Consider the following 57671-nt stretch of genomic DNA (forward strand, 5'->3'; position numbering starts at 1 on the left):
CGAAGTAGCAGTAAAACGCTACGTGAAGTTCTATAACCATAAACGATTCCAAAGCAGACTAAAAAACCATAGCCCGGTACGATACCGGACTATGGTCGCTTAGCGCCTATTGATTTTTAGGCTTTCTTTTCTGTCCACTTGACAGGGGTCAGATCACACTAAAGGATCCCTTTTTAATCGTGGAATCAAACACGGTTCGAAAGGTATATTCCCCGCCTATCTACCAATTAGTGACGGCTACATATTCCGCTAATCGCACAACAACACAAAATGCTATTTGAGTGTGAACCAACTTCCGAAACTCCCAATAGATACTAGCACTCATTGTAATTTTTGTACATAATAGCCTTAAAAACACGGAATTTGACTAACGAAGCAAAGGAGTACGCAAATGACCGACAATACTAGAGAAGACCTTATCCAATTGATAACAAGAATGCTTCACGATGTGCAAGTCATTTATGATAAGTTCCAGTTGTACATTCATTTAAGGGAGCGCACTAAAGATCGATTGGAAGCAATGAATCTTGCTCCTGCTTTCTTTCATATGACACTAGATTCACTCTTTAATGACTCTGTTGTTGCTCTGACAAGAATGTTTGAACTGCGTAATAAGCATGGCTATACGATACTTAAAGTCATAGGGATCGCCCAATCGAGCACACACTTGTTCGATGGTAAAATCATTCCTAGTTCAGTTGAAGAAGTAAGAAGAAAGGTCATGGAAAAGCAAGCATTGATTGATCGTTTGCTAGTTTGGCGTGATAAGCATTACGCCCATTCTGACAGAGATTATTATTTTGACAAAGAAAAGCTTGGTGCTATTTCACCAATTGAAATTCGTGGACTTATCGAATTTGCTGGTGAAATCCTCAATTACTTCTTGGGGGTTCTGAATAATAATTCAATTCACATATCAGCAACTAATTCACTGGATGTAGACAAAGTGCTTAACATACTGAATGAACATGTATCGAAACAGAAAGAGTTTTTAGAACGTTGGAGAAACAGATAGTTTGCCCCGTTAAAAGGGGGCACAAAAAGGGGAAACTCATCGCTTCCCCTTGGGTGTTGGTTTCCTGAGGTTCTTGACTCGTCTATGGTAGACCATGTTGCCTAATATCTCATGCTCGAAGTCAGTGTGCTACCTTGTTCCTCTTGCTTCAAGGCGTGCCAGTTCAAAGAATTCCCGCCGCAGTTCTTCTTGCCCTTTTAGGTACTCTTGAGCCTCAAGCGTTTGCTCCCACTCTCGCACCATCTCCTCCCGTTCTTCAATCTCTTGGATTTGTTCGGGAGACTCGTTCTTGTACCACACGTTACGGTTCCAGTCTTCCGATTGGATGTGCATGTACTCCAAGAAGACTTGTCCTTCCGTGCCGTTATCAAGGAAACGCCAAGGAAGGAGACGCGGTTATCATACACGTCTCTTTAACTTTCGACTTCTAGGACCCCAACATGTACCCACTTCTTATAAGGGCAAGAATTATGAGACGCACAGGTGATTAAGATTTTTTATATTTCATGTTAGAATATCCTTACCAAATACAAACAAGAAAAGAAACGAGTGAAAACATTGGAAACTCCTCATGACTGCTTACTAAATAGCGAGAGACCGAAATCATTATTATTTCACCTTGATAAATCAGCTGCAGTTTTGGAATCGTGTGTAAATTACGGAACACATATATTTTCAAGCTTGATGGAAAAAGGAGTCGATGAATATTTCGAAACAATACCACCTCTCTTTTATAGACATATTTTGGAGATGACGGATGCTACCCAAGTACTATTGCATCAGGGGGTCGCAGACCCCACTGATGTCCTCCTCAGAAGTGCATTTGAGGCCTTCTTAGGATTGGAATTCATTACCACAAAGAATACTGAACTAAGATGCAAATCGTATATTGTGGCAGACACCGTCTCGGAATTGAAAATCTATCGAAGTGATGATTACAGAGATATAGTAGGATCAGATTCAATCTTAGACAGTGAAATTAAATCTAAGCAAGCTGGGTTAGAATCTCCACGTTATCATTCCGTTTATAAGGAATATCTGAGGACCAAAAAGGCAAACAAAAACCGACCGCCAAACTGGTATTCTCTTTTTGATGGACCCAAAAATTTATCTTCATTATCTAAGGAATTAGACAGATATGATTGGTACTCAGCTTTATATTCTAGTTTTTCTCAAGTATCTCATGCCTCAAATATATTACGAAAAATATGGTCAGACCCTAATACTGGGCATTTAGAGATTAGAGGTCTGCGAAGCGTCCAAAAACTTAATACTAACATAGAGTTAACCATAGGGTTTATTGTTGAAGCTTCTTTACTGATTCTAGAAAACTATTTTCCTGACCAAAGCCCTAATTTTAAACAATGGTATCTAAAAGAGATACATGAATTCCGGCAAAGTCTGTTGAATGCTCCCAAATACGATTTTCGGTGGTGACCATCGAAATCACTTTTTTTGTTTCCCACCGATAATGCAAAAATATTAGCTTTCATGAAAGAAGTACCCCACTAGTTATGGGGTACTATCTTATTACCGAAGGACATCTTCCGTCGTCTTGAAATGCAACTTCGCCACGTTAGCGAGCGCTTCCTTGCCGTGCGCTTGGACGTAGGCTTTACCGGCTTGGATCACGAGGGACGACGCTCCTTTGGGCAGGGTGAGGCCGTACTGCTTTTTCGCGCCGTTGCTCCATTTGAGCAGGGCGTCGCGGGCGAGGATGGAGGCTGCGGCGACGGCGATGTTCTGCTCAGCTTTCGGGACTTGGATCAGTCGTATGCCTTTTCCTTTGGTTTTAAGTTTGTTGTTGATATACTTCTCGTCGCCGAATTTATCGGCAATCCCTAGCTTGACGTCTTGCTTCTCCAGCAAGTCTTCAATCACCGCCGCGTGCGTCCACGCCAACAACACATTCAAGTTCTTCATCTTGCCATACAACTCGTTGTACTTCACCGGATTGATCTGCAAGACTTTATACTTCCCAAAACAGATCTTGCGAATCTCCTCGGCCATGCCGGGGATTTTCTTGTCGGTGATCTTCTTGCTGTCATCCACGCCAAGCGACTGCAACAGCGGCACTGCCTCCGGGTCGACGATCACACCAGCGGTAACTAGGGGTCCAAAAAAGTCCCCCTTCCCACTCTCATCCGTCCCGATCCACGGCTCGTCAAACGCAACTTCCACCGTTGGCTTGGCGACGACAGCAGACCCGTCCGCACGCGGGCGGGTCGCTTTTTTCTCCCCTGCACTCCGGCCCTCCATCTGGGCGGTGACATCCTCCAACGCCTCTTTTACCGCGCTGTCTCCACCCTGCACGACGAGTTTCAAGCCCTTTTTCCCAAAGTAGATGTTCAATTGCGCTGTCGATCCACCGCTGCACACTTTGAACTGGCGACCGTAGGGAATGTCTTTTTGCTCCAAAATCTCCAAGCCCGCCGCTGCACACAACTCCTCAGCCCGCTGACTCGCTGAGCCCAGATCCACAATCCTCACGTTCGCATCCCTCCTCTACCCTTACTTATTGTCTGCTACGTGATAGAACTCGACCTGCGCCGGCCCTGCAAGCAAGCCTGCCGCGTCCTGGTTGAACTGGATAAAGTGGGCTGTCTGTTGATGATGTGCGACCGCCGCTTGGTCTTGCCATTTTTCCAAGATCACAAATGTGTTCGGTTGCTCCGCGTCCTCATATAACTGATAGCTGATATTGCCTGCCTCTGCTTGCGTGCCGGTTACTACCCGTTTTGCTTTCTCCAAAAATTCCTCACGTTGGCTCGGGTTGACTGTCAGATAGGCATGGATGATGATCATCGGGAACTCCACCTTTCGTGTGCGATCGTACATCGCCACTACAATTTTGGGTCAGGATATTGACAAAGTCTAGCCAAAACAATACCATCATACAATAAAGTCACTAAATCCAATCCGTAAACTAGGAGATAATCAGAATGAATAAAAAATTCGCATTTCTTGCTTCTTCCGTCCTTGCCCTCTCTCTCACTCTAACCGCTTGTGGCTCATCTGATAACCAAGCAGGCGAAACCGCAGCGACCAAGAATCTGCTCGACCAAGTCAAATCGGCTGGCACGCTCAAGATCGGCACCGAAGGAACCTACGCGCCGTTCACCTATCATGACAAAGACGGCAAGTTGACCGGCTTCGACATCGAAGTGGCTAACGAAGTGGCGAAGCGTCTCGGCGTCAAAGCTGAGTACGTGGAAACCCAATGGGATGGCATGTTCGCAGGTCTCGATGCCAAGCGTTTCGACATGATCGCCAACGAAGTCGGCATCCGTCCGGATCGTCAGGAAAAATATGACTTCTCTGATCCCTACATCGTATCGAAGGCTGTGCTGATCGTCAACAAGGACAACACCACGATCAAGACCTTTGCCGACTTGAAAGGCAAAAAAGCGGCACAATCCCTCACCTCCAACCTGACCGACATCGCCAAGCAAAACGGCGCTGAGATCGTCGGGGTCGAAGGTTTCAACCCGGCGATCGACATGCTGGTATCCAAGCGCGTAGACGCAACCGTCAATGACGGCCTGTCCTACCTCGACTTGGTCAAGCAAAAGCCGGACCTCCCGCTGAAAAAAGTGGACGAACAAGCGGATGGCGCGAAAAACGGCCTGATGTTCCGCAAAAACAACAAAGAAATGGTTGATGCGGTCAACAAAGCTCTCACTGACATCAAATCGGACGGCACCTACCTGAAGATCTCGGAGAAATACTTCGGCGCTGACGTCTCGAAGTAAGGACTGATACCTCATGGATGATCGGACGCAACGCATCCTCGATATTGTGGTCAATTCCTTCCTCCCGCTGTTAAAAGCGGGAGTGGAGTTCACCGTCCCGCTGGCCTTGATCTCCTTTGCCCTTGGCCTCGTGGTCGCACTCCTCGCAGCTCTAGCTCGCCTCTCTGGCAATCGCGTGCTCTCCGGGATCGCCCGCTTTTACGTCTGGATCATTCGAGGGACGCCCTTGCTTGTGCAATTGTTCATCATCTTCTACGGGCTGCCCTCGATCGGTCTCACTCTCGGTGCGTTCCCCTCTGCCGTGATCGGCTTCACGCTTTCGGTGGGGGCCTATGGCTCCGAGATCATCCGCGCCGCGATCCAGTCGATTGCGCGCGGGCAGTGGGAAGCCGCCTACTCGGTCGGCATGACGTACTCGCAAGCCTTGCGCCGCATCGTGATCCCGCAGGCGACCCGCGTCGCGGTCCCGCCGCTCGCGAACTCCTTCATCTCGCTGATCAAGGACACCTCGCTCGCCGCTGCGATCACGATGACGGAGCTGTTCCGCGTCGCACAACAGATCACCGCCACCACCTACGAGCCTTTGGTTCTGTACTCGGAGGCAGCGGTGATCTACCTGATCTTCTCCACCGTCTTGTCTTGGGTGCAAGGCTGGCTGGAAAACCGCTTCAGCCGGCACGTGGCGAAGTAAGGAGGAGCACCGAACATGATTCAGATTCGCAACCTGCACAAGTCGTTTGATGATCTGCATATCCTCAAAGGCATCGACCTCGAGGTCGGCAGCGGCGAGACGGTCGTGATCATCGGCCCGTCTGGCTCTGGCAAGACGACGCTCCTGCGCTGCCTGAACCTGCTGGAAACTCCGACGTCCGGCTCGCTGGAACTCGGTGCTCTACACTTGACCTTCACCCCTGGCAAACCGCTTCGCCGTGACGAGACGCTCGCGTTGCGTCGGGAAACTGGGATGGTGTTCCAAAGCTACAACCTCTTCCCCCACATGACCGCGCTCCAGAACTTGATGGAGGGTCAAGTGACCGTCCTCGGGCGCAGCAAGGCGGAAGCGCGTGAGAAAGCCTTGCAATTGCTGAAAAAAGTCGGCTTGGCAGATCGCGCCGACATGTATCCACACCAACTCTCCGGCGGCCAGCAACAGCGTGTCGGGATCGCCCGCGCGATGGCGATGGACCCGAAAGTGTTGCTGTTCGACGAACCGACATCAGCGCTCGACCCGGAACTGGTCGGTGAGGTGTTGCGAGTGATGAAGGAACTGGCACAGGAAGGCATGACGATGGTCGTCGTGACACATGAGATGAAATTCGCTCGTGATGTCGCGGACAAAGTCGTCTTTATCGACGGTGGCGTGGTCGTGGAACAAGGCCCGCCTGAGCAAGTCTTCGAGGCGACGCAACAGGAGCGGACGAAGCAATTTTTGAATAAACTCAGCGTTTAAGGCATACACGAGAAAGCAGGCGGATTCTACCGTCTGCTTTTTTGCGTAAAATGAGGTAAGATAGATAGTAGAGAGAGGGGTGTTGGGCATGATCTTGTTTTATGTTATTTTAGGACTTCACCTGTGCGCCGTGGTTGTAAAACTCGGTGTGCTGTTTTATATCCCGAGGCTGAAAAGCGTCGAGAACGTGCAGAATTTCATCGGGTGGTACAAGAAAGTCGATCGCGCCGCGAACTACACGCTGTGGGGGACGGGGGCTGGGATGGTCCTCGCTACATCCTGGAAGATGTTGTTCCAGATGTGGTTGTTGGTCTCGATGCTGATCTACACACTGATCTTCGTGATCATCAAAAAGGTCGTGCTCAGTCGCATGGAATCGATCGTGGAGACGAACAAAGTCTACGCCCACGAGGAGATGTCCAAACTGCGTTTCGAAAACTTCTGCGTCATCGTCACCGCGCTCGGACTGTTCGGCGCGATCGGCTACTTGATGGCGAACAAACCCTTTTAGCAAAAAAGGACCTCATCGTCTCGACGGTGAGGTCCTTTTTTCGTGCAGAAAAAAGCCCCCGCCGATTGGCAGGGGCTTCGCTCGTCGCGTTACTTTTTCTTGGTCGTGCCGCGCATGCTCTTGGTGATCTGCTTCCATTTATCCCGCTGGGCAGCCGCCGCACGTACATCCGACTTGCGTTCGAGGTAGGCGAGTTCCTTTTGGAGCTTGAGGTAGCTCTGGAACCGCGCCTGCTCAAGTGTGCCCGATTCCAGCGCCCGTTGCACCGCACAACCCGGTTCGTTGTGATGCTTGCAATCGCGGTAGAAACATGCGGAGGCAAGCTCGTCGATGTCAGCAAAACTGCCCGACAGCGAGCTCTCATCTGCTTCCCACAACTGCAATTCACGCATCCCAGGGGTGTCGATCAAGAGACCGCCCTGCGGCATGCGGATCAACTCGCGGTAGGTCGTGGTGTGCTTGCCGCGGTCATCGCCTTCGCGGACTTCCTTGGTCATCATCCGATCCTCACCGCACAGTCGGTTGACCAGCGTCGACTTGCCAACACCGGACGAACCGATCAGCGCGACCGTTTTGCCCTCACCGATGTAGGGCTGCAACTGCTCCAGACCTTGGTTTAACTCCGAGGAGATCGCATGGATCGGCACGCCGAACGCCACGCTCTCGACATCGGAAATTTTGTCCTCGATGTCGTCGCAGAGGTCCGACTTGGTCAGGATCACGACCGGGTTCGCACCGCTCTCCCAAGCCGCCACCAAGTAGCGCTCCAAGCGACGAATGTTGAAGTCGTTGTTCAGCGCCATGACGAGAAACACCGTGTTGACGTTCGCCGCCACGATCTGTTCCTCGGTTGTGTTGCCTGCGACTTTGCGCGAGAACTTGCTGAATCGCGGCAAGATGCCGTGTACCGTCGCCTTGCCTTCCTCAGGACGGGCGGAGATCACCACCCAGTCCCCGACCGCCGGGTATGCTTCACGACCCAGCGCTTCGTGGCGCATCTTGCCAGTTACGCTGGCGAGCAGATCGCCGTGTTCCGAATAGACGCGATAGAGATGTTTATGTTCGAGGGCCACACGGGCCACCGTAAATTCTGCGTTGCTTGCATACGGAGCGAAGTGCTCCATCAGTGTTTCGTTCCAACCTAGAGCTTGCAGGTTTGGTAAAGTCAATTGGGATTCCTCCTGAGATATGTGATCCAACGATCGGGTCACAGAGGCCATCCCCTAAAAAACATCGTCTCGAAGATTTAGAGGATGTCTGCAACCTCACAATACTTTGCTACATGTACGACAATAGCGGTCGCCATAATACCATCACTCCTTCTTAAGACTTGTAGAATCTGCCATTAGTATATCACAAAAAAAGCACAGCGTGCAGAGACGCTGTGCTTTTTTTATGAAGGACCTCTTACTTTAGGTCTTTGAGCACTTCAAACAATTCATCGTTGTCCGGTTGCTCCCCAATCGGGTGGACGTCGATGAAACGCACGATGCCCTCCCCATCGATGATGAACAGGGCGCGCTCGGAAATGCCTTCCGCGTTGCGCAGGACACCGAATTGCTTCGTGACTTCACCATGTGGCCAGAAGTCCGAACACAGCGGATACGAGATCCCGCCAACCGACCGTTGCCACGCCTCATGACTGGGGATGCTGTCGACGCTGATACCCAGCACCTGGGTATTGTGCGCTTCAAAACGGGACAGATCGTCCTCGTATGAAGGCATTTGCGCGCCTCAGACCGGGGTCCAGTCGAGAGGATAGAACGCGATGAAGACATTTTTGCCACGGTAGTCCGACAGGGAGATCGTGCGGTTCCCGTGCGCCTTGAGCGTAAAGTCTGGAGCTGGATCGCCAACTTTCAGCGTCGTGGTCTCCGTTGCGCCTTTGGGCATGTCGATCCCTCCTTTGCTTCCTTGGTTGCTAGCAGAACAGGAACAAGTATGCCCTTTGACACGCTTGGACATGCGGGGCAGGAGCAGCCGTTTTTTAGCTGTACTGCGGGAGTACTTTCTTGCGCTTGTTGACGTACTTGTCGGCACCTTGGGCGACGAGGGCTCCGTCGGCTGCAGCGATGACCGCTTGCTTGAGCGGGGTGCGACGGGCGTCACCGCCTGCGAAGATGCCCGGCGTGCTGGTTTCCATCAACTCGTTGACGTCGATGTACCCATCTGCGTCGCGCTTGACCGTATCTCCGACAAAGTCGGTCGCCGGCTTGTTCCCTGCCGTGTAGACGAACACACCGTCCGCCACGATCGTCTCCTGCTCGCCACCCTCCTTCTCCACCCGCACACCTTCGAACTTGCCGCCCTCCGCCCCGAGAATCTCCCGGATCTTGTGCGAGGTGCGGATCTCGACATTGCCATGACTGTCGAGGTCGTCGAGTTGTGCTTGGCCGGTCAGTTTTTTACCCGGCATCAGGAAGTAGACTTTGCTCGCGAACTGTGCGAGCGTCGAGGCTTCGGAGACCGCTTCCTCGTTGTCCCCATACACGACGACGGTGCGCTTGTTGAAAAACGCACCGTCACACGTCGCACAGTACGACACGCCGCGCCCTTCGAATTTGTCCTCGCCCTGGAGTTTGTTGGTGCGTCCACGCGCGCCGACTGCGATAAAGACCGTCCTTGCCTTGATCACACCTTCTGGGGTGATGATCTCCTTGTGTTCCTCCCCATCGATCAAGCCTTGCACGGTCGCCCGAGCGAATACGGCACCGTACTCCTTTGCTTGGCGGCGGATGCGGTCGGCAAGTTCGAGGCCGGTCAACTCCTCCTGCACCCCTGGGTAGTTGGCGATCTTGTGCGTGATCGCCAACGCTCCACTGCCTGGCGCTTTGTCGATGACGAGCGTTTTCAGCTTGCCGCGAGCGGCGTAGACGGCAGCCGATGCCCCCGCCGGGCCAGAACCGATGCAGACGAGGTCGTAGGTGGGGGTGAGCAGGCTTTCATCGAGGCTGGTGAAAATGTCCACGTCCTGCTCCTGTTGCTCTGCGACGATGCTCTGCTTGTCGCCGCCTTCCACATTGGCCGCGCCCTGCTCCTGCTCGTCCGTGATCCCGAGCAGTTCGCGCATCTTGTTCGGGCGATACCCGATGACCGGCGTGTCATCCAAGTACGTGACCGGCGTGGAGAAAATTCCTTTGTCGTGCAGGTCGTTAAAAAAGCTCTCGTTGTCGGTGACATTGCGCTCTTCGTAGGTGAGACCCCACCGTTGCAAATCGGCTTTGATCTTGGCACAGTAGTTGCAGCCTGTGGAGGTGTAGACGACGATTTTCATCTGGGCATGACCTCCTCTGAGTGTGGAAATCTCACAGGTTAGCATGTGCGAAAACCACCGCCGCCACACAGGAAAAAAGGACTGCTCATCAGAGCAGTCCTCCAAACTTCATCATATTGGCCATCAACACAGCCGACTCAGCCCGCGTCGTGTTCTTGGTCGGGGACAGCGTGCCGTCACCGTTGCCGTTGAGGAGTTTCGCCGCTGACAGCGCGTCGACTTTCGCCTTCGCCCAATCCGCGATCTGGTCCGCATCCTTGAACGGGATCGGGGTGCCGCCCGTCGGTGCTTTGCCCTTGAATTGCAAGGCGTTGTAGATCATCGTCGCCGCTTGGTTGCGATCGACGAGTTCATCCGGTGCGAATTGTCCGTTGCCAACCCCATTGACGAGGCCGGCCTTCACCGCTGCCCCCACATTGCCTGCAAACCAAGCGTTCGCAGGAACGTCCGTAAACGCGGTGGAAGCTTGCGGTTGCAGTCCGAGCGCTCGCACGAGCAAGGTCACAGCTTCCGCGCGGGTCAGATTCCCCTCGGGATCAAAGTGTTGCGGGTCTTTGCCGCTGATCACTTTTTTCGTGGCCAGTTGTTCGATCACCGCACGACCCCAGTGGTTTTGGATGTCTGCGAAGGTGACGACCGGATCTGGATCAGGCTGTCGTTCCGCATACCCGCGAGCGGCGTAGACACTCTGGAAGTTGCTGAAGTACAGCGCACCTTGCAGATCGGTTGTCGGGTTCTCCGCGATGATGTCGAGATAATCGAGCTTGAGCGGGAACTTCGCGGTATCTGGCAGGTGGAACGTGACGTACTTCCAGCCCGTCCAGTTCACACGCGGTTGGTTGCTTCCTTGGATCAGCGTGCCATCCGGTTGCTCAAACGACGCGACCAGCTTCAAATTGGTGTTGTTGCCATACACCCAAGCTCCAACGCCAATCGGGTTCACCGTTGCGAGGTCTGAAGCATTTGGGATCGGCAGCGCGTCCTTCGGGTAGAACACGAACTGCTTGAGACCACTTCCCGCGCTGAACTTGTAGTTCGTCGCGACGGAAGCGCTGTTGCCACCTTGGGTCTGTGCAGTCGATGTCGAGAGCGTCCCGACATTGCCCCAACGGGTGGATAGCGTCCATTGATCGGCATTGCTCATCGCGTTCAACGCCTTGGTCACATACCCCACCCCAACGGTGGAGCGAACTGTGACATTGCCGACGCTCGCATTCACGGTGAGCGTTCCGTTTTTCGCCCCTGCCGTGAACAAACCTTGCGCATCAACTGTGCCCAGCGAGTTGTCACTGGTGGTAAATGACACCCACTCCGGTTTCATCGCGAACTTCGCACCGCGGAACGAGCCCGTGACCGCGAAGCTCTGCGTCTCGGCGTTGCCGATGTCGATCACAGACGGTGTGATCTGCAGGCTCTCGACTTGATCGAACACCGTGAGCGGGATCGACGTGGTCGCGCCATTGGCTGCAGACGCGATCACCTGCCCACTTCCGCCCGTGTTGCCTGCGGTGAACGTGCCGTTCGCGGAGACGGTGCCGAGTGTGGCGGGTTCGACCTTGTAAGTGATCGTTTCGTTCGGGAGTGGGTTGTAGTTCTCATCGCGAACGAAGCCGCTGAGTTTCGCTGTCATGCCCTTGAACAGTTCGAGTTTCTGACCATCGTTCACCGAGACATAGGTCGCTTTGCCCGGTGCCGACTTGCTGTAGACGAACAGACCGTTGGCGACGCGACGCTCATATCCGTCAGAGGGGTCGTTCTGGACCGTTGCCTTGGTATCGCCCGCCATGCGGACCACCATGTCGGTAGAACCACCGCCGTCGAGCATCATCGCGTCGGAAATGCCACGCCCGACGAAGTAGTTGGTCAACTGGCCATAGGTCAAGCCGATCGATTCGTTCGAACGTCCATCCACCGCGACTTGCAACAGGTGCTGTCCATCTGGGGTGATCCCTACGCCGGTCAGCGGGCCTTTGTAGTTCGGGGTGGAGTCCGGGCGAACCGGATCGCTGAAAGCCGAGCCGGCTTTTAACAGGATCGGCCCTCCGCCGATGGAATACTTGAGGTCGCTGCTGGACGGGTTGGTGCCATAGGTCATTCTCACGATATCGCCCGGCTTCATGTTGCCCGTCACGAACGGAATCGCATCGGTGCCCTGTGCCACCAGCTTCACGAAGCCAGGGTACGGCATCTCGATCACGCTCTGTGCGGGAAGGATGTCATGGACTTTGTACTCGCCACCATCGGGCAGCTTTTCCAAGACCACCACGGTTGCGTTCATCGCCATCTCCCAGTAGCCGAGGTCACGGGTGATGACCAGCAGACCGTTCGGGTACGTGGCCGGGTGTGCATTGAGCGCTGTCAGATAGCGGTACTCATTGTTGCGCGCTGTGATCTGCCCAGAGAAGTTATACTTGCCGATCACGACATGGTTGTCGCGCGTGATGCCTAACACCGCCGCGTTCGACGGGCTGTGTACGAGCACGCCGTCCTTGGTCGACATGCCCAGCGCCATGCCGGACGCATTGGATTCGAAGTAATCGCCGTTGGTGCCAGCGACCGCCCCCGTGCGAGTCGCCATGCTGCTGGTGGTTTCGTTGCGCTCGCCCTCCAACTTGTCATTGGAGAGCACGGGGCGCACTTCGACATTGGAATCGCTGAGATCGGTCCACGTCTCGTGCAGAACGATCGGCCCAGAACTGGTCTGGTAGGTAAATTTCTGGTAGGTGACTCCCTTGGTCACGATCATCTTCGGCGTCTCGGAGGAACTGAGAATTGTCGGCCAACTGTAAATCTGCCCGGTGGCTGCGGTGGCCGAACGGACGTCGACGGCCGAGGTGCCGAAGATAAGCGTGAGACTGAGCATCCATGCGGCTACCCGCTTGAAAGCTTGGCGCATTCGCATCGTCTCTTCCACTCTCCCTCTAGTAAAAAAATCCAACTTTTAGTAGACTCTTTCATTCAGTCTACTAAAGTTCGATGTCGAAAACCATAGGGAGATAGTCTTAAAGCGCGAAAAGTGTCGAAGCGAGCACACCCTGTGCCGTGTAATACGTCGCCATCACCGCCACTTCTCCGGTGACAGATCTCTTGATAAACCGGTTCCACGCGAGGATTGAATCTGAGATCATGAACAGGATCGCGCCTGCCAACACCCAGACATTGCCCGTCATCCACGCCCGCCAGACCATGAGCAGAATTACGGAGATGTAGCAGACCACGGCCACGAGCAACCCATAGCCACCAGACGCGAGCACCCCTCGCCGCAACAGCAGAAAATACCCGATGCCAAACACCGCGAGCACGACAGCCGGGAGCAACCCGCCGCCCTCTGCCTGTTGGACAAAAGCCGCGATGTAACACAGATGCGCTGCCAGAAATGCGACCAATCCGGCGAGAAAGCGATCGCTCGGCAACACCAGCAACACATCTCCTACCAAGGACAGCACCAACCCCGCAACCAGCCAAGACTCTGAACTGTTCGTGAAGTCTGCTCCGCGCAACGAGAGCAAGATCACCAGCACCATCGTCGCAGGTTTCCAGAGATACCGCGCCTTGTTCCAGCCTCTCGCGATCGCCAGCAAATCGATCAACCCGCTTCCCACGATCAACCCAGTCAACACCCACATCGCCCATACCCCTTTTCTCCTATAGAAAAGGCACTCTGTCCGCGCGCGGACAGAGTGCCTTTTTCCAAAACCAAGTCCGTACTTATCAGTTCAATCTCGATCACTTCTTCTCCTGCTCTTCCAGATAGTCGATCCGCTCAGAGATCGTCGGGTGTGTGTAGCGGAAAAACTTGACGATCTCGGGTGGGTTCGGATCGGAGAGACTGAGGCGGGCGAGTTTTTGGAAACTGCGGATGCCCGACTGCGGATCTTGGGTGATCTGGACCGCGTACTGATCTGCGGAGTGTTCATAGAAGCGCTCCAAATAATTGTTCAGCGGCGAGGAGGCAAAGTTCAGCACAGAAACCAGCAAAAGTACAAGTGGCACCGCCGAGAGATCATGGTGATGCTCGATGTTCCAATGCTCGCCCATCCAGTGTACGATGCGCCGGTAGAGTGTGGCGATCACATAGACCAGCACCAACGTGCCACCCACGATGCCTGCAAAGCCCCAGAGGATGTGATGCTTGACGTAGTGTCCCATCTCGTGGCCCATGATGAACAGAATTTCCTCATCATTCAATTTCTGCAAGGTCGTATCCCAGAGCACGATGCGGGCGCTGGGCCCGATCCCATTGACGTAGGCGTTGAGGGCATTGGTTTTCTTGGACATGTCGACTTCATACACATCATCGCTTGGGATCTGCGCGCGATGGGCGAGGTCGAGGATCTTGGTTTTCAGCTCTTGGTTTTGCAAGGGTTTGAAGTCGTTGTACAGCGGGTCGATCACGATCGGCTGGATGATGATCATGAACGCGGTGAGCGGCACCGAAGTCAACCAGAGCCAGAGCCACCAGCGGCGAGGGCTTTTTTTCAAAAACAGCAAGGCAAGCCAGATCACCGGGATCGTCAAGACCGTGTCGACAGCGAGCGAGGTGAGCAAGTCTTGCAACCACGCGCTGCCGGTCATGTTGGATACGCCGTAATTGACATCCACGACATGACGGTACCAGTCCAGCGGCAATTCCAGCAGTGTGAGGAGCAGTTGAAACAGCACCGTGTAGACGGTGACCTGTCCGAACGACCAGCGTGTAAAAATAGACCGTGCACGGTCGCGCAATTTGGCAGACAGTCCGGCGCCTAGCACGAACAGGTAGACGACCCACTCGAAGCCGACGCTTGCAAAATACAGCGCGTCCTTAGTCCGCGAGTAGTCTTGGGTGCGCTGGTATTCGCCGCTGCTCATGAAGGTGAGCGGATTGGCAAGATCCCCCGGTGGAGTTTGGACGACATGTCCCGTATCTCGGTAGACATAGTAGGACATCCCGAGACTCCCGAGGAGGATCAAGAGGCAGATCGGCAGTGTCAGATAAGCGCGTACTTTTTTCATAAACAAGACTCCCCCCTACACCATCCTATGTACAACCTCCTCCTGTCATTCATGGTAGGATAAGGGGAGGAGGTTGATACAACATGCAAACAGAAGTGACGCTCGATATTATTGTGCGTTCTACGGAGATTGACGTCAACGGTCATGTCAACAACGCCAAGTACCTCGAATATTTCGAGTGGGGCCGTGAGGAATGGTACGAAGTGAACGGCTTGCACTATGAGGTGTTCACCCAGTTAGGGATTCAGACGGTCACCGTGAACATCAACATCAACTACCGCAAGGAATGCAAACAAGGCGACCGCCTGACGATCAAGACGACGCCGGAGCGGATGGGCCGTACTTCCTACGCGCTGAAACAGGAGCTGTTCAACCAAGATGGCGACCTCTGCGCCGATGGCCTCGTCACCTCCGTCACGATGGATCTGGAAACGCGCAAAAGCAAGGAAGCACCCGCCGCATTGCGCAAGCTTTTTCTCTAGCACCCTAAGCCATTTTTACAATTGCAAATAAATGATTTTAGTGTGATAATGGATTATGGCGTTGCCACACAAATCATTTAACAATTGAGGAGACAGTTGTTGATGGGAGACATACTTACTAGCACAGATGAGCAAGCGTTGTGGTCAGGGTTGGCGAATCGAACTCAGAATGCTTTTCGGTCAGTCGGAGGGAAGTTGTTCCTGACGAGCCGCAAGCTTTCGTTTGTCGCCCACCAATTTGATACCAATTTCTGGGGTACAAACTGGAGTGTCGAGATTCACGAGATCAAAGCGATTGGCTTGCAGCCGATCGACTTGAAAGACCTATTTGGCGGTGGTTTGCGCAAGCGATTGCGTGTAGAACTCGCCGATGGAAGCGTCGAATATTTTGTTGTGAATCAACTCGACAAGGTACTTGTACTGTTGAGACAACATATCTGCTGATTTTTGTTGCTACCCAAAAGAGCCCCTGCCCGCACGCGGTCAGGAGCTTTTTTCATAAAAGCTGTAACATGGCAAACACTACCTCCGACTATTGCTGTGCATGGATGTGAAGGAGGAACTGCTCAGATGCGCCGTATCATGATGTTCATCGTTGTCATTGTCCTCGCTGCCGGAGCCCCGTCCGCGTACAAGCGCTGGCAGGCGCATGCACGAGAGAACCCGCCCGCTCTGGAAGTCGTCTCCAACGGTGCTGTCCAATCCTTGGACGACGGACTGTACGCATACAAAGGGATCGACACCCAGCATGGGCCACAATGCGTGGAGTATGCGGAACGCTTTTACACGACGCTGTACCCCAAGACCTTCCCCTACCACAATTCTGGGCCCGGTGCTTATGACATCTGGGAAGGCATCGCGGAGCAAAAAGATGTGGGAGGCTGGGCCTCACATCGCCAGTACTTCGTCGCGTATGAAAACGGGACGACCGTCCCGCAAGCGGATGACATGCTCCTCTATGACCGCACCCGTGGCAGTGGGTGGGGACACATCGCGATCATCGCGGAAGTTCACCCGGATGCGGTCGTCATCCTCGAACAGAACTCGGGACATGACACCCGCAAAGTCCTGCCGCTGGTCGAAAATCGGATCGTCGATCGCGGGGTGCAGGGCGTGATTCGCTTGAAACAAAATGACCACTAAAAAAACCGCCCGGTTGGCGACCGGGCGGTTTTGACTTACTGGTAATGCTGGAAATCTTCATGCTCTTGCTCGATGTTCTCGGCGAACTCGAGAAAGTCCTTGCCGTTGACAACTTCGGTGTCATCGGTGTAATGAGAAGCGAGCTTACCGCGGTGTACCAGCTCTTGAAGTTCTGCCACTCTCATCCCCGTGCGATCGGACAATTCAAATAACGTGTACGTCTTGTCGCGTTGAATGCGATGATGGGTCATACGACATTCTCCTTCCAAGGGTACTCTCACACAGTTAAGATACCAAGTTGGCGTCGAACTTATGCTGGCATCAACGCTCTAGTTGAGCACTGTTACCCGTTGAAACAACGGATCATGCCGTACTTTCTCTTGAATCTCCGGGTCGACGTTCGCCTTCGAGGAAATCGTCCACGCTGCCAGCTTCGTCCCGCACTCGACAGACCGTCCCAGCCCAAAACCGTTGACCAACCCATACACCGTGCCGGAGAAAAAGGAATCCCCCGCTCCGGTCGTATCCACCACTTTCACACACTCGCACGGCACGAAGCCGAACTCGTTGTAGATGCGGTCGTAAAACACACTTCCGTGTTCACCCATCGTGATCACCGCCGTCTGCAAGCCGGCTTCCGTCATTTCGCGTGCGGCCATCTTGCATTCCTCCGGCGAGGTCAGCGTCACACCCAGGAATTCCTCGGCTTCGGCCTTGTTGCAGATGAACAGGTTCAGGTTGTTGATCATCGACTTGCGCTGCATCAGCACTTCGAGGTTGCCGACGATGCCATAGACTGGCTTCCCGTATTGCTTGGCCCAACCGAAAATTTTGTTGACGACGCTCTCGGCGAGGTCAAATTCGATGACGATGGCGTCCGTGTTCTTGACGATCTCTTCGCCCTGCGTCTCCAGCAGGTGCTCCAATGGTGCAAGGTTCGGCTTTTGAGAAATCGAGGCTGCCAGGTCTCCATCATGATCGAGAACGGCAAGCCACATGCCCATGCCACGTTCCGTCCGTACCACACGGTCCGCGCCAATGCCAACACTGGCCAATCCAGCCAGCACTGCTTCTCCTTGCGACGAGGTGTCTACCGAAGAGATGAACTCCACGGAGCCTCCAGCGCGTGCAATCGCTTCCGCAACATTGCGCCCCACACCACCACTCGCAAACTCGATGTCCCCTACGTTCTTGCACTCCGCGTTGATCTTGGCGTTCGCATAGCCTTTGATGTCTACGAAAACAGTCCCGATCACAGTAATCGTCAAGAGTAACGCCCTCCCCTAATGTCTACCTCGTTTGTACTGCCTATTATACTCGCGTTTTCGACATATCCCAACAAATTTTTTACTTTCTCTCAAAATTCATAGCTTTTCTAGGCAAAAAGAACTCTCTCCAGCTTGGAGAGAGTTCTTTTCCTATTTATTTGTAGAGAACCACAGCGCCGACAGACTTGTTCGCTGCTACGCCGTTGACGCGAACTTTCAAACCGTAGGAGGTCAGAGCGCGACCTGCATCCGGCATGAACGCGTTGTTGAAGTCGCGGCTGTCATCGAACAGCGACTCGCCCGGCTGGCTCGGTGCTACGAGCGATTGGATGCCCGGGTAGAGCAGGTTGATGCCAGAGGTCGGAGCGAGGCCGAACGCTGCATCCGCGATGTGGTAGCGCGAGGATGCTTCTGCCCCGGTGCTCCAGACGAGATCCTTGCTCAGGTGCGAATCGACAACCCCGAGGAAGCCTGCGCCCGGATGGGTACCCGTCCAGTTGTCAGAGTAGGAATCATCCACGTACCAAACGACCAGACCCGGATCGTAGGACAGCAGCGAAGCGCCGCGGCGGATGTTTTTCAGACCCATGTCGACCCCTGCATGGTTACGCCATTCGAGCAGGTAGTAGTGGTTGATCAACTTGTTGCCATCGTTTTTCTCGAAGCCGTTGTAGGTGAAGCTGTCGGTTGCATTCTCGCCGCCATCGTTGAGCAGCGTTTGGCCGTCAGCCGTTACTTTGAGGTTGTCGACGAAGAACCCTTCGTAGTTGGAACCGCTATCGGTTGCATAGCGCAGTTTCAGTTGGATTTTTTGACCTGCGTAAGCGGACAGGTCAAACGTTTCGTTCTGCCAGCCGTTCGATTGGCCCGTGAAGCCCGGAACGTTCGCGATGATATTCGGGTAGGACGACGGGTTGACGTCAGAACGGGTGTGCGCGTTGGACAGGGACTTCCAAGATGCACCGTTGTCGGTGGAAACTTGGACGAAGCCGAAGTCCCACTGGTCTTCGATGTTGTACCAGGTATCGAAGTTCAAGGATGCCGAGGATTTGCCGGTCAGGTCAAGCGTGGTGACCATGTTGTTGTCTTTTTTGTCGCCATCGCCGCCCCAGAAGTCATGTGCGCCCGTCAGCGGAGCGAGGATCGCGCGCTTTTTCTTCGGCAGGTTGACGCGGATTTGCGAGTTGTTTTGACCAGTCGGCGAGTTCCCTTGGTCGATCAGGAACTGCGAACCTTTGGTGGAGATGTCTTCCCAGTTCACGTTAGCTTGGGACGTCCAGTTGCCGCCGAGGGTTGCTTGGAAGAACTGCTTCGCCCACGGGGAGAAACCGGTCGGTTCCGTGCCCGGGATTTTCCCAGCCCAAGAGCCAGAAGCCATGATCGACCAGTAGCCTACTGCTTCACCCGTACCAGAATAGACGGTGTCGTACTCATCCGGCAGGCCGAGGTTGTGACCGAATTCGTGCGAGAAGACGCCGGTTGCGCCGTCTTCTGGCATGACCATGTAATCGTAGAAGCCCGGCAGACCATTGCCCAGACCGTCCGGATCGTAGAACACAGCCGAGCGGTGCGACCAGATCGCATTGTTGCCAAGCGTACCGCCGCCTGCCTCTTGACCCATGCCGGAGTGGATCAGCATCAGGTTGTCCACGAGGCCGTCCGACTCGTTGGTGATGCCGTCGCCATCGAGATCATGCGGATCTTCGAGGTCGTAGTCTTGGAGCGGAATGCCTGCTGCCTTCGCAGCTGCGTAGACGTCTTTGACAAACGTTTTGGAGCCGCCCGGAGTAACGTTGTCATGACCGCCCTTCGGGTTGTCCGCACCATAGTACGCTGCGGTGCGCGGAACTTTCAGCCAGCCGTAGGCCTTGCCTTCAACCGTGAACGTGCCACCGGATTGTTGCAGGTAGAATTGGCGTTGCGACACGAAGTCTTCACCGTGCGGGCCTTTGACACCGTTTGCGCCAAAGATCATGTCTTCATAATGTTGCAAATTGTAATCGGAGTAGTAGTTGTCCGACTCGCCCGATTTGATTTTGTTGTGTGCAAAGTCAGCGAACTCCACAGAGAGCACGAGGACTTTTTTGGTTTTCACAGCACCGGTGTAGGCGGTTTCTTGAACCGGGTCCGGTTGCTTTTTGTAGTGACCATTTTTGTTGCCGTTGCCGTTCAGAAGGCCGTTGTTGAAACCTTTGAACTTGGATTGTTGTTCCGCAGCAGCCGCTTTGACAGCCGGAGCGATCGGGTCGGATTCCTTCGCGTCAAATTCGGTTTTGGCTTTGAAGTTGACGTATTCCTTCAGAGCAGCTTCCTTTTCCTGCTGAGAAGCATCCGCTGAAATCACGCCTTGAGCGATCAGGGATTCAATCAGTTTATCTTCGTTGACGATGTTCATATCGATATCGCCAAGGTTATGTTCTTGAACATGCGGAGCAGATTGTGCGATGGCGGTAGTCGGAGCTGCTGTCACATTGCCTGTGAGCAGCGACGTCGCTACCAGAGCGGTTGCAACCCCCGTTGCAACGTGCTTTTTCTTTTTCATTTTTTTGGCTCCCCCTTTTAAAGAACATTCGAAATTTTCCCTTGCAACGACAGTATAATAGACACAATATTGAGAGTCAACCATATTTCATAAAGAATTTCAGGTTTTTTAAAATGTGTTTTCATCTTAACGCTCGATGATTTGTAGCATTGAAATCTTGACGAACGGTCACTTTGTAGGCAAAGTGGTAAAGGGAAGCTACTTAAAGGGGATTCTTATATGAAAAAAACTTTATTGGGCGTCCTGCTGGCCGCCGTCGTGTTTGCGCCGCTCCATCTGCCTACGCAGACCAATTCGTTCCCAAACCAAGACAAGCATCACGCGCTGTTGCGGTTGGAGGACGTTGGGCCGGGCGGGTCCTACGAGTCGCTGGACGACCTCGGCAAGTTGCGCGCCATTTTTGAATATCTGGAGGGCGAGCACGTTCCGTTCCATGTGGCGACGATCGCCCGCTCCAAGCACATCCAACCGGACGGCACGTGGTACGAAAAAGGCATCGACGATGCCAACCCGGATGAGACGGTCAAGCAGTTCATCCGCCTGTTGCGCGAGGCACAGGATCACGGTGCGGTCCTCGGGATGCACGGGTACACGCACCAATACGGGGAGACCAAGCGTGGAGATAGCAACCAGGACTCCGGGACTGGCTTTGAATTTCATGTAAAGGACGCGCCGGAGACGGAGACCGCCGAATATGCGGCCGACAAGATCACGAAGAGCCTCGCCGCATTCGACAAGGCTGGGTTCGTGCCTGGGTTCTGGGAATCTCCGCACTACAACGACACCCGCGAACAAGAAGAGGTGTTCCGCTCGTTCATGGGCGTGCTCTACCAACCGGACTTCCGCTCGTTGCGCGCCTTCAAAGACTTGAATTTCTACGATACCGAAAACTCCTATGGCAGTTCCACCGTCGGGTCTGCCTACATCCCTGCTCCGCTCAGCTACATTCAGGATGCAAGCAGTGTGGATCATGTGCTCACCCGTCTGCAGACCTATCGCGGTCTAGGCGCGATGTACTACCATCCATTCCTCGAATTCCCGTCGCTGGAAGCGGTGCTCGAGTCGGACGGCAAGCCCCGCGTGCGCGACGGTCTGCCCGAATACCAGTACAAAGCAGGCGCTCCTTCCAACTTGCACCTGTTGATTGCAGGGTTCCGTGAACGGGGATTCCAGTGGGAATCGATCTATGACATCCTGCCTTACTCCCCTGCCCATCGCATCGAACTACCGCTTGGGATTCAGGCATCCGATGTGATGATCGGCAACGTCAGCGGCAGTCAAAATGCTGACGTTGTCATCCATGACAAAGGCCGCATCCAAGTGTTCACCGGCAACTACAAGTGGCCGCGCAACCGAACACAGAAGTCACAGCGTGAATGGCTGTCCACCTCGTTTAGCCCGTCCGAGCAATTCCGACTCGGTGATGTCGACGGCGACCATCTAGACGACCTGCTTGCCTATGACAAAGGCGATGGTCAAGTTCGCGTGTTTCTCTCCAATCGCGTGACGTTTGAACAAGCACAGTCGGCCGGTTCCTTGCCCGGCGGTTTCGACATCGTGCAAACGGCCGACCTTAATGGAGACAAGCGTGCAGACCTCGTGCTCCGCCGGGGTGGAGAACTGTGGTCGGTGCTCAACGTGAACGGCAGCTACGGCCAACCGCGCAAGATCTGGGACCTCCCGCGCGATGCGATCGTCCGCAGCGCTGACTTCGATGGCGACCAGCGCGCTGATCTCCTCGTCGCGGATCTCAAGGAGCGCCGGCTGCACCTCTACACGACAGACGGAACCGGCTGGCGGGAAGCTTCGACCCCTGATTTCACGCTGCCGAATCAGAACGTACAAGTGCTGGCCGCCGATCTGAATGGCGACCATCGAGCGGACATCGCCGTCTACGATGCACAGAGCGGCATCTGGGAAACGCTCGACAGCACGAGCGAATTCCAGTTCAAGCCGCTCGACAATTTGTACGGTCCCTGGGCGCGCGGAGACTACAGCGCGTATGCGGCAGACTTCGACGGCAACGACCGCGCGGACATCGCTGCACTGGATGTCGCACACCACACGATCGATCTCAGCCTGTCCTTCCGCAACCCCTCAACCAACTAATCTGCAAACTCATGCACATCCGACCTTGCTCCTGCACGGTCGGATGTATTTTTATGCGGAAATGGAAGTGAAAACGGTTACCTCAGACTCTCAGCTTCCGCCATTCCGCTTCATTTGTTTGAACATTCCAACTCCTGAGCATACAATGATTTCATCAGATGTCAGATTATCTAACATCGAAATGACAACAGGGTAGGGAGTGAAGGAAATGAAGCAATGGAAATGGGCGTTCTCCCTCGGGGCGGCGGCGTTGACACTCCCAACGGGAGCGTTTGCCGCTGAAGCGACGGTAAAAGACGCGATCCAAGCGATCGATGCCGTGTGGGTCTTGGTCGCGGCGCTGTTGGTGTTCTTTATGCAAGCGGGCTTTGCACTGCTGGAAGCCGGCGTGACGCGGATGAAAAACGCCGGGCACATCGCTGGCAAAAACGTCCTCAGCTTCGCGATCGCGACGTTGGTGTTCTGGGCGGTAGGCTTTGGCTTCTCCTTTGGCAACGGCAACAGCTTCATCGGCACCACCGGTTTTTTCCTCGACATCTCGGACAGCAACATCGGCGATCTGTTCTCGTCGCTGTCGTTCGCAGATGTCCCGATGGGCGCGAAGTTCCTGTTCCAAGTCGTGTTCGCTGGTGTTTCGCTGGCCATCCTCTGGGGGGGCATCGCGGAACGTGCGAAGCTGATCGTGTACTTCGTGTTCGGCACGCTGTTCGTCGGGGGGATCTACCCCGTGATTGCACACTGGGTCTGGGGCGGTGGATGGCTGTCCGCGCTGGGCATGCAGGACTTCGCGGGCTCTACTGTCGTTCACTTGCAAGGCGGCGTGGCGGCGCTGGTCGGCGCGATGTTGCTCGGCCCGCGCATCGGCAAGTACAACAAAGACGGCACCACAAATTTAATTCCCGGTCATAATACGGTCTACGCTGTGCTCGGCGTCATCATCCTCTGGTTCGGCTGGTTCGGTTTCAACGCAGGTTCGACTTTTGGGGCGAACGGCACGTTTTTCCCCTATGTCGCGATGACCACCAACCTCGCTGCAGCGGCGGGTGCGGTAGCGGCACTGCTCACCTGCTGGCTGGTATTGAAAAAGCCGGACATCGGCTACATGCTCAACGGCGTGCTCGCCGCACTCGTCGCGATCACCGCGTCCTGTGCCTACGTCAAACCGTGGGCGGCGGTCGTCATCGGTGCCATCGCCGGTTCGTTCATGGTCTTCTCCGTCCTGTTCTTTGACCGCGTCGCCAAAGTCGACGATCCGGTCGGTGCCTTCTCCGTCCACGGTGTCGCCGGCATCTGGGGCACGCTGTCCACCGGTTTCTTCGCTGCACCAGACCTCGTGGAAAAGTTGGGTGTTGGCAAACCAGGTCTGTTCTACGGCGGCGGCTTCTCGCAACTTTGGGTACAATTCGTCGGTATCGCGGCCTCGTTCGCCTTTGTCTTTGTCGTATCGTTTGTCATCTTGTACGCGATCAAAAAGACGGTCGGCTTGCGCATCTCCCGCGAGGAGGAAATCATCGGCCTCGACGTCTCCGAACACGGCGCCTCGGGGTATCCGGAACAACTCCCGCATGGTGGTGAATACCTCCAAGCTAAGTAAGAGATCGAAGTAAGAAGTAGGTGGTGATCGGAGATGCAACTCGATCTGGTGCACACGTGGACATGGATTCGTCACAGCATCGAAAAGGCGGAGGGCCTCGACGCGCTCCGCCTCACACAGGAACGCATGACCGGCGTCACCGAACGCTGGGCTTCGCGCGGGATGCTGACGTTGGAAATCTTCGAGTACCTCAATGTCTGGCATGACCTGCTGATGCACCGCGCTCTCGACTTCACCTTGCAAGAGCTGGAGAAAAAAGGCCTCGGCACGCCTCCCGCCCCATTTTGTTGGTTGCTGCTCGGCAGCGGCGGACGGCGCGAACAGACCTTACACCCGGATCAAGACAACGCATTGGTGTACCGAAGTCTGGCGGCAGATGAGCAGGGCCGGACGCAGGAACGGGCATTTTTTCAAGCGCTGGGGGAACAGGGCGTGGCGACGCTGGAGCAGATCGGCTACCCGTACTGCTCCGGGTTCGTCATGGCGGCAAACGAGCGCTGGAACGGCTCCTTGGAGAAGTGGCAGGAGCAGTTGCAGCGGTACGCGGACTTCCCCGATTGGAGCAATGCGCGGTTTCTGATGATCGCCTCCGACCTGCGTCCGCTGTACGGGGATGTTTCGCTCGCCGCGGAGTTGCACCAGTGGGTCGTGGCGAATGTGCCGCAGATGGCATTTATCAAATGGCAAGTGGCGGACCACGGTCTGGCTCATAAAATTGGGCTGGACTTCCGGGAACGCTTTCGAACGGAATTATGGGGGGAACACGAACGGGAACTCAATATTAAAGACGGGGGCTATCTCCAATTGGTGAATGCCACTCGTCTATGGGCGGTCGCGCACGGGATTGTGGAGACACACACCGGCAGTCGAATCGCCAAGATCATGGAGAGCAAGTTGTGGCGTGAAGAGGACGGGAACGACATACAAGCGGCATATGAAACCCTGCTGAGCCTACGCTTGTGGAGCAATTACACCTGCCCCGAACGCTTATCGGTGCAAGAACGCGAGCGGTTAAAAGCCGCATTACGGACGATAAGGTCGCTGCAAAAGCGAACCGCCAAACGATTTACCAAACCGAAGTGAGGAGGGGGAGCGCGTGGAACAGCATCATTTAGGATTCTTCCGCCGCTATATCCAGACCCCTCTGCAAGGGCTGTTTGCCTCGACTTCTCAAGGCGAGATGCACAGCGAGGCTTTGCTCCGACACACCATGCGCGAGGCCCGCAAAAAAGTAGCGTGGGAGACCCCACTGCGTGACGTGCGCTTCGTGGTGATCGATACAGAGACGACCGGGTTCCAACCTGGCGATGATGCGTTGCTTTCCGTCGGTGCCGTAGAAGTGTTGGGCAGCACGATACAGGAACGAACTCTGCATTCGTTGGTGCGTCCCGACCCGATGCAGAGCATCCCGCAGGCGGTGGTCGAGTTGACCGGAATTCGTGATGAGGATGTGCAGAACGCGCCGCCCCTGCGCGACGTGATGCTGTTGTTCTTGCAGTTCGTCCACGACGCCGTGCTCGTCGCCCACCACGCCGGGCATGATCTGCGCTTCCTGAACGCTGGGCTGAAAAAAACCTACAAAGCCCACCTCCCCCATCGCGTCCTCGACACCGTTGATGTCGCGCGCTGGCTCCACCCAGACTTGCCGTCGTATGCGCTGGATGACTTGCTCACGCTCTACAACATCCCCGTGCGTGGTCGGCATACCGCGGATGGAGACGCGCAGATGACCGCCGAACTGTGGCATTGCTTGATCGAGCAAGCACTGGCGCGCGAGGTGTCGACGCTCGGGGAGTTCATCGAGCAGGTGGTGCTCTCCAAGCGGGCTTGAATGGAAAAAAGCGGGCTTCCACATTTGTGGTAGCCCGCTTTTTTGGTGTGCGCGGATGTAAAAAAAGGGAAGCAGCCCCGACGGGCTACTTCCCTTTTTGGCTTAGCGGTGGAGCGTGTCGGTGTGCGCGGAAGCCGCACGTGCTCGTTCCCACTCTGCGTCGTCCTCGATATCGCAAAGGGTGTACCAGTCATCGCCGAGGTCGATGAGTTTCAACAGGTAGCCCTCACGCTCTGGTGAAAGTCGTTGGGCGAGGATGTACTTCGTCTCCTCTGCTTCAAACAGCTTGGCAATGTCATAGTCATAGACCCCATGATCCGTCACTTCGAGGTGCAGTTGCTGACCGACCAAGTTATGTAGGTTCTCCTCCATCAATCCGATCTCGTTTCGCATGCGATCCTCTCCTCTCCCCCTGATCATACCAAAAAACACCGCTTCGCCGCGAGGGGCGAGAGCGGTGCTTTTTAGCGTGTCCGTCGCAGGGGCAGTAAACTGACGCATCCCGCCTCCTGTAGCGCTCGTAGGTTTTCGATGCGTTCGATGGGAACATGTTGCGCGGGGTGGGTCAGCCCGTAGTAGGTCAGCAAGTGACGCTCCCGGTAGCGAAGCAGTTGCTTCTCCACATTCAGTTGGCGATGGGCTTGGTGGTGGCACGTGTTGTCAAGGCAGATGCCGTTGTCGGCGGTGCCGAGTCCACCCTTGGCACGAGGAAGGATGTGGTGCACCTCTCGCCCTGGCTTGCCGCACAGAACGCACCGCTCCCCGTCTCGCTCGCGGATGTGTGCGCGAACGGCCGCGTTGAAATCGTTGTGTCGCATCATCTCCGCCCGTTGTTCACGCGTCTCACGGCGCGTGGTCGTCCGTTCGGCCATAGGGTTAGTCGCGAATTTGCAACAGGGCGGCACCGATCACGCCTGCATCGTTGCCAAGTTCAGCCAGACGGATCGCTGTACCTGCGGTGACACGCGGCAATGCATAGCGGGCAAATGCATCCTTCAGCGGGTTCAGCAACGCATCCCCAGCTGAGGAGACACCGCCGCCGACGACGATGACTTGCGGGTTCAACGTACACCCGATGTTCGCCAATGCGAAGCCCAGACGGTCGATGGCGTAGTACACCACTTCCTGTGCCACACGGTCGCCGCGTTCCGCATGCTCGAACACAGCACGGGTGCTGAGGTTCTCCACTTCCTTGAGCGAGGTGCTCTCTCCTGCGAGACGATCCTGTGCCAGCGCGAGGATGCCGGTCGCCGAGGAGATCGTCTCCAAGCAACCGAGTCGCCCGCAATTGCAGCGTCGGCCATTCGGTTCGATCGTGATGTGTCCGATCTCGCCCGCCATGCCATTTGCCCCGTGTACGATCTTGCCATCGACGAGCAATCCGCCGCCAACACCTGTGCCAAGCGTTACAAACAGAGCATCAGAGAAGCCTTTGCCGCCACCTGCCCATGTCTCGCCAAGACCTGCAGCGTTGGCGTCGTTCTCCAGCGCGATCGGCACATGCTCACCGAGACGCTTTTTCAACTCTTGCAGCAGTTCAACGTTCTCCCAACCGAGGTTGACGGCACGCTCGACGAAGCCGGTCGAGAAGTCGATGAATGCCGGAACCCCAACACCGACACCTGCCACTTCGTCAAAATTCCAACCCGCCAGCCCCGCGAGGTCGCGTGCAAATTCTGCCATGCGGTCGAGCATGTGTGCAGTGCCTTGCTCCGATTCGGTCGGACGCTCCTCTTTTACGACGATCGTTCCGTTTTCCAAGACAGCCGCACCCTTAATCGTGGTGCCACCAACGTCGAGTCCAATCCATTTGCGCATCTCTCCGTACCTCCTATGTAAAAGAACGCCACATGGGGACTACCCTGTGGCGTTGTTGTCAATTCTCAAAGGTCTTACTTGCCAAAGTGCTCGACAATCGTCAGCACATACATCGCATGTGACCAAGTCAGCGGAACGACCCAACCCGGGCCCCCGTGGTTTTTGTCGACCTGCTCCGGCAGGAGGCCGGTCTGGGTCTGGTTGTCGAGCACCCATTCAAGCACTTCGCGCACTGTGGCTGCATCACCGCGACGGTTGGCATCGAGTGCCAGCCACAGCGAGCAGAGCACCCACGGGTTGCCGCCTGCATAGATGTCATTTTCGTAGCGACGGATGCCGCCGACACCTTTTTGCGTACACAGCTCGCGCACAGATTCCGCCGTCGCAACGACTGACGGGTGCTCGGCGTCAAACAGCGCAAACGGGTACGACATGCCCAACAAGGAAGCGTCTACAATTGTATCATAGTCTGCAACGGCCCGGTCGTACCCATGCTCATCCTGAACGATGTGTACGCCTAGTCCAGCTTCCTTGCGCACGTTGAACTCCTCCGGCGAGAGGTAGAGATTGATACCACGGTACCAACTCTGCTTGTGCTCGTTAAACAACTTCTCGACTTCGCCGCGAATTGTCTCACCCGCTGTGCGGTATTGCGCCGCTTGTTCCGCATGTCCGAGTTGGTGAGCCGCGTCTGCTACAGCAAACAACGAGGCGGCCACGGCGGCCGAGGAGTAAGTGTGCTGAGCGAAGCGTTCCTCCCACAGGTCCATGCTCGCTCGCGGCATGCCGTTGTCCGCGAGGGTGGCGAGCAGATGGTTTGCACCGCGCTCCATCGAACTCCAGCAGGATTGCAAGAATGCCTCGTCTCCGGTGATCAGGAAGTGTTGCCACATCCCCCAGAGGATCGAAGCCGGTTCGTCCGCTTGGTAGCCCCACGCAGGTGCGAGGTCGCCGTTCATATAGTGACGGTGGTCCCAAGAGCCGTCCGCATCCTGTGCCTGCATCGCCCACTCGTAGAACTTGCGTCCGATGTCGTGGTAGCCTGCCATGTCGATCGCTGTGGTGATGTAGCCGGCGTCACGCCCCCAGCAGTAGCCATAGCCGCCGCATTGGGTGTAGAACGGGTCGAACTCCGGTGCTGCGATCAGGCCGCCATGCACGGCGTCTGCCATCAGCGAGAACACCAACAGCGAGCGGCGATACATCACATCGACCGCCTCATTCCCCGTGGCGATCTGACGACCGCGCGCGAGGAAGTCCTGTGCAGTTTGCGTGGCCTGCGCACGCAGCCCTGCCGCTCCCATCGCGCGTGCATGGGTCAGTGCCTCGCCCGCCTCGTCACGGTTGGAACCAAAGGCGATCAAGACCGGGAAGGTAACCGTCTCACCTGGTTGTACAGTTGCAGTGAACACCTGCGCGCCGTCCGAACCAAGCGTCGAGGTGGGGCCGCCGTACCCGTTTAGACGACGAGTATGTAGGTGGCTGGATACGTTGCCGACTTGGAACCCAAACGGACGATCCGCACCGCCGATCAACGTCCAATACTTGCGGCGATAATGACCGATCGCGTGGAACTGGTTGTCATAAAGCACCGATTGGTAAATCGGGCTCTCTTCCATATGGAAGTCGGTCAGATACAACAGATCGACTTCCACCGTCTCGCCCCCGTTGTTGGTGACGAGGTATTCACGCACGATCACATCGAGATCTGTTGCGACAAAATCGTAGGAACGAACAGCGAACGGCAGTTGAGCAGAGCTGTAGGTGGTTTCCACGATGTTGGTGTCTGGCACGTAGCGTTGTTGATGTGTGAAGCTGTTCCCGCTGAGTGGATAGTGGGTTGTGTCACCATTCACGCGCAGCGCAGCCTCGGTTTTGTTGATATGTTGGGCATAATCGATCGTCGGCCAGAAGGCACGCACCAACTCACCCGTTTGCGTGAGGCAAGCCAAGATGCGTCCGTTGCCGATCACGGAATCGATGAGGTAGGGTTTTTGCTGAATAGCGGTCATGTAGCATCTCCCTTTTGCATGAAAAAGAGTCACCCCCTGATCAGGGGGAGTGACTCTTTTGTTTGAGATTAGAATACCGTTTGTTCGGTCTCGGTGTTGAAGATGTGGATCTTGTCGATATCCAGTGCCAAGGTGAAGTTCATGCCCGGCTTGACAGCGGTGCGCGCTGCAACACGCGCAACGAAGGATTGACCTGCTGCTTGCAGGTAGACGTATGATTCGGAACCCAAGTTTTCCACAACTTCGACGTTGGCATCTACTTTGGAATCCGGGAAGGTTTCGAGGAAGACCGGCTCGTCGTGGATGTGCTCCGGACGAATGCCGAGCGTGACCGGCTTGCCGACGACGCCAGCTTCGCGCAGTGCAGCTAGGCGACCCTCCGGCAACTTGATGTTCAGACCCGGTGCGCGGAAGAACAGCGAGCCTGCCTCTTCCGCGAGGTCACCCTTGATGAAGTTCATCGACGGAGATCCGATGAAGGACGCGACGAAGATGTTGTTCGGGTGGTTGTAGATTTCGGTCGGGGTGCCGACTTGCTGGATGATGCCATCCTTCATGACGACGATCCGATCGCCCATCGTCATCGCTTCGGTTTGGTCATGGGTGACGTAGATGATGGTGGTTTGCAGACGTTGGTGCAGTTTCGCGATCTCGGCGCGCATCTGTACGCGAAGTTTTGCATCCAAGTTGGAGAGCGGTTCGTCCATCAGAAAGACTTGCGGTTCGCGGACGATGGCGCGGCCCAGTGCAACACGCTGACGTTGACCGCCAGAGAGGGCTTTGGGTTTGCGGTCGAGCAGATGCACGATGTCGAGGATCTTCGCCGCATCACGGACGCGACGGTCGATTTCCTGCTTGTCGATTTTGCGCAGTTTCAGACCAAATGCCATGTTATCGTAGATGTTCATGTGCGGGTACAGCGCATAGTTCTGGAAAACCATCGCGATGTCGCGATCCTTCGGGTGTACATCGTTGACGACACGGTCGCCAATGATCAGTTCGCCATCCGTAATTTCTTCGAGACCTGCGATCATTCGCAATGTGGTGGATTTCCCACAACCAGACGGGCCGACCATGACCACAAATTCGCGGTCTTCGATGTCGAGGTCGAAGTCCTTAACTACGACAACGTCGCCAGTGTACCGCTTATATACGTGCTTGAGTTGTACGCGTGCCATAAGAGAGTCACTCCTTAAGCCAAGATTTGTTATCTCTAGTGTAACTTGTACAGGTCGTTCCTACCATTGGGCATGTTCAACAAAACGGTCTCGTACATTTTGTTCAACGTGCCCGACGAAGGGTGAGCGCCAACCAGAGCGTCCACGCGGGCAGCGGCTGACGAACATCCAAGTGGGTCAGTTCGGAGATCCGATCGAGGCGATAGTTCAGCGTGTTGCGGTGGATGTACAGGGAACGGGCAGTATCGGCGACCTGCTGACCGTGTTCCAAGAAAGCGAACACCGTCTCGCGCAATTCGGTCGACAAGCCGCTGTACACCTCATCGGGCAAGATTTCTTGCAAGAAGTGTGCTTGCACCGTTTCAGGCAGGCCTTGGAACACGCGCGCCAAGCCGAGGCGGTTGAAGTTGTGAACCCGCTCCTTGCTCCGGTACACCCGTCCAGCGTCGAGCGCAAACTGCGCCTCCCGTCGGGACTCCGGCAAGCTCGTCCACATCTGAACAGGTGCGGACACCCCTGCGCGGAACAAGGAGTACAACTCCGTTCCCAACGTGTCCAACCAGCCAGACACTTCCTCTAGAAAAACGCCTTCCACGGCGTTTGCGACTTCCAACGGCTCCTTCGATCCTCGTCTGGAATCTGACCCTGAATCAGGTTCCAGAGGAACCAATAGGTAGATTCGGTTGTTTCCTTCCGTTTCGATGATGCAGTCCTGCGCGGTGACCAGTTCACGTAAAATCTCTACGGCGTCAACTAGCTCCGTCTCAACCCGTTCCCCCACCGCCACCTCGATGGCGACGACAAAGGCGCCCGTCTGTGCGATCCAGCCCATTTTTTCAAGCGCTTCTGCAAGCAGCGGCCCGTCTGTCAACTCCGCGCCTCCGAGCCAGCGCTTGACCCGTGCGCGGTAAATATCCTGCTCTCGATCTGCCCATTCAGGGACCAATAGTTCCAACAAGGCCCCCACCGTCGGAGGTAAATCCGCTTCCGCTACCAGCAAGACCATCTGCTCGTCCAGCGGAATCGACCAGTTCCCCGCATGACGGAGAGGCCATTCCCCATGCGGGGAATGACCTTTTTGCACCGTGCCATAGGGAAGCAGGATTTCCGCCAATCGTTTGTTATCGATCATCGAGGACCCTCCCAAACTCATGCCTGCGTTGTTGCAGATTCCAATTGGGCTTGTTGCTCTTCCTTGGATTGCGAAGGCACGAAGCCCATTTTCTCCCACTTGCGACTCCGCCAGCGCCAGAGCATGAACAGTCCACGGAACCACTCGTCTACGGTAAACGCGATCCACATGCCGAGCAATCCGAGGCCATAATGGATGCCGAGCAGATACGCAAGCGACGCCGAGATGCCCCACATCGACAGGATGCCCATGTACACAGGGAACTTCGCGTCTCCTGCCGCCCGCAGTGCCGCGATGACGACGAGGTTGTACGTCCGGCCTGGCTCCAGAATCAGCGTCATCAAGATCAACTTCGACCCCATCGAGATGATGGACGGGTCGTCGGTGAAAAAGCCCATCAGTTGTTCCCGGAAGATGGAGAACACCCCCGCCATGCTCAGCGAGACGAGAAATGACAGTTTCAAGCTGCGCATACAGGCTTGGTAGGCGTCTTCCTTTTGCCCGGCTCCGACGAAGTGACCGACCATGATCTGTGTGGCCTGTGAGACGGCCAGAGAGAACATGAACACGAACATCATGATGTTCTGCGTGTACACTTTGGTCGTCAATGCCGCCGTGCCCAGCATCGAGATGAAGTACGTGATCAGCAATTGCGAGGCATTGTAGGACAAGTTCTCCCCTGCCGCCGGCACACCGATGCGCAAGATGCTCATCAACGCATAGCGCGGGAACTTCAGCAACACGCGGAACGGCAGGTCGCCATTGACCCGCTTATACAACAGAATTGCGATGGCGACCAAACCCAGAGTACGGGACACCGAAGTCGAGATCGAGACTCCCGCGACCCCCAACACCGGCATACCAAACGGTCCGAACAACAGCAGGTAGTTCCCGGCCACATTCAGCACGTTCATCCCGATCGTCACGTACATGGCATCGCGGGTAAACCCGTGGCTGCGCACGATCGAACCGATCGTCATCATCACCGCACCGACAAAGGAGAACCCGCCGACGATGTGTACAAACTGCATCGCAAAATCTTTTAATTCCGGTGGCAGACCCATCATACGCATGAACAGATCGCCAAATAAATACAACACCGCACTCAGGAGCAAGCCGAAAATCAAATTCACAGCGATCGCAACGACAGCAACCTCCGACGCTTTTCGATGTTCGTTGGCCCCGAGGAATTGTGAAACGACAATCCCTGACCCCATCGCGACAAAACCATACAAGACGATGACGATCCCCAGCAACTGATTCGCGACCCCGACCGCCGCTACAGCATCATCCGAATAACGACTCAGCATCAACGTGTCGGCGTTTCCCATCAACATTTGCAGTGTAATCTCGATGAAAATGGGCCAAGTCAACGCAAACAGTGAAAACTTGCGTGCCATTTCCCCTGAATTATTCACGTTATCTTCCTTTCCACGTCCAAAGATCAAGGCACCCCCAGTATACACGGAATTTGTCAGAACAGGTATCGGGAATGCCTATTTCCCCGGAAATATGTCGAAACAAAAAAGTCACCTGCGCGGTGACTTTCATGTACTCGTATCCAATTGTATGATCCTATGCTTGAGGCGCTTGGGTCAATGCCGCAAATTTTTCCTCGTCCAGCCCGAGAATCAGACCATCGGCCGTTTTTACAATCGGGCGTTTGATCAGCGTCGGTTCGGTCGCGATCAATTCCGCGAGTGGCTGTTCTTCCATCGCGTACAAGTCCGCTTGGCGTTCTTGGTACACCGGCGAGTTCGGACGCAACAAGTCGTGGACTTTTAGCCCCAGAGCGCGGGCGATTTCGATGATTTCCAGCGCGGACAACATGTTTTCTTCGAGGTTGCGCTCGTTTTTTTCGGTGCCTGCGAAAATTTCGCGGGTTTTCTTGCTCTTGCTACAAGTCGGGTGGTAGATCAATTCGATCATGAGTCTGCCTCCATTTGTTTGGTTTCTTCTACTATAGCAGAACATTGCACTTCCCTAGTATGAACTAGCAAAAATGGGCATAGACTGCAACCATGAAGATCTCCAACAAGGAGTGCTGCCCTATGAAAAAAGACAAGCAAACAGACCTCATCCTCGCCTTCATCCAAAAGCGCATCTGTGAAGACACGCTGCGCAAATCCTTGAAAAAAAAGCAACTAGCTTCCCTCAAATAGCTTCAACCCAAAAAGCAACCCGCCCTCTCGGCTGGTTGCTTTGCTGTTTATTCCCGCACGATCTTCTTCAACAGTTCATCGCTCACATCATAATAGGAAGACTTCACGAGCACCAACGCTCGTTTGTCCAAGTGCGGTTTCAACAACTGATACGCTTCCTCCAGATCCTGTGCGTGCAGGACTTGCTGCGGGTTCATCCCAGCTCGCAACGCACCTTCCCCGATCACTTTGGCGTCCGGGCCACGCGTGATGAGGATCTCGATGCCCTTCTCCACCGCCAGTGCCCCGATCTTGCGACTCTCCTCGTCGAATTGCTCCTCCAGGTCATCTGTCAAACGGCCGAGGACCGCGATCTTCCGCCGCCCGTTCGCAATCTCCTGCATCACATGCAACGCCGATCGCGCCGAAGTCGGGTTGGAACTCCACGAATCATCGAGGATCGCACTCCCCTGCACCCCTTGCTTCAATTGGAGGTGTCCCGGCAGATGCTCGAAAGATTTCAAACGCTCGCCCGCTTCCCGGATGCCCATCCCCGCCGCATACGCCCCTGCGATCGCCGCCAACGCATTGTACACGTTGGGCTCACCAAATCCCGGCACGAACAAAGCATGTGACAGTCCACGAAATTGCAACGTGAACTCCATCCCGCCCTCACCATAGCGTATCGCCACGGCGCGGAAGTCCGCCCCGCGCGACGTGCCAAAGCTGTACTGCAAGCCTCGAAACCCAGAACGGTCGATCTTCGCAATGTTCTCGTCGTCCGCGTTGTAAATCAACGTCCCCGCAGGCTCGATGATGTCCAGCAGTTCCGCCTTGCCTTTGACATAGTTCTCAAACGTCCCACAGCCTTTGAGATGATCGAGTCCGATGTTGTTGAGGATGCCGATCGTCGGTTGAAAATACTTGCCGCTGTCGTGGAGATCATCCGGATAAGTCGCCACCCCCGTCTCAAAAACCGCTACGTCGGTGCTGTCATCAATCCCCAGCAGATACCCGAGGTTGAAAGCGGACGCGTTGCGGCTGCGCACCGTCGCCTGCACGGTGTACGAAGCGCGAAAGAGATGTGCGATCATCTCCTTGGTCGTCGTCTTGCCACAGGTGCCGGTGATCGCGTAGACCGGGATCGAAAAGCGCTTGCGGTAGCTGTCCACGAAGTTCCAGTACGCCGCTTGGATGTCGGGCACTTTTACGACCGTCAACTTCCCCCAGTCCTCCGGCGTGCCTTCCCGTTTTTGCAGCACGATCACCGCATCCGAGTAGCGCTGATACTGCGCCCAATCCAACGCCTCACGTCGGCGCGTGCGCAACAGCAGCGTTCCACCGCGCAGTTTCTTGGGTTGGGTGACCACATTTTGAATGGTCATGTCCGTTTTCCCATGCAAAACTTGATAGGGGGTCGCCCCCAACAGTTCGTGCAGTCTCAAGGGTTTCAAGTCTCACAACACCTCCGTACGACTAACCTTCCTCCTCTATCCTATGACTCCACGACTTCGCTTGCACCAGACGACCTGCAAAAAAAACCACGCACCTCACGATGAGGTTGCGTGGTTTTTTCTAGATCAGGTTGCTTACTTGCCGTACTTCGCCAGCTTGTCGAGTTCAACGTTGACTTTGCCATGCAGTTCGGTCGCGAGGTCCTTGTTGCCTGCTTTGACAGCGTCCAACAGCGCTTGTGCGTTGGTCAAGACCGATTTCGCCGCTTCCTCGCCGAGTGCTTTCGGGAGGTCGGTTTCCACGACGCTCAGGAACAGTGCGCCTTCCAGAGCGGTGATCGATGCTTTGTCCTTGCCCCAGTTCGCAAACATTTGCTTGTACTCATCCTGCGCGGTGAGTGCGAACGCACGAACGTAGGCTTTGTTGATCTCGTCGCCCTTGATCGATTTCGCATCCGTTGCCAGGTCAAACTTGCTGTTGATCAAGTCCGCGTCCGCTTTGTCCGGGCCTTCCAAGTAGGTTTTCAGCGATTGGAAGAACGCCCAGCCTTCTGCTTGAGCCGCTTTCACATCTTCCTTGGTCGAAGCATCTGCAGCCAGTTTCTCCACTTTGTAGCCATAGCCTTTTCCCGCGCCCGATGCGAGGTAGAACGCCTTCATCAGCGACTTGTCAGCCACTTGCTTGGACAGGTTGTATTCGAGGTTGTTGCCTGCGTCGACCGCTTTGTTCATGCCATCGAACGCGCCGGTGATCGCCGCGACCAACTGCGTGCCGTATGCGGTGTCGCGCTTTTCGACGAAGCTTTTGAGCAAGCCGTCAAAATAAGCTCTGCCTTCCGCCAGTTCGTCCTTGGCTACCTTGGTGTCTTTGAACTTTTCATTCGCTTCTTTGAAGTCATGACGCAAGGAGAGGAAGAATACTTTCTGCGACAGCTTTTCCGTCAATTGTGCGACTGTCAGCGCGGTGAACTTGCCGTCTTGCCCGGCTTTGAGCGCGGCTTCGATCTGATCGGAGATCGTGTCGTTGCTCTCTGCATCGCGAGCGGCGACCAACGGTTTGACTTCGTCCGTGTACAACTTGGTCGCTTTCGCCCAGTCGACTTTGCCGCCGTCCTTGCCTTTGTTCAGTTCAGCAACCAGATCTTGCACACCCTTGGTGTAGTCAGCCGGGCTTTTCTCTTGCTTGGTCTGCGCTTGGTCGGCCGCTGCCGTGGTGGTTGTGGCCGGCGCTGCCGTTTTGTCAGCTCCACAACCTGCGAGCACCAGTCCGAGTGCGATCGTGGCCGAAGCAAATACGTGTAAAGTTTTCATTATATGAGTACCCTCCATTGAGAACGATTATCATTTTCTATACACCCATCCTACCCCCATTGAGAACCGTTGTCAATTACCTACGCAAAAAAAAGCATCCCCGCCACTGGCGATGGATGCTTTTTTTCTAATAAGAACTACTTCTTGACCAGGCCGATTTCGACGAGGCGTTGGTGCAGGAAGTCGCCCGCGGTGATCGGCGGGAACTTCTGCGGGTTCTCCTCGGACACGCAGGACGGGATGACGTCCAGCACGCTCGCGGAGTACGGATGGACGAAGAACGGCATCGAGAAACGCGAGGTGTTCTCGCCTTTTGGGTTGACGACGCGGTGCGTAGTCGCCGGGATCACTTCGTTGGTGATCCGGGAGAGCATGTCCCCTGCATCGACGACGATCTGACCCTTGCCCGCTTCCACCGGCAGCCACTCGCCATCGTGGGTGAGCAATTCCAGACCAGACGCTGTCGCTTCGCAGAGCAGCGTGATCAAGTTGATGTCTTCGTGTTCAGCAGCGCGCACGGCGTTCGGGTCCATGTGCGGCTCCAGCGGCGGGTAGTGGATCATCCGCAACACGGAGTTGCCTTCGTGAATCATGTCGGAGAAGAAATTCGGACGCAGGTCCATGTTCATCGCCAACGCTTCCAGCATGTTGCGCGCGACGCGCTCCAGTTCGCGATAGAGCGAGAGCGATGCTTTGCGGAAACCTGCAACGTGTTGATCCGGCCAGACGTTTTCCGGGTAGTCTTCATAGAGAGCGTGGCCCTTCGGCAGCTCTTGGCCGACATGCCAGAATTCCTTCAGGTCGCCGACGGTGCGGTTCTTGGCGTGTTCCTTGCCAAAACCGGTGTAGCCGCGCTGACCTCCGGAGACTTGGCCATACTTGTCCTTCGTTTCGCGGTCAAGACCAAACAATTCCGCGATGTTGGAATAGTTCTTGGCGATCAGGTTCGGGTCGATGCCGTGGCCTTCGAGGATGATAAAGCCACAGTCCTTCAGTCCTGCGGTGAATTCCTCTGCAAAGCGAATCCGTTCTTCGAGCTTGCCATGCGTGAAATCCTTCAAATTAAGGGTGCGGATGATAGTCTGGCTCATGACAGCCTCCTTAGGGTTGTAAGCGCTTACTGCTCTCGAATTAAAATATTTCCATCTTAAATGTAACATGAAGGTAGGAGGTCTGACAACTGACCACCAGAGAAAAATCAGACTTGCTTGTACTAGAGAACATTGATATACTAATCCTTGTTGTATTTTTACCCTTGCTCCTACGGGGGCCAAAGTCCAAAAGGAGGGCTAAAGATGAGAGCCTATGAAACCATGCTGGTCCTGAAAGCGGACCTCGAAGAAGCAACTCGTGACTCCGTCATCGAGAAATACGAAGGCGTCGTTGCTAAGGAAGGCGGCACTGTTCTTCCGACCACGAAGCTCGGCAAGCGTCGTCTCGCGTACGAAATCAACAAAAACCGCGAAGGCTTCTACGCGCTGTTGAACTTCCAAGCGAACAACACCACCCCGGCTGAACTTGAGCGTCTGCTCAAGATCGACGAGTCCGTTCTTCGCTACCTGACCACCGTCAAAGAACAGTAATCCAAATTCCCGAACAACGAGGAGGAACGAATCATGGCTGAACAACGTGAACAACGCGAACATCGTGAACCGCGCGGCGGTTTCAACAAAAAGCGCCGTGGCAAGCGTCGCAAAGTCTGCAACTTCTGTGTAGACAAAGTGAAACACATCGACTACAAAGACATCGGTCGTCTCGGCCGTTACGTTTCCGAGCGTGGTAAGATCTTGCCGCGCCGTATCACGGGTAACTGTGCAGCTCACCAGCGCGCAGTAACCGTTGCGATCAAGAACTCCCGCATTGTAGCTTTGATGCCGTACACCACCGAAGTATAAGGTGTGCTTGCAAAAAAGGAAGTGGCTTTCGAGTCGCTTCCTTTTTTTATATTCATTTTCGGGCTCGACCCTTTGAAAATGTCGTTCTCTGTCGTATTGTGTAGTTGGGGGGATGCAAGCGATGACAACAACCATCGATCTGTTGAAGGATACCGTCGGCAAGCCACTGAAGCAAGCGCTCCAAGACCTCGGATGCCCAGCGTTGCCGATCGGGCTGTTCTCGGAAAAGCAAATCGCCTTTTTACGGGAAAGCATCACGGAGTTGCCGGCGGACGATCTCGAATTGGAACGTCTGATCTTGGGGGCGGCAACAACTGGAAAAGTGATTCGTTCGGGACAGACTCCGCTCGGGCAGAGTTTGTTTACGGTGCGTTTTCGTGTAAAAAAAGTCGCGTGTGTGATGACCTGGGCCTACTCGCATGATGAGTGGACCTTGCACCATGTCGATGCCGTACAGACGCGCGTGCGCGAGTGGAACCGGCTGATTTTTGGCGGGCTGGTCGGCTCGGTGCTGACGGCGCTGGTCACGTTCCTAGTCTGGGGCACTGGGTCGGGGGACCTCGTGGCCGAAGCGAAGGCGAAGGGCTACGTGGTCATGACGGAGCAGCAATATGAGGAGCAAGTACAGTCCAACGTTTCGGACTCCACGCAGCAACCCACGCAATTGGACAAGTCAGCGGGCGGCCAGCAGTCGTCTCGCTCTGACAAAGCGGCAACGCTATCCTTCACGCTACAAGATGGCGCACCGTTGGATGACTTGACCAGTTACTTACAGGATATCGGGCTGATTCAGGACAAGGCCGCGTTCAACCAAGTGTTGACCACGCGCGGTGTTGATACGTTGATCAAGCCCCAAACGTATACGTTCACGAAAGGGATGTCACTGGAGGAGATCTTGTCTGTGCTCCAAAACTGACATCCGCTGGAGAAGATCACTCACGAGCACGAGCCCCACGCGGGACTCGTGCTTTTTTGACGTTCACCTCCACATAATTCCAACCAGCGCAGGGAACGGTAACGACAAAGACTGGAAACGAGAGGAGGACATCCCTGTGCCTGTCATTGCTGCTATCGGAACTGCTGTCCCCCCACACACCATCGCGCAGACTGAGGTCCGGGACTTCGCACGCACCTTATTCGGCGACGCGTTTCGCGACATCGATCGCCTGCTCACAGTTTTTGCGTCTGCCCAGATCGAAAAGCGCCATCTCGCCGCTCCCATCGAGTGGTATACCCAAGACCATTCCTTTGCCGACAAAAACCGCCTCTACATCGAACAAGGAGTCACGCTCGCCACCACGGCCATCCACAATTGCCTCGACCAAGCGGGTCTCCAGCCGGAGGACATCGATCACCTCGTGTTCGTCTCCTCCACTGGACTCGCCACCCCCAGCCTCGACGCACACTTGTTCAACGCGCTCGGTCTGTCTCCAAACCTCAAGCGGACGCCGATCTGGGGGCTCGGTTGCGCCGGCGGCGCGGCTGGTCTCGCCCGTGGTTTTGATCTGGCCCTCGCCCATCCGGACAGCAAAGTCGTCGTCTGTGCGCTCGAACTGTGCAGCCTGACATTTCTGCGTGCCGACCGCTCGAAAAGCAATTTGATCGCCACCTCGCTGTTCGCCGATGGGTGCGCCGCGATGTTGGTGCTCGGAACTGAGGCTGCGAAAAGGCACCCCTCCCTCGTCGCGGGTGCGCCACGCGTGCTCGCCTCCCGTTCGACGATCTGGCCGGAAACGCTCGACGTCATGGGTTGGGAGTTGCAAGAGGCTGGCTTGAAAGTGATTTTTTCCAAGGACATCCCCTCCATTGTGGAGTCGAAGATCCGCCCGCAGATCGAGACGTTTTTGCAAGAGAGCGGCTTGGATCGAGCGGATATGAAGCGCTTCATCGCCCACCCTGGCGGCATGAAAGTCTTGCAAGCGTATCAGGAGGCGCTCGATCTGCCTGACGACCTGTTGCGCCACTCCCGCGACGTGTTGCGCACACATGGCAACATGTCGTCCTGCACCGTGCTGTTCGCGCTCGCCCGCGAACTGCAGGACGCCCATCAAGCGGGAGAGCACGGCCTGTTGCTCGCACTAGGCCCAGGCTTCTCTTGTGAGCAGGTGTTGCTGCGATGGTGACGTTTTTTGAAATCGTCTTCGCACTGGTGATCGCCCAGCGCCTCCTCGAACTGCTCATCGCCCGCCGCAATGCGCACTATCTCCGTGCGATCGGCGGCTACGAGGTCGGGGGCGATCATTATCGGTGGATCGTGTTGTTGCATGCCACGTTTTTCCTCTCTCTCTTCGGAGAAGTGGTCGAGCGCGGTCGACTCGACCAGCCGCCCTACCTGCTCCCATTTGCCGTGTTCCTGATCGCCCAAGCCTTGCGCATCTGGATTCTGCGGTCGCTCGGCAAGTTCTGGAACACGCGGATCTTTGTCTTGCCCGGCAGCGAGCCGGTCCGGCGCGGACCGTATCGCTTTTTGAAACACCCGAACTACACGGTCGTGGCACTGGAATTGTTCACGCTGCCGCTGGCGTTTGGCGCTCCGCTCACCGCTGTGCTGTTCTCACTCCTGAACATCGCGGTCCTGCGTGTGCGCATCCGTACAGAGGAACGGGCGTTGGCGGAAGTGACGGCCTATGCAGAGCAGATGGGAGATCTGCCGCGCTTCACCCCTTTTCGCAAGCCGTAACGCCGCCGTCTGGGTCAAAAAAGCTCTTCGCTGCACATGGCAACGAAGAGCTTTTTCACGGGAAGTCGTCTAGGATTCTGCAGGTGCCGCTTCCACGGCGATCTCGTAGGCGTCCAGCAGCGAGTCGAGCACGTAGCCTTCCGGGATGCCGACGAGCTCTTGGTGCTCGCCTTCCCCCTCTACCAACATCAGCAGCGTGTCTTCGCCGTCGACGAGCAACACATAGTTCTGGTCGTTCATCTCCAGCAACGCTTCCACACCGAACTCGCGCTCATGACCTTGCGCATCACGCACGACCATCACATCTCGCATCATCGTCAACACCTCCCAGCACTAGCGTTCCCGGAAAGGAGCAACTCAGTCGTGAATCTGCGCAAAAGCATCGGCTGGTGGATCATCGGGCTGTTTTTTCTCGTGCCCGATCTGAACTTGTTCCGCTTGGATCTGCACAGCGGGCACTACTATTGGATGACGAAACGCTTGTCGTATGACCAGCCCTTGCCACTTCTGTTGACGATTCTCTTGCTCGTCTTCCTCGTGCTCGGCCTGTCCACATTCCGAGCGCGGCTGTTCTGCACGGCGCTCTGTCCGCACAATACGCTCTCCAAAGGCTTGCGCTGGCTGGAGCAACACCGGCTCGACCAACCTGTCGCGATCGTGATGACACCGTTGATCGCGTTTACGCTGGTCTCGTATTTCTACGAACCGCACGACGCGTGGCGCGGGATCGTGTACGCCGAGTCGCCGATGGCGCTGGCGTTTTTTGCGGTGCTGTGCGTGTTCCTCGGCTGGTTGCTGCTGCGGTTGCGCTCGAAATTTTGCCAGCATGCTTGCCCCTACGGGTTCTTCCAACACCTGTTCACACCGGCGAATCCGACGCGGCTCGCCAAGACGCTGGTCGCCCTCGTGTTGGTGCTGCTCGCCGGGGGCATGACGGTGGCGGCACTCCGCACAAGCCGCTCCGAAGTATCGCTACAACAACTCTCCCGCGTGCAGACCGGGCAGAGTATGACCTATGTTTACAAACTGGGACTCACCAACAACAACCGCAAGTCCGCAGAGTTGTTCACGATCAAGTTCGATCCGGCTGGCCCGCAGCCGATCGGAGCAGGCATCCGGAATGGGCACACCGTCAATCCCGGTGCTACCGAGCAGCTGACATTTGCCTTGCGCACCACCGAACTGGCCACGGTACAGTTTGCCGTCTGCGCCCAGCGCGAAGGGATCTGCAAACCGTTCTCAACCACACTTTCCGGCCCATGAAAAAAGAGGACGACCTGTGGGTTCGTCCTCTTTTGACACGACCTATGCGACACGCCGGTTGCTCCACATCCCCGCCGCCGATGTCGCGAGGACAGCGATCACATGGAAGCCATACGCAGGCAAGGCCCACGGGGTAACCAGAGCGGAGACAAAGTTCTCCTCCAAGATCATCGAACACCCCGTCCAAGTGAGCACGGCGACACCTGCATACATCACCCACGCATAGCGCGACAACAAGCGCACGATCAAACCGCTCCCCCAGAGAATGCAGGGAATCGACACCGCGATCCCAAACATCAGCAGGAGCATGTTGCCTTTGGAGATGCCGACGACCGCGAGCACGTTGTCGATCGACACGACGAAATCGGCGATCACAATCACGTAGACAGCTTGCATCAACCCGCCGCCTCGACGCATGTCCTTCATCTGCTCATGGTCACCGAGCATCTTGTACGCGAGGTAGAGCAGGAAAAGCCCGCCGATCAATTTCAGGTACGGCGTGTCCATCAGCAGCACAGCGATGAGCGACAACACCACCCGCAGCCCGACCGCTCCCATCGTGCCCCAAAAAATCGCCTTTTGCCGCACGCCGTTCGGGAGATGGCGGGTCGCCAGCCCGATCACCAATGCATTGTCAACCGACAAGATCGCGGAGATCAACAGGATCTCCAACGCCAGCAATAGCTCTTGCACGTCCGCCCACCCCCTGCCAGTCTGTCCTCTACTACTCTATTCGGCGAGGGAGCGGAACATGCGAATCGCGTACTCACACCACTCGATCCACGTCTGCACATAGCGCATGCCAAAATTCAGGGTCAACACGTCACCGATCTGCTCCCGCGTCGGCGCATCGACCGCCGCTCCGAGGTTCTCAGTGCCCCAGTTCTGCATCGCGAACAGCACCTGCTCATAGTTCGCTTTGCTGGCTTCGAGGAATTCAATCGCCTGAGTAGGCGGGATCAGGTGAAAAAGCGAAACGCGCAGCAACGTTTCGTTTTTCATGCTGGGGTTCTTGGGCGCCTCCCCCATCCAGACGAGCAGGTCCTGTAGGCCCAGGTCGGTCAGCGCGTAAATTTTTTTGTCCGGTCGGTCCTGTTGTTCGACGAGCTGATGGGAAACCAACCCATCGCCCTCCAGCTTCTGCAACTCGCGGTAGATCTGGGTGTGGTGCGCGTTCCAGAAGTGGCTGATGTGGCTGTGGAACTTTTGCGTCAAGTCATAGCCAGTCAACTGCTCCTTCGACAACAACCCGAGCACTGCGTATCGTAACGCCATCTGGCATCCCTCACATCTTATGCTACAAAAGTTATACAAAATGATTGCAGTCCTGTCACATGGGTGCTAAGATAGGATTGCCAAATCATATGTGACTATACACATAATACTACAGCAGTAGAGAGGGTGGTACCATGAACTTTTTAACCCGCGTCTCGTTGAAGAATCCTGTCGCGATCTTCATCTTGTCATTCCTGCTGATCGTCGGGGGCTTGTTCTCCTTTCAGTCGCTGAAAGTCGATCTGTTGCCAAATATCGAGTTCCCGCAACTCTCGATTGAGGCGGTCTATCCGGGCGCCTCGCCACAGGACGTCGAAAAGCAAGTCACCAGTATCTTAGAAAAGCAATTCAAGGGCATCCAAGGCATCGACAAGATGTCCTCGCAATCGTTTGAATCGATTGCGCTGATCCAATTGCAGTTCCCATTTGGCACCAATATGGACGATGTGACCCAACAGGTGCAGAGCCTGATCACATCTGCGCAACTGCCTGACAGGGTCGAGCCGAAAGTCAACCGCTTTTCGTTTGGCTCGTTCCCGGTTCTGAATGCGGCAGTATTTGCCAAGGACGGTCGCAACGCTCAGGACGTGCTGGTCAACGACATCCAGCCGCAATTGGAGAAGATCCCCGGTGTGAACTCCGTCTCCATCGGCGGTACGGAGTCCGAGTTGGTCAACATCCAAGTCAACAAGGAAGCGGCGCTGAAAAAAGGGCTATCGCTGGCGAAGATTCAGGAGACGATCAAAGGCAAATTCGTCTCGATGCCAGCGGGTTCGGTCGTCAACGACTCGATCCTGATCCCGATCCGCGTTGAGGAAAAACTGCTCACCGTCGCCGATCTGGAGCAGATGCAACTCGACGTTCAAACTGCGCAACCCAGTACAGGTGCAGGCACCGGTGGCACTGGCATGGGCGCTCCTGGTGCTTCCAGCAACGTCGCTCCCGCACCCGTCCTGCTCCGCGACATCGCCACGATCAAAACCGAGACCTCGCGTCCGGAGATCACCCGCTTCAATGACAAGGAAGCCATCGCGCTCGCCCTGACCAAAAAGCAGGACTCCAACACCGTCGAAGTCGTGGACAGAGCTCGTACCATCCTCGATGCCAACCATGACAAAATTGACTACGCGATCGTGTTCGACCAAGCGGATGGCATCAAGAAATCGGTCAACTCGCTGATCCGTGAAGGCTTGCTCGGCGCGCTGTTCGCTTCACTTGCCGTCCTGCTGTTCCTGCGCAACATCCGGGCGACGATCATCGCCGTGCTCTCGATCCCGCTGTCGTTGTTGGTCTCCTCGATTTTCCTCGCCCAAGCGGGCATCACGTTGAACACCATGACGCTCGGAGGGATGGCGGTCGCCGTCGGGCGCGTCGTCGATGACTCGATCGTCGTCATCGAGAATATCTTCCGCCGCATCAAGCACAACCCGGAAGGTCTCGACAAAAAAGCACTCACCCTCGCCGCGACCCGCGAGATGCTCAAAGCGATCACCTCGTCCACACTGACGACGATCGTCGTGTTCCTGCCGCTCGGTTTCGTCGGTGGTGTCGTCGGCCAGTTCTTCCTGCCGTTTGCGCTGACCATCGTGTTCGCGTTGGCTGCTTCGCTGGTCGTCTCGATCACGCTGACGCCGCTGCTCTCGCGCTACTCATTTGCCAAACTCAAGCACGAAGAGACGGAAGGCAAGCTCCAACAGTGGTATGGTCGCCTGATCGACGCCTCCCTCCGCAAAAAGTGGGTGGTGTTCGCAGTCTGCATCCCGCTGTTGCTCGCCTCCTTCGGACTCGCTGGCAAACTCGGCTTCGTGTTCCTGCCCAACGAGAAGCAGAAAACGATCATCGCCAACGTCTCCCTCCCAGCCTCCACCGTCCTCGACAAGACCAACCAAGTCTCGCTGGATGTGGAAACCATGTTGCGTGGCCGCGCCGAGACCGTGCAATCGGTCTTTGTCGGCATCGGTTCCCGCGACTTCACCACCGGGCTGAAAAAGGAAAACACCTTCCAATACTACATCTCGTTGAAAGAGACGGCAGACACCACCGCCGAGGTCAACGCGCTCAACGAGCAGATCAAGTCGATCGTCGGCAAGACCTCCGACAAAGCCACGATCACGGTACAAGAGATGTCCTCTGGCGGCCCGCCGTCGAACAACAACATCGACATCGATCTCTATTCGAACGACCAAACCAAGCTCCTCGCCGCTTCCCGAGCTGTGGAAGACAAACTCAAGGAACATGCGGAGCTCAGCTATATCAAAAGCAATCTCTCCGATACACAGCGCCAATGGGTGATCAAAATCGATACCGACAAGGCGGCAACCTATGGCGTTTCTGGCTACACCGTGCTCGGCCTCACCGCCGACCAGACCCGCCCGGTCTCGGTCGGGACGCTGGCGCTCGACGGCAAGGATCGTTCTGTGCAACTTTCCTACGACAAACCGCTGGCCTCGAAATCCGAACTCGAAGACCTCACCCTGTTCGGCACCAAAGGTCCGGTCCAGCTCAAGCAGATCGCCGAAGTCCAAGAGATCGACGCCGTCTCTGCCATTCAGAAAAACGACGGCAAAGTCTTCGCCCGCGTCTCCGCGACCGTCGAAGGCACCAACGTCCAGCAAGTTTCGGCTGCTGTGCAACAGGACATCACAGACCACGTCAAACTCCCGGACGGCGTCTCGCTGGTCGCAGGTGGCGGTTCTGATGAGACGACCAAGACCTTCCAGCAACTCGGCCTCGCGATGGGTGTCGCGGTCGGTCTCGTCTACCTCGTCATGCTGTTCACGTTTGGCCAAGCGCGCATCCCGTTCATCATCCTGACCTCGCTGTTGTTCGTCCCAACCGGTGCCTTGATCGGTCTGTATGCGGCCGGTGAACCGATCTCGATCTCAGCGATGATCGGGGTGCTGATGCTGATCGGGATCGTCGTCACCAATGCGATCGTCCTCGTCGACCGCGTTGGGCAAAACCGCGACAACGGCATGCCGATTCGCGCCTCGCTGATCGAAGCCGGCAAGACCCGCCTGCGTCCGATCATCATGACGGCGTTCGCCACGATCTGCGCCCTGCTCCCGCTGGCGTTCACCGCAGCAGAAGGCAACCTGATCTCGCGCGGACTCGCTGTCGTCGTGATCGGAGGACTGACCACCGCTACGCTGCTCACGCTGGTGATTGTCCCGGTCATGTACGAACTGTTCTTCCGCCGTCAACACCGCAAGGAACAAGCACAGGTATAAAAATCCAGTAGAAAAAAAGGAAGCCCTCGGCGGAGGGCTTCCTTTTTTGTATGCCGATCAGATCCGATCAGATGCCTTTCTCGTTGAGCTCCTGCAAAAACGTATCCAACCACTCCAGCTCCGTCTGGTGATGGAGCCAGCCGTTTTTCAACAGGTGGCGGGTGCTCCAATGCGTGGGCTCGTCCTGCTGCGCCAAGCATTGGTTCAGGTGATCCAACTGTTTGGCGATCTGCTTGCGGCGCTTGTGCAAGGCTTTGCGAATCATCGGCGCATCGGCAAAGCGGGCAAACATCAACGCGGGGTACAAGGGGTGGTACTGCGGCGTTTCGGCCTCGAATTGCTTTTTGAGCAACTCTTGGAACCGCTCCCGTCCTTGATCGGTGATCTGGTAGACGGTCTTGTCAGGACGACGACTGTCGTGCACCACTTCCTTGACCGTGATGTCCCCGCGCTTGTGGAGCATCTCGAAGTTGTAGTAGACGGTGCCGATGTTCAGTTTGACCATCTGTTCCCACGACCGCTCCTTGAGCACCTGCATCACTTCATAGGGATGCAGGTCTTCTGAATAGAGCAGTCCGAGGATCAGCAGCGCTACCTGATTTCGTCCCTCTCTCACATCGATTGTTTTGCTTGCTGTTTGGCTTTGCGGGCGGTGTAGTTTTGCTCAGCTCGGTCACCAGCGACAATTCCGAATACTGCGCAAGCCAAGCAGAGACCCATGATCACGAGGAACACGATCGAGATCGAGTCACTGAGCGCAATCTGCAATTGATGGAAGACATCCTGCGGAATCATCGCTCGCGCTTGTTCAGAGAACAGCGCACGCGGGTCCTTGAGATGTTCCAGCTTGTCCGCCGGGATGGTCGTGCCTTGGAAGGCATCGGTGACCGCGTTTGCCATCTTGTTGTTGACGATCAAGCTGAGCAGCGAGATCCCGATCGCCATACCGATGTTGCGCTGGAAGGAGATCAGCGAGGACGCGATGCTGACTTGCGCTTGGGTGACCGTCCCTTGCATCATCGCAATCGGAATCGGGAACAGCGGGCCGAGACCGATGCCGAGCACGACCATCGAGATCACGACGTACAGGTTGGTGGAGTCCAAGTTTAGTCGAGACAACATGAACGCACCGCCCGCCATGATCAGCGAGGAGACAACTTGGATCGGACGATACGGCATGCGTTGCATCATCGCGCCTGCCGCGCCCGATCCGACGACCAAACCGATCATCATCGGTGTCACCAAGTCACCTGCTTTGGTTGCAGAACCGCCGATGACGCCTTGGATGAACAGCGGAATGTAGGAAGCACCGCCGAGCAGGATGGCGCCCATCAGGAAGGCCGAAGCGTTCGAAGAGACGACGCCGTTGTTTTTGAAGAGTTGCAGCGGGATGATCGGATCGACCGCGCGACGTTCGATGAAGAAGAACGCGATCAGCAACACAAGCGATGCACCCAACAGCGAGATGATCTGCCAAGAGCCCCATTCGTATTGCTTGCCAGCCGAAGCCAGGCCGTACATCAGGGCGAGAATCGACAGGGTCAGAGTAATCGAACCTGTGTAGTCGATGACGATCTTTTTGGATTTGTCGCGAACGGTGAGGTTTTTGTAGTAGACGAGGATGAGCAGGATCGCGACTACGCCGATCGGGACGTTGACGTAGAAGATCCAATGCCAGGAGAAGTATTCGGTGAAGTAGCCGCCGATCGTCGGGCCGATCGCGGAGGCGAGGCCAAAGATCGCGGAGAACAGACCTTGCATCTTGCCGCGCTGTTCAATCGGGAAGATCTCGATGATCATCGCGTAGGTGATCGGGAACATCGCAGCCGCACCGAAGCCTTGGATGGCGCGGAACGCGATCAGTTGTGACATCGTTTCGGACGTCCCGGAGAGATACGAACCGAGCACGAACACCACGAGACCCAACACATAAAACTGTTTCTTGCCGTAGAGGTCAGCGAGCTTGCCGAAGATCGGGATAAACGTGGTGGAAGTCAGCAGGTACGCAGAGAACACCCAGGAGAAGATGTCCAGCCCCCCAAGTTCAGAAACGACGGTCGGCATGGCAGTAGACACGATCGTGTTGTCCAGCGATGCCATCAACATCCCCAGCAACATCGCGGTGATGATCAAAGGTCTGTTGGAAACTTGCGGTTGACTCATGTTGAAGCCTCCAATCCTAATATTCAAATTTGAGTAACACTACAGGTATATCGTACTACAATCAACAACCAAGTTCATATGCCAAAAGTAAGAGATTAACTAAAAACGCTATATTGACAAGAATACGTTTTATAAATTAAAATAGGTATGCATTACAAATCATTCTCAATTTTCCGCACAATAGAAATGGGAGGTTGTATCATGAAAAAAGGTTTCTTGACCGCACTGGTCGCAGGCGCTGTTCTCGCATCTGCTGGCACTGCGGGTTCCGCATCCGCTGCTGTCACCACGCCGGCTGATCTGGTCAAAGCAACGCTGGCTGATCGTTCCGCCGCTCTGCAAGACGGCAACTCGGTTGCACTCGACGCACACTACCTCGCGTCCGCTTCCAAACTGAAAGCACATGAGCAACAACGCGTCCAAAAGCTCCGCAAACAACTCCAAGATACCTGGCCGGGCAAGATCATCTCGATCACCTCGACGCCGAAAGTTGCCTCCACCGATGTCACGGGCAATTCGGCAACCGTCAAGGCTTACGACGAGATGGAGATCGTCTGGATCCCGACACAGGATGCATACACCGAAACGATCGTCGCCAAAGGCCCGAACGGCGAGATCACCTCGAAGTTTGGCACTTGGCATGATGTCGCGCTGGCTAACGTTGGCGGCAAGTGGTTGATCACGTCCGACTCCTACGATGAAGGTCCCGGTCTGACCAAGTCTCCGGACTTCGTCGCCCCGAAGTCCAGCACGCTCGACAGCTATGAGCCGCAAGCGCTGACCCCGGGCACCCAACCGCAAACGCTCTACACGTGGACGTACAACCACCAAGCGGCGGCAAACTATGCGGATGCCTACTGGTCTTCCTACAACGGCAGCTACAAAAACTTCAACCCGGTCGGCGGCGACTGCGCGAACTTCGTCTCCCAGTCCCTGCGTGCAGGCGGCCAACCGGATGACGGCTCTTGGTACTACCGCAACGCAGGCGGCTCCACCGCAGACGATGCATGGACCTATGCATGGGTCAACAACCAAGGCCTGCGCGATTGGGCTCGCAACACTTCGCGCGGTATCACCTACTCCGACTACAGCCAACTGATGGTCGGCGACATCGTCAACTACGACTGGGATTGGAACGGTACGTATGACCACGTGACGATCGTCGTCCAAGCGGGCGCGAACGCGCTGATCGACTCCCACAACAACGACCGCTATCATGTTCCTTACAACTACAGCTCGAGCCAAGGCATGAGCTTCACGCACCTGTACACGTGGCCGTAAGAGGTCAAAAAGGGACGCCCCCGCTTCGGGAGGCGTCCCTTTTCTACATCCGCATCGCGCCAGATCGTGCCAGCAAAAAAAGACCCTCGGATATCCGAGGGTCTTCTATACGATAAGTAGTAGTTAGGCTTTGGTTACGTTAGCAGCTTGAGCGCCACGCGGGCCGGTAATGGTATCGAAGTTGACGCGTTGGCCTTCTTCGAGGGTTTTGAAACCGTCGCCTTGGATCGCGGAGTAATGGACGAATACGTCTTCGCCGCCATCAACGGAGATGAAACCATAACCTTTTTCAGCGTTGAACCATTTTACTGTACCTTGTTGCATGTTCAAAAAACCTCCTGCGCGCTCTGCGTGAACGCGTTGTTACCACTTGTTCGCAATCTGTTTCAAGCATTCCGTTGAATCAAGAAGGGCAAATGGCTGTCTACTAGACATTTCTCATGTTACCAGCACTTACCCAAATTGTCAATGGAATACCTAAATATTGTAAATTTTACGGAACTTCGATTCGAGGTAGTTGATGAGATATTCGGCATTGATTTCCTCGCCAGTTGCGGCTTGAACGATCTCCGCCGGCTCCAGCGATTTGCCGTGGCGGTAGACTTTGTCTGTCAGCCACGACTTGATCTCCGTCAGGTCGCCGGCTGCTACGCGCGCTTGGTAATCCGGGATCTCGCGACGCAGCGCCGCTTCGAATTGTGCCGCGTAGATGTTGCCCAGCGTATACGAAGGGAAGTACCCAAACGCACCGCCGGCCCAGTGGATGTCCTGCAGAACGCCAGTGCCGTTGTTCTCAGGCACGATGCCGAGGTACTCCTCCATCTTTTCATTCCAGATGCGCGGTAGGTCAGCGACCGTGATCACGCCATTGATGAGGTCTTTCTCAATCTCATAGCGGATCATGATGTGCAAATTGTAGGTCAGTTCATCCGCATCGACGCGGATCAGCGACGGTTCGACGAGGTTGACCGCGTCGTAGAATTCCTCGACGCTCACACCTGCGAACTGCTCTGGGAAACGCGCGGTGAGGTCCGCGTAGTAGCGGTTCCAGAATTCGCGGCTCCGGCCGACCATGTTCTCCCAGAAACGGGATTGCGATTCATGGATGCCCATCGAAGCGCCGGTGGCGAGGAACGTGCCGAGCAAGTTGGTGGAGATGTTCTGCTCGTACATCGCGTGGCCGCATTCGTGGATCGTGCCGAACAGCGAGGATTGCATATCATCCGCACGGAAGCGCGTGGTGACGCGCACATCGCCGATGTTCAGCGAGACGGCAAACGGATGTGCGCTTTCATCAAGTCGGCCCGCTTCAAAGTCATAGCCGAGCTGGCTGAGGATGAAGTCGCAGAACTCGCGCTGGCTCTGTTTCGGGAAGTTCTGCTTGAGGAAGTCGCGGCGGACTTGCTCCCGCTCCCCGATCGCTTTGACCAGTGCCACGGTGCGCTCGCGCAGCGGCTTGAAGATCGCGTCGATCTTCGCCACCGTCATGCCCGGTTCGAATTGGTCGAGCAACGTGTCGTATTTGTTCTCACCATATCCCCAGATCTCAATGAACTCGCCCAGGGTGCCGACGATCTGCTCCAAGTGCGGGCGGAACGATTCGAAGTCGTTGTTCGCCTTCGCTTCTTGCCACGCGTATTCGGCTTTGGAGGTGAGGATGACGTAGTCTTGGTATTGTTGCGGTGGGATCTTATTGCTGCGGTCGTATTCCTTTTTGCGTTCCAAAACGGAGGCACGCGTGACGTCGTCGAGGGTCTCGAGCACATCCGGCTGCGTCAATTCTGCGAGGTATTCCCCCATCTCTTGCGAAACGCTCATCTTGAACACATCGCCCGAGAGCATGCCGATGACTTCCGAGCGCTGCTCCACCCCTTTTTTCGGGGCGCCGGTGCGCAGGTCCCAGATCAGGACGGAGATCGCTTCCTCCAGTTGCTTCATACGCTTCACGTAGGTCTTGAAATTTTCAATAGTCGCAGTCATGTATGGCCTCCATATGTAGGTTTTCAAATTTTAGGTTACAGGTTTCAATTCCAATGTACCGTTCCCTGACGCAATTGTCAAAAAGCGACCGTGCCCACAGCGGGCACGATCGCTTTTTGGGGAGCTTAGTGGCTGAGCAGGTAGTCGATGTTCGCGTTGAGAACAGCTGCTGCATTGCGGCTGATGTTGTTGCCGGTGGTTGCTTCCTTGTTGAGCGAGTCTTGCAATTGCTTCATGTGTTTGTCCGCTTGGGTGCGATCCCCGCTGGTGAGGAACTTTTGAATGGTGTCGAGCTTGGCATCGATCGACGTGTGGATGCCTTGGTTCTTGATCTCCTTCTCGTCGGAGAGTCGCGCCACGAGGTTTTTGATCGTCGGGATGCTGGTCTCGATCAGGAACGTGTAGTTCTGCTCGACGCTGTTGCCAGCGTAGTCGGAGACGAACGCTCGGATGCGGTGTACGCCCAACCCGAGGGGCAGTGCATTGATCTCCGCGCCCGATGTGATCTTGTTGTCATCGAGGATCAGGTTCTGTGCGTTCACCCCAGAGACGGTGTCTGTGGCTTTCAAACGGAACTCCAACGATCCGTCGATCATGATGTTGTGCACCGCGGGACCGCCGCTTTGTTCGAGGGTGAGCGTCGGTGGCGTTTTGTCAATTTTGACGGTGATCGACTTGGTGTCCTCGACATTGCCTTGGTTGTCGATCGAACGGTACGAGATCGTCGTCGACCCGTCAGCACTGAGGGTGATCGGCCCCGTGTACGGGGTGAAGACACCTGGCGTCAGTTGGTACTCGGTGTGCGCCACGCCGCTTTCCTCGTCGGTAGCGGTCAGGGTGACGTTGACATCCTCCTTGAACCAGCCATCGGCGTTGGGCGTGCCCGTGAGCGCAAACGACGTGACCGGCGGTGTCATATCCAGTGCGACGAAGTCATCCGCACTGCGCACGCGCAATTGGAAGACCGTCTTGAAAGTCGACGAGATCCCGGAGATGTTCACCCGTTGTCCCTCGCGATGCGGGAAGGCCGCCTGTGTCAGTCCGGTGCGAGCATCGATGCGAACACGCGTCGTCGTGCCCGCTGTGTCCACGGCGTCAAACTCAAACGAACCGGTCGGAGCAGCCGCTGCGATGTTGCGGATCGTGACGTTTTGCAGCGTGACGAGCTGGCCTTGGTTTTGATTGGTCAGTGCGGTCACGACCGCTTTTTCCGGCAGGTTGGCAGTACCTGTTTTCTCCATATAGATCGGGTCGGTCAGTTCCAACTCGCCATTGTAGAGCGCTAACGTGCCCGCGATCTGAACCCAATCGCCGACGCTGACACCGGTCGTGTTCTGGAACACGTAGAGGCCGCCCGTTTCATCCTGCAGGTAGAACGCTTGGTTGCCATAGATGCCCGGTTGGGTGGTGACGACCCCTTCCACGGTGACGAGCGTGTTCGCAGCGCGTGTGCGAGCATCGGCGATCGTGGTTTTCTCCGGGATTGCCGGGCGGTCCCGAGGCAACGGTTCCGCCGGAACGTCGCCGAGCGCGACCGTTTCGGTTTTTAACGCGGTCGAGCCGAGCCGCACGCGCAAACTCGCTGCCCCGGTGGCACCTGGTTTGATCTTGACCGTCAGATCGCGGTAAGCATGGCCGCGAGCATCTGCTGTCAGGGTAAACGGTGCGCTGTAGCCATAGTTTGCCGGATACGTGCCGTCTTCATTCCGAATCAGACCGACCTGCGTGCCGCCGGTCAGGTAGATCCCTGCGTTATAGTTGCTGACCGTGGTGTTCGGCGCTAAGTTGTCAGCTACGACGCGGATTTGGAATTCTTGCCCGCTGTTGGGCAGCGTCGCTTGTTTGACCGTTGCGTAGGTCGGGTTGACCGGTGCGGATTGGGTGGAACCATAGGAGCCCGCTTTGAATGTCGAGGGGTCATACCACTTGTACCCAGCTGCCGGCACATCCCACGGCTCCGCTTGAGGCTCTGTAGTCGCCTGCGGAGTCTCGATCGGCAACAGTTGTGTCGGCTGGTCGAGCTGGAGGCCGGAAACTTGGTCGAGACTGGTATAGGCTTCCTTTTTCGCCAGCCAATTCACGGTGTTGATCAGGAAGGTCGCATCGTTGACTTCCTTGAAACCGTCATAGGTGGTTTTCGGCTTGCCTGTTTCTTCGCGAAGGTACTTCGGTGTTGCATCTTCCACCGGAGAGGAGTCCCCGAGAAAAGCGGCCTTGCCGCCTCCGACTTTCGAGATCGCAGCAAATGGTCCCTCCGCGACGCCTCCCCCGTTGTAGACGCCTTGGTCGACCGCGTTGGCCCAGCGCTCATTGGTTTGTGGCAGGTACGCGAGGCCTTTGGCTTTTTTCGGATCGAGGATCGCGACGGTGCCGCCTGCATGCATCGCGATCGAGGAGACACCTTGTGTGATGCCAAACGATTGCTCTGGCGGTACGATGTTCGCCACGTTGATGTCAGCGAGCGCGTTATAACGGAATCGCACGCCGAAGTTCTGGGCTAGCCAGTCGGAGCTGGCAACGTCTTGCATCGCTGGAGAGTTGCGTTCCTCAGGGGTCATCCCTTTCGCCGGATCATCCCACGCACCGCGCCGATACCCGTTCATCACCTCGGAGGCATCCCAGCGGTTTTTGTTGCGGTCGGCGTTGTAGTGGTCCGCGATGAAAAAGATCGAGCCGCCCCCTTGCACGTACTGGAGCATCGCTTGTTGCTCGCTGGTTTTGTACGGAACGTTCGCTTCGCCGATCACGAACACATCATAGGGTTGGAGGTCGGCGAGCGTGATCGGGGTGGTCTTGCGCAGTTCCTTCACATAGAAGCCTGCGCCCGCGAGCCCGTTGGCAAAGTCAGAAAAGCCACCGTCGATGACCCAGTCGGCAGCCCCCGCAGTTTGGGCGTGTGTGTTGTCGAACAGAACTTTTTTGCCATTGTTCTCATTGGTCACTTTCGGATTGAGGAATGGTGCCGGATCGTTCGGGCCCTCGGCATGGGTAACCGTGGTCGGGAGGAAAGGCACGGTCAATGTCAAGGCGAGGAGCAGGGACGTGGCACGCTGTAGAAACTTCACTCTCACATGCACCTCCAGATGGATTAGGATGTGGATAGTATCTACCAACGACAAAAAAACCCCTCCTCGACAGGCGAGGAGGGGCTTTTTCACTAATTGAGGTAGTTCATGGATTTCAGTGCACGGAACAGGATCGTCGCGCTCTGTTCACGGTCTGCTTGGGTATCCGGGGAGAACTGACCTGCGTCCGTGCCGAGGATGATCCCTTGGGAGAACGCGAAGGCTGCTGCGTCCTGAGCCCAATCGGAGATGTTCCCTCGGTCATGGAAGTTGGCGAGCTGTTGTTGCTTCTCCGCAGCGGTCAAGGTCTTCGCAGAGCCAGCGAGTTGCATGGCGCGGTAGATCATCACGGCCATCTCCTCGCGGGAGATCTCTTGGGTCGGACGGAACGATCCGTCTTCGTAGCCGGAGATCAAGCCGAGTTGACGCGCTGCTTCGACGTTCGCTGCGAAGTACGCAGATGCGCTCACATCCGTGAAGGTCGGTGCTGCCGATTTGTCCGGGGTGACGCCGAGGGCACGCACGAGCAGGACCGCGAAGTCGCCACGGTTGATCTGCGCAGTCGGGTTGAAGGTCGAATCGGTGACGCCGGAGATGACCAGCTTGTTCGCGAGCGTGTTGATCGCGTCCTTGCCATAGGAGTCTGCCGCAACGTCGGTGAACGATTTGTCGTTTTGGACGACGGTGAACACGAGGTTGTTGTGTTGCGTTTGGAAGGTCGCTTGGGTAAAACCACCTGTCGTGTTGAAGAGGGTCGGAACCGGGAACACTTCCTTGGTTTGCGGGTCGATCATGACGCCTGCGAGGTGCTTCGATGCCACGTTGGAAGCGGTGGACGGCAGGGTCACAGTCGGTTTGACGCCTTGGTCGATCGTGAAGGTCTGGCCGGTGCTGCTGGTGACTTCGACGTGGATCGAGACCGGGTTGATCAGGTTGTTGAGGCTCACCGCTTGGGTGAGGGTGTTGTCGAGCTTGTTGATCGAGACAGAGATTTTGGACGTGTCAAGGTTGAGGCCGAGTTTCTCGATCTCTTTTTTGACAAGGCCAGCTTGCAGGGAGAGCGAAGCTGCGTCGGTTTGCAGTTGCAGCACAGAGTCGGACTGCTTGTCTGTCATCGTCTTGAATGCAGCCGCGTTCATTTCGGTCGCTACGTTGTCGCCTTGGCCGGTTACGTCGAGGATGACTTGTTTGCCGGTTTGGAGCGAGGAGTTGATGACTTGCTCAAACTTCTGTTGGTTGACGGAAGCCTTGGCGCTGTTGCCATTTTTCTCAACGGTTACGATCTTCACTTCCGGTGCCGGAGTAGAAGGAACCGGGGTCGGATCTGGTACCGGGGTCGGGTCTGGTACTGGGGTCGGATCTGGAACCGGGGTCGGGTCTGGAACCGGGGTCGGATCTGGGACCGGGGTCGGATCTGGAACCGGGGTCGGGTCTGGTACCGGGGTCGGGTCCACGACGGGTACAAGTTCCATGTCAGTCAGGTCGCGCGGGCGCAGTAGCATGGTCTTGTCGGTCGACGAAAGCCCCGTCACACGGACGATGTCGTTTTCTTGGTACGTGAACGCAGGCACTTGGCCTTGACGGTTGTCGATCTTCGCATGCGTGGTGGTCAAGCCATCCTCGCTCACGAGATCGAACTCATACTTGCCCGGCAAGTTGGTGGTTGCGTTGGTCGTGCCCACCACCAAGTTCTTCAACTTGACATTCTCCAACTTGACTACTTGACCTTGGTTGTTCGCAGCCAGTGCGGTTACCACTTGCGGGGTGACCGTTTCACCAGAAGCTTTTTTCGTGATGTTCAGGTTCTTCAATTCGAGCTCTTCGTTG

54 protein-coding genes (1 of these 54 running past the window's edge) are annotated in these 57671 nt (G+C 55.8%); 22 read left to right on the forward strand and 32 right to left on the reverse strand.

The window, feature by feature from the left end:
* Positions 1 to 103: IS3 family transposase (locus tag C7459_RS24145; protein ID WP_146200985.1), on the forward strand; the 103-nt coding region annotated here is incomplete at its 5' end.
* A 288-nt stretch (positions 104 to 391) separates the two neighbouring features.
* Positions 392 to 1015 carry an AbiU2 domain-containing protein gene (locus tag C7459_RS09225; RefSeq protein ID WP_109688539.1) on the forward strand — a complete coding sequence of 208 codons (624 nt, stop codon included), beginning with the start codon at positions 392 to 394 and terminating at the stop codon, positions 1013 to 1015.
* Between the two features lie 129 nt (positions 1016 to 1144).
* Here the strand turns inward: C7459_RS09225 and C7459_RS09230 are convergent, their stop codons facing one another.
* Complete coding sequence (locus C7459_RS09230; protein WP_109688540.1) at positions 1145 to 1357, reverse strand: hypothetical protein; 213 nt, start codon at positions 1355 to 1357, stop codon at positions 1145 to 1147.
* A 207-nt stretch (positions 1358 to 1564) separates the two neighbouring features.
* Here C7459_RS09230 and C7459_RS22970 point away from each other — a divergent pair, with 207 nt between their 5' ends.
* A complete protein-coding gene (locus C7459_RS22970) occupies positions 1565 to 2452 on the forward strand; it encodes a DUF5677 domain-containing protein (protein WP_146200986.1) in 888 nt (295 codons plus the stop codon).
* A 93-nt stretch (positions 2453 to 2545) separates the two neighbouring features.
* Here the strand turns inward: C7459_RS22970 and rnhC are convergent, their stop codons facing one another.
* Both rnhC and C7459_RS09240 read right to left on the reverse strand, forming a co-directional pair.
* Entirely contained in the window at positions 2546 to 3505 is a 960-nt protein-coding gene (rnhC, locus tag C7459_RS09235) for a ribonuclease HIII (RefSeq protein ID WP_211320370.1), read from the reverse strand.
* Positions 3506 to 3526: 21 nt separating this feature from the next.
* On the reverse strand, positions 3527 to 3820 hold the full coding sequence (locus tag C7459_RS09240) for a putative quinol monooxygenase (RefSeq protein WP_109688541.1): 294 nt from the start codon (positions 3818 to 3820) through the stop codon (positions 3527 to 3529).
* A 137-nt stretch (positions 3821 to 3957) separates the two neighbouring features.
* On the opposite strand from C7459_RS09240, the gene C7459_RS09245 reads away from it, so the two are divergent.
* The 4 genes from C7459_RS09245 (at position 3958) to C7459_RS09260 (ending at position 6728) form a co-directional block, all read left to right on the forward strand.
* The gene (locus tag C7459_RS09245; RefSeq protein ID WP_109688542.1) at positions 3958 to 4767 is read left to right on the forward strand and encodes an amino acid ABC transporter substrate-binding protein; all 810 of its coding nucleotides are present in this window, start codon (positions 3958 to 3960) and stop codon (positions 4765 to 4767) included.
* Positions 4768 to 4780: 13 nt separating this feature from the next.
* The gene (locus tag C7459_RS09250) at positions 4781 to 5458 is read left to right on the forward strand and encodes an amino acid ABC transporter permease (RefSeq protein ID WP_109688543.1); all 678 of its coding nucleotides are present in this window, start codon (positions 4781 to 4783) and stop codon (positions 5456 to 5458) included.
* A 15-nt stretch (positions 5459 to 5473) separates the two neighbouring features.
* Positions 5474 to 6217 carry an amino acid ABC transporter ATP-binding protein gene (locus C7459_RS09255; RefSeq protein WP_109688544.1) on the forward strand — a complete coding sequence of 248 codons (744 nt, stop codon included), beginning with the start codon at positions 5474 to 5476 and terminating at the stop codon, positions 6215 to 6217.
* Positions 6218 to 6305: 88 nt separating this feature from the next.
* A complete protein-coding gene (locus C7459_RS09260) occupies positions 6306 to 6728 on the forward strand; it encodes a hypothetical protein (protein WP_109688545.1) in 423 nt (140 codons plus the stop codon).
* A gap of 89 nt (positions 6729 to 6817) precedes the next feature.
* Here C7459_RS09260 and rsgA read toward each other — a convergent pair whose 3' ends face one another.
* The 6 genes from rsgA to C7459_RS09290 all read right to left on the reverse strand — a co-directional run bounded on the left by rsgA (position 6818) and on the right by C7459_RS09290 (position 14997).
* A complete protein-coding gene (gene rsgA / locus C7459_RS09265; RefSeq protein ID WP_245884478.1) occupies positions 6818 to 7852 on the reverse strand; it encodes a ribosome small subunit-dependent GTPase A in 1035 nt (344 codons plus the stop codon).
* A 283-nt stretch (positions 7853 to 8135) separates the two neighbouring features.
* Positions 8136 to 8693, reverse strand: a complete 558-nt coding sequence (locus C7459_RS09270; protein WP_342766663.1) for a peroxiredoxin — start codon at positions 8691 to 8693, stop codon at positions 8136 to 8138.
* Between the two features lie 22 nt (positions 8694 to 8715).
* The gene (locus C7459_RS09275) at positions 8716 to 10002 is read right to left on the reverse strand and encodes an FAD-dependent oxidoreductase (RefSeq protein WP_109688548.1); all 1287 of its coding nucleotides are present in this window, start codon (positions 10000 to 10002) and stop codon (positions 8716 to 8718) included.
* Between the two features lie 88 nt (positions 10003 to 10090).
* Positions 10091 to 12898: an S-layer homology domain-containing protein gene (locus tag C7459_RS09280; protein WP_170119382.1), complete on the reverse strand. Its 2808-nt coding sequence runs from the start codon at positions 12896 to 12898 to the stop codon at positions 10091 to 10093.
* Positions 12899 to 13004: 106 nt separating this feature from the next.
* The gene (locus C7459_RS09285) at positions 13005 to 13628 is read right to left on the reverse strand and encodes a lysoplasmalogenase (RefSeq protein WP_109688550.1); all 624 of its coding nucleotides are present in this window, start codon (positions 13626 to 13628) and stop codon (positions 13005 to 13007) included.
* 100 nt (positions 13629 to 13728) lie between these two features.
* On the reverse strand, positions 13729 to 14997 hold the full coding sequence (locus C7459_RS09290) for a M48 family metallopeptidase (protein ID WP_109688551.1): 1269 nt from the start codon (positions 14995 to 14997) through the stop codon (positions 13729 to 13731).
* 83 nt (positions 14998 to 15080) lie between these two features.
* On the opposite strand from C7459_RS09290, the gene C7459_RS09295 reads away from it, so the two are divergent.
* The 3 genes from C7459_RS09295 (at position 15081) to C7459_RS09305 (ending at position 16622) form a co-directional block, all read left to right on the forward strand.
* Positions 15081 to 15479: an acyl-CoA thioesterase gene (locus C7459_RS09295; RefSeq protein ID WP_109688552.1), complete on the forward strand. Its 399-nt coding sequence runs from the start codon at positions 15081 to 15083 to the stop codon at positions 15477 to 15479.
* Positions 15480 to 15581: 102 nt separating this feature from the next.
* Positions 15582 to 15923, forward strand: a complete 342-nt coding sequence (locus tag C7459_RS09300) for a hypothetical protein (RefSeq protein WP_109688553.1) — start codon at positions 15582 to 15584, stop codon at positions 15921 to 15923.
* Positions 15924 to 16049: 126 nt separating this feature from the next.
* On the forward strand, positions 16050 to 16622 hold the full coding sequence (locus C7459_RS09305; RefSeq protein ID WP_109688554.1) for a CHAP domain-containing protein: 573 nt from the start codon (positions 16050 to 16052) through the stop codon (positions 16620 to 16622).
* Positions 16623 to 16657: 35 nt separating this feature from the next.
* On the opposite strand, the gene C7459_RS09310 is transcribed toward C7459_RS09305, so the two are convergent.
* The 3 genes from C7459_RS09310 to C7459_RS09320 all read right to left on the reverse strand — a co-directional run bounded on the left by C7459_RS09310 (position 16658) and on the right by C7459_RS09320 (position 20432).
* Positions 16658 to 16873: a hypothetical protein gene (locus C7459_RS09310; protein ID WP_109688555.1), complete on the reverse strand. Its 216-nt coding sequence runs from the start codon at positions 16871 to 16873 to the stop codon at positions 16658 to 16660.
* 78 nt (positions 16874 to 16951) lie between these two features.
* Positions 16952 to 17890, reverse strand: a complete 939-nt coding sequence (locus tag C7459_RS09315; RefSeq protein ID WP_109688556.1) for a carbohydrate kinase family protein — start codon at positions 17888 to 17890, stop codon at positions 16952 to 16954.
* Between the two features lie 154 nt (positions 17891 to 18044).
* A complete protein-coding gene (locus C7459_RS09320; RefSeq protein WP_109688557.1) occupies positions 18045 to 20432 on the reverse strand; it encodes an immune inhibitor A domain-containing protein in 2388 nt (795 codons plus the stop codon).
* A gap of 219 nt (positions 20433 to 20651) precedes the next feature.
* Between C7459_RS09320 and C7459_RS09325 the strand changes: the two genes are divergently transcribed.
* The 4 genes from C7459_RS09325 (at position 20652) to C7459_RS09340 (ending at position 25966) form a co-directional block, all read left to right on the forward strand.
* The gene (locus tag C7459_RS09325; RefSeq protein ID WP_109688558.1) at positions 20652 to 22541 is read left to right on the forward strand and encodes a DUF2334 domain-containing protein; all 1890 of its coding nucleotides are present in this window, start codon (positions 20652 to 20654) and stop codon (positions 22539 to 22541) included.
* 208 nt (positions 22542 to 22749) lie between these two features.
* Positions 22750 to 24135, forward strand: a complete 1386-nt coding sequence (locus C7459_RS09330; protein ID WP_109688559.1) for an ammonium transporter — start codon at positions 22750 to 22752, stop codon at positions 24133 to 24135.
* Positions 24136 to 24168: 33 nt separating this feature from the next.
* On the forward strand, positions 24169 to 25218 hold the full coding sequence (locus tag C7459_RS09335) for a DUF294 nucleotidyltransferase-like domain-containing protein (protein WP_109688560.1): 1050 nt from the start codon (positions 24169 to 24171) through the stop codon (positions 25216 to 25218).
* 13 nt (positions 25219 to 25231) lie between these two features.
* Positions 25232 to 25966: an exonuclease domain-containing protein gene (locus tag C7459_RS09340; protein WP_109688561.1), complete on the forward strand. Its 735-nt coding sequence runs from the start codon at positions 25232 to 25234 to the stop codon at positions 25964 to 25966.
* Between the two features lie 102 nt (positions 25967 to 26068).
* Here the strand turns inward: C7459_RS09340 and C7459_RS09345 are convergent, their stop codons facing one another.
* The 11 genes from C7459_RS09345 to C7459_RS09395 form a co-directional block, all read right to left on the reverse strand.
* Positions 26069 to 26359 (reverse strand): DUF1292 domain-containing protein, encoded by a 291-nt coding sequence (locus C7459_RS09345; RefSeq protein WP_170119383.1) that lies wholly within the window; start codon positions 26357 to 26359, stop codon positions 26069 to 26071.
* Between the two features lie 71 nt (positions 26360 to 26430).
* A complete protein-coding gene (locus C7459_RS09350; RefSeq protein ID WP_109688564.1) occupies positions 26431 to 26838 on the reverse strand; it encodes an HNH endonuclease in 408 nt (135 codons plus the stop codon).
* Positions 26839 to 26842: 4 nt separating this feature from the next.
* A complete protein-coding gene (locus C7459_RS09355) occupies positions 26843 to 27784 on the reverse strand; it encodes an ROK family glucokinase (protein WP_109688566.1) in 942 nt (313 codons plus the stop codon).
* Positions 27785 to 27858: 74 nt separating this feature from the next.
* Positions 27859 to 29796: a glycoside hydrolase family 15 protein gene (locus C7459_RS09360; protein ID WP_109688568.1), complete on the reverse strand. Its 1938-nt coding sequence runs from the start codon at positions 29794 to 29796 to the stop codon at positions 27859 to 27861.
* 68 nt (positions 29797 to 29864) lie between these two features.
* Positions 29865 to 30974 carry an ABC transporter ATP-binding protein gene (locus tag C7459_RS09365; RefSeq protein WP_109688569.1) on the reverse strand — a complete coding sequence of 370 codons (1110 nt, stop codon included), beginning with the start codon at positions 30972 to 30974 and terminating at the stop codon, positions 29865 to 29867.
* Positions 30975 to 31077: 103 nt separating this feature from the next.
* A complete protein-coding gene (locus tag C7459_RS09370; RefSeq protein ID WP_170119384.1) occupies positions 31078 to 32106 on the reverse strand; it encodes a PucR family transcriptional regulator in 1029 nt (342 codons plus the stop codon).
* Positions 32107 to 32123: 17 nt separating this feature from the next.
* On the reverse strand, positions 32124 to 33506 hold the full coding sequence (locus C7459_RS09375) for an MATE family efflux transporter (RefSeq protein WP_109688572.1): 1383 nt from the start codon (positions 33504 to 33506) through the stop codon (positions 32124 to 32126).
* A gap of 175 nt (positions 33507 to 33681) precedes the next feature.
* A complete protein-coding gene (locus C7459_RS09380; protein ID WP_170119385.1) occupies positions 33682 to 34035 on the reverse strand; it encodes an arsenate reductase family protein in 354 nt (117 codons plus the stop codon).
* Positions 34036 to 34315: 280 nt separating this feature from the next.
* On the reverse strand, positions 34316 to 35701 hold the full coding sequence (locus C7459_RS09385) for a Mur ligase family protein (RefSeq protein ID WP_109688577.1): 1386 nt from the start codon (positions 35699 to 35701) through the stop codon (positions 34316 to 34318).
* A gap of 135 nt (positions 35702 to 35836) precedes the next feature.
* Positions 35837 to 37012: a hypothetical protein gene (locus C7459_RS09390; RefSeq protein WP_109688579.1), complete on the reverse strand. Its 1176-nt coding sequence runs from the start codon at positions 37010 to 37012 to the stop codon at positions 35837 to 35839.
* Between the two features lie 137 nt (positions 37013 to 37149).
* On the reverse strand, positions 37150 to 38103 hold the full coding sequence (locus C7459_RS09395; protein WP_109688581.1) for an isopenicillin N synthase family dioxygenase: 954 nt from the start codon (positions 38101 to 38103) through the stop codon (positions 37150 to 37152).
* A gap of 204 nt (positions 38104 to 38307) precedes the next feature.
* Here C7459_RS09395 and rpsF point away from each other — a divergent pair, with 204 nt between their 5' ends.
* From rpsF to C7459_RS09420, 5 genes are all read left to right on the forward strand, one after another.
* Positions 38308 to 38595 (forward strand): 30S ribosomal protein S6, encoded by a 288-nt coding sequence (rpsF, locus tag C7459_RS09400; RefSeq protein WP_109688583.1) that lies wholly within the window; start codon positions 38308 to 38310, stop codon positions 38593 to 38595.
* 33 nt (positions 38596 to 38628) lie between these two features.
* The gene (gene rpsR / locus C7459_RS09405) at positions 38629 to 38907 is read left to right on the forward strand and encodes a 30S ribosomal protein S18 (protein WP_109688585.1); all 279 of its coding nucleotides are present in this window, start codon (positions 38629 to 38631) and stop codon (positions 38905 to 38907) included.
* Positions 38908 to 39028: 121 nt separating this feature from the next.
* On the forward strand, positions 39029 to 39823 hold the full coding sequence (locus C7459_RS09410; protein ID WP_109688587.1) for an MltG/YceG/YrrL family protein: 795 nt from the start codon (positions 39029 to 39031) through the stop codon (positions 39821 to 39823).
* A 136-nt stretch (positions 39824 to 39959) separates the two neighbouring features.
* Entirely contained in the window at positions 39960 to 41030 is a 1071-nt protein-coding gene (locus C7459_RS09415; RefSeq protein ID WP_109688589.1) for a type III polyketide synthase, read from the forward strand.
* On the forward strand, positions 41024 to 41587 hold the full coding sequence (locus tag C7459_RS09420) for an isoprenylcysteine carboxyl methyltransferase family protein (protein ID WP_109688591.1): 564 nt from the start codon (positions 41024 to 41026) through the stop codon (positions 41585 to 41587). Before C7459_RS09415 ends, C7459_RS09420 begins: the two co-directional genes overlap by 7 nt.
* Positions 41588 to 41656: 69 nt before the next feature.
* Here the strand turns inward: C7459_RS09420 and C7459_RS23280 are convergent, their stop codons facing one another.
* Positions 41657 to 41902: a DUF1292 domain-containing protein gene (locus tag C7459_RS23280; RefSeq protein WP_170119386.1), complete on the reverse strand. Its 246-nt coding sequence runs from the start codon at positions 41900 to 41902 to the stop codon at positions 41657 to 41659.
* A gap of 48 nt (positions 41903 to 41950) precedes the next feature.
* Here C7459_RS23280 and C7459_RS09425 point away from each other — a divergent pair, with 48 nt between their 5' ends.
* On the forward strand, positions 41951 to 42850 hold the full coding sequence (locus tag C7459_RS09425) for a 4Fe-4S binding protein (RefSeq protein WP_170119387.1): 900 nt from the start codon (positions 41951 to 41953) through the stop codon (positions 42848 to 42850).
* A 42-nt stretch (positions 42851 to 42892) separates the two neighbouring features.
* Here the strand turns inward: C7459_RS09425 and C7459_RS09430 are convergent, their stop codons facing one another.
* On the reverse strand, positions 42893 to 43543 hold the full coding sequence (locus C7459_RS09430) for a TerC family protein (protein ID WP_109688595.1): 651 nt from the start codon (positions 43541 to 43543) through the stop codon (positions 42893 to 42895).
* Positions 43544 to 43579: 36 nt separating this feature from the next.
* Positions 43580 to 44125 carry a PadR family transcriptional regulator gene (locus tag C7459_RS09435; protein ID WP_109688597.1) on the reverse strand — a complete coding sequence of 182 codons (546 nt, stop codon included), beginning with the start codon at positions 44123 to 44125 and terminating at the stop codon, positions 43580 to 43582.
* Positions 44126 to 44259: 134 nt separating this feature from the next.
* On the opposite strand from C7459_RS09435, the gene C7459_RS09440 reads away from it, so the two are divergent.
* Positions 44260 to 47355 carry an efflux RND transporter permease subunit gene (locus C7459_RS09440; protein ID WP_109688599.1) on the forward strand — a complete coding sequence of 1032 codons (3096 nt, stop codon included), beginning with the start codon at positions 44260 to 44262 and terminating at the stop codon, positions 47353 to 47355.
* Positions 47356 to 47422: 67 nt separating this feature from the next.
* On the opposite strand, the gene C7459_RS09445 is transcribed toward C7459_RS09440, so the two are convergent.
* Together C7459_RS09445 and C7459_RS09450 are read right to left on the reverse strand one after the other, a co-directional pair.
* Entirely contained in the window at positions 47423 to 47971 is a 549-nt protein-coding gene (locus C7459_RS09445) for a PadR family transcriptional regulator (protein WP_109688601.1), read from the reverse strand.
* Positions 47968 to 49518, reverse strand: coding sequence for an MDR family MFS transporter (locus tag C7459_RS09450; protein ID WP_109688603.1), 1551 nt, complete (start codon positions 49516 to 49518; stop codon positions 47968 to 47970). The genes C7459_RS09445 and C7459_RS09450 overlap by 4 nt, the downstream gene beginning before the upstream one ends.
* 201 nt (positions 49519 to 49719) lie before the next feature.
* On the opposite strand from C7459_RS09450, the gene C7459_RS09455 reads away from it, so the two are divergent.
* Complete coding sequence (locus C7459_RS09455; protein ID WP_170119388.1) at positions 49720 to 50799, forward strand: amidase domain-containing protein; 1080 nt, start codon at positions 49720 to 49722, stop codon at positions 50797 to 50799.
* Positions 50800 to 50922: 123 nt separating this feature from the next.
* Here C7459_RS09455 and C7459_RS09460 read toward each other — a convergent pair whose 3' ends face one another.
* The 4 genes from C7459_RS09460 to C7459_RS09475 form a co-directional block, all read right to left on the reverse strand.
* Positions 50923 to 51123, reverse strand: a complete 201-nt coding sequence (locus C7459_RS09460) for a cold-shock protein (protein ID WP_109688607.1) — start codon at positions 51121 to 51123, stop codon at positions 50923 to 50925.
* Positions 51124 to 51276: 153 nt separating this feature from the next.
* A complete protein-coding gene (locus tag C7459_RS09465; protein WP_109688609.1) occupies positions 51277 to 52779 on the reverse strand; it encodes a carboxypeptidase M32 in 1503 nt (500 codons plus the stop codon).
* A 125-nt stretch (positions 52780 to 52904) separates the two neighbouring features.
* Positions 52905 to 55844 carry an OmpL47-type beta-barrel domain-containing protein gene (locus C7459_RS09470; RefSeq protein WP_109688611.1) on the reverse strand — a complete coding sequence of 980 codons (2940 nt, stop codon included), beginning with the start codon at positions 55842 to 55844 and terminating at the stop codon, positions 52905 to 52907.
* 92 nt (positions 55845 to 55936) lie between these two features.
* Positions 55937 to 57671, reverse strand: partial view of an S-layer homology domain-containing protein gene (locus tag C7459_RS09475; protein WP_109688613.1) — the end only. 1823 nt of this gene lie beyond the right edge of the window; only the last 1735 of its 3558 coding nucleotides appear in the window; its start codon lies beyond the right edge, outside the window; the stop codon is at positions 55937 to 55939.

The organism is Tumebacillus permanentifrigoris (assembly GCF_003148565.1).
Classification (GTDB): domain Bacteria; phylum Bacillota; class Bacilli; order Tumebacillales; family Tumebacillaceae; genus Tumebacillus; species Tumebacillus permanentifrigoris.

What these genes read in the sequence shown, in the direction of transcription:
- C7459_RS09420 (WP_109688591.1), top strand. Translation starts at nt 41,024, where the DNA reads ATGGTGACGTTTTTTGAAATCGTCTTCGCACTGGTGATCGCCCAGCGC.
- C7459_RS09295 (WP_109688552.1), top strand. Translation starts at nt 15,081, where the DNA reads ATGCAAACAGAAGTGACGCTCGATATTATTGTGCGTTCTACGGAGATT.
- C7459_RS09325 (WP_109688558.1), top strand. Translation starts at nt 20,652, where the DNA reads ATGAAAAAAACTTTATTGGGCGTCCTGCTGGCCGCCGTCGTGTTTGCG.
- C7459_RS09395 (WP_109688581.1), bottom strand. Translation starts at nt 38,103, where the DNA reads ATGAGCCAGACTATCATCCGCACCCTTAATTTGAAGGATTTCACGCAT.
- C7459_RS09360 (WP_109688568.1), bottom strand. Translation starts at nt 29,796, where the DNA reads ATGACCGCTATTCAGCAAAAACCCTACCTCATCGATTCCGTGATCGGC.
- C7459_RS09245 (WP_109688542.1), top strand. Translation starts at nt 3,958, where the DNA reads ATGAATAAAAAATTCGCATTTCTTGCTTCTTCCGTCCTTGCCCTCTCT.
- C7459_RS09250 (WP_109688543.1), top strand. Translation starts at nt 4,781, where the DNA reads ATGGATGATCGGACGCAACGCATCCTCGATATTGTGGTCAATTCCTTC.
- C7459_RS09240 (WP_109688541.1), bottom strand. Translation starts at nt 3,820, where the DNA reads ATGATCATCATCCATGCCTATCTGACAGTCAACCCGAGCCAACGTGAG.
- C7459_RS09365 (WP_109688569.1), bottom strand. Translation starts at nt 30,974, where the DNA reads ATGGCACGCGTACAACTCAAGCACGTATATAAGCGGTACACTGGCGAC.
- C7459_RS09440 (WP_109688599.1), top strand. Translation starts at nt 44,260, where the DNA reads ATGAACTTTTTAACCCGCGTCTCGTTGAAGAATCCTGTCGCGATCTTC.
- C7459_RS09320 (WP_109688557.1), bottom strand. Translation starts at nt 20,432, where the DNA reads ATGAAAAAGAAAAAGCACGTTGCAACGGGGGTTGCAACCGCTCTGGTA.
- C7459_RS09285 (WP_109688550.1), bottom strand. Translation starts at nt 13,628, where the DNA reads ATGTGGGTGTTGACTGGGTTGATCGTGGGAAGCGGGTTGATCGATTTG.
- C7459_RS09450 (WP_109688603.1), bottom strand. Translation starts at nt 49,518, where the DNA reads ATGAGTCAACCGCAAGTTTCCAACAGACCTTTGATCATCACCGCGATG.
- C7459_RS09355 (WP_109688566.1), bottom strand. Translation starts at nt 27,784, where the DNA reads ATGCGCAAATGGATTGGACTCGACGTTGGTGGCACCACGATTAAGGGT.
- C7459_RS09280 (WP_170119382.1), bottom strand. Translation starts at nt 12,898, where the DNA reads ATGCGCCAAGCTTTCAAGCGGGTAGCCGCATGGATGCTCAGTCTCACG.
- C7459_RS09465 (WP_109688609.1), bottom strand. Translation starts at nt 52,779, where the DNA reads ATGACTGCGACTATTGAAAATTTCAAGACCTACGTGAAGCGTATGAAG.
- C7459_RS09255 (WP_109688544.1), top strand. Translation starts at nt 5,474, where the DNA reads ATGATTCAGATTCGCAACCTGCACAAGTCGTTTGATGATCTGCATATC.
- C7459_RS09335 (WP_109688560.1), top strand. Translation starts at nt 24,169, where the DNA reads ATGCAACTCGATCTGGTGCACACGTGGACATGGATTCGTCACAGCATC.
- C7459_RS09305 (WP_109688554.1), top strand. Translation starts at nt 16,050, where the DNA reads ATGCGCCGTATCATGATGTTCATCGTTGTCATTGTCCTCGCTGCCGGA.
- C7459_RS09380 (WP_170119385.1), bottom strand. Translation starts at nt 34,035, where the DNA reads ATGATCGAATTGATCTACCACCCGACTTGTAGCAAGAGCAAGAAAACC.
- C7459_RS23280 (WP_170119386.1), bottom strand. Translation starts at nt 41,902, where the DNA reads ATGATGCGAGATGTGATGGTCGTGCGTGATGCGCAAGGTCATGAGCGC.
- rpsF (WP_109688583.1), top strand. Translation starts at nt 38,308, where the DNA reads ATGAGAGCCTATGAAACCATGCTGGTCCTGAAAGCGGACCTCGAAGAA.
- C7459_RS09375 (WP_109688572.1), bottom strand. Translation starts at nt 33,506, where the DNA reads ATGGCACGCAAGTTTTCACTGTTTGCGTTGACTTGGCCCATTTTCATC.
- C7459_RS09225 (WP_109688539.1), top strand. Translation starts at nt 392, where the DNA reads ATGACCGACAATACTAGAGAAGACCTTATCCAATTGATAACAAGAATG.
- C7459_RS09260 (WP_109688545.1), top strand. Translation starts at nt 6,306, where the DNA reads ATGATCTTGTTTTATGTTATTTTAGGACTTCACCTGTGCGCCGTGGTT.
- C7459_RS09310 (WP_109688555.1), bottom strand. Translation starts at nt 16,873, where the DNA reads ATGACCCATCATCGCATTCAACGCGACAAGACGTACACGTTATTTGAA.
- C7459_RS09410 (WP_109688587.1), top strand. Translation starts at nt 39,029, where the DNA reads ATGACAACAACCATCGATCTGTTGAAGGATACCGTCGGCAAGCCACTG.
- C7459_RS09290 (WP_109688551.1), bottom strand. Translation starts at nt 14,997, where the DNA reads ATGAAAAAAGTACGCGCTTATCTGACACTGCCGATCTGCCTCTTGATC.
- C7459_RS09370 (WP_170119384.1), bottom strand. Translation starts at nt 32,106, where the DNA reads ATGATCGATAACAAACGATTGGCGGAAATCCTGCTTCCCTATGGCACG.
- C7459_RS09455 (WP_170119388.1), top strand. Translation starts at nt 49,720, where the DNA reads ATGAAAAAAGGTTTCTTGACCGCACTGGTCGCAGGCGCTGTTCTCGCA.
- C7459_RS09435 (WP_109688597.1), bottom strand. Translation starts at nt 44,125, where the DNA reads ATGGCGTTACGATACGCAGTGCTCGGGTTGTTGTCGAAGGAGCAGTTG.
- C7459_RS09350 (WP_109688564.1), bottom strand. Translation starts at nt 26,838, where the DNA reads ATGGCCGAACGGACGACCACGCGCCGTGAGACGCGTGAACAACGGGCG.
- C7459_RS09275 (WP_109688548.1), bottom strand. Translation starts at nt 10,002, where the DNA reads ATGAAAATCGTCGTCTACACCTCCACAGGCTGCAACTACTGTGCCAAG.
- C7459_RS09330 (WP_109688559.1), top strand. Translation starts at nt 22,750, where the DNA reads ATGAAGCAATGGAAATGGGCGTTCTCCCTCGGGGCGGCGGCGTTGACA.
- C7459_RS09460 (WP_109688607.1), bottom strand. Translation starts at nt 51,123, where the DNA reads ATGCAACAAGGTACAGTAAAATGGTTCAACGCTGAAAAAGGTTATGGT.
- rpsR (WP_109688585.1), top strand. Translation starts at nt 38,629, where the DNA reads ATGGCTGAACAACGTGAACAACGCGAACATCGTGAACCGCGCGGCGGT.
- rsgA (WP_245884478.1), bottom strand. Translation starts at nt 7,852, where the DNA reads ATGGAGCACTTCGCTCCGTATGCAAGCAACGCAGAATTTACGGTGGCC.
- C7459_RS09300 (WP_109688553.1), top strand. Translation starts at nt 15,582, where the DNA reads ATGGGAGACATACTTACTAGCACAGATGAGCAAGCGTTGTGGTCAGGG.
- C7459_RS09345 (WP_170119383.1), bottom strand. Translation starts at nt 26,359, where the DNA reads ATGCGAAACGAGATCGGATTGATGGAGGAGAACCTACATAACTTGGTC.
- C7459_RS09390 (WP_109688579.1), bottom strand. Translation starts at nt 37,012, where the DNA reads ATGAAAACTTTACACGTATTTGCTTCGGCCACGATCGCACTCGGACTG.